This is a genomic window from Flavobacterium chungangensis, from assembly GCF_042654045.1.
Lineage (GTDB): Bacteria > Bacteroidota > Bacteroidia > Flavobacteriales > Flavobacteriaceae > Flavobacterium > Flavobacterium chungangensis.
Genome location: NZ_JBHSFY010000020.1, coordinates 1 through 57,671, shown reverse-complemented (window position 1 = coordinate 57,671; position 57,671 = coordinate 1). Strand labels below are relative to the sequence as shown.

Annotated in this window: 45 protein-coding genes and 4 tRNA genes (1 of these 49 running past the window's edge); 22 read left to right on the top strand and 27 right to left on the bottom strand. The window is 34.3% G+C overall.

From position 1 onward, the window contains the following. The 7 genes from kdpB to ACFO3N_RS23265 form a co-directional block, all read left to right on the top strand. Positions 1-2,023: the 3' portion of a potassium-transporting ATPase subunit KdpB gene (gene kdpB, locus ACFO3N_RS23295; protein ID WP_379801271.1), read on the top strand. Its footprint begins 35 nt before the window's first position; only the last 2,023 of its 2,058 coding nucleotides appear in the window; its start codon lies beyond the left edge, outside the window; its stop codon occupies positions 2,021-2,023. Positions 2,024-2,146: 123 nt separating this feature from the next. Then, positions 2,147-2,698, top strand: coding sequence for a K(+)-transporting ATPase subunit C (locus tag ACFO3N_RS23290; RefSeq protein WP_379801270.1), 552 nt, complete (start codon positions 2,147-2,149; stop codon positions 2,696-2,698). 433 nt (positions 2,699-3,131) lie between these two features. Then, positions 3,132-4,211, top strand: coding sequence for a porin (locus ACFO3N_RS23285; protein WP_379801269.1), 1,080 nt, complete (start codon positions 3,132-3,134; stop codon positions 4,209-4,211). 160 nt (positions 4,212-4,371) lie between these two features. Then, complete coding sequence (locus tag ACFO3N_RS23280) at positions 4,372-5,499, top strand: sensor protein KdpD (RefSeq protein ID WP_379801268.1); 1,128 nt, start codon at positions 4,372-4,374, stop codon at positions 5,497-5,499. Positions 5,500-5,744: 245 nt separating this feature from the next. Next, positions 5,745-7,460: an ATP-binding protein gene (locus tag ACFO3N_RS23275; RefSeq protein WP_379801267.1), complete on the top strand. Its 1,716-nt coding sequence runs from the start codon at positions 5,745-5,747 to the stop codon at positions 7,458-7,460. A 309-nt stretch (positions 7,461-7,769) separates the two neighbouring features. Then, positions 7,770-8,531 (top strand): phosphatase PAP2 family protein, encoded by a 762-nt coding sequence (locus ACFO3N_RS23270; protein ID WP_379801265.1) that lies wholly within the window; start codon positions 7,770-7,772, stop codon positions 8,529-8,531. Positions 8,532-8,607: 76 nt separating this feature from the next. Further along, positions 8,608-9,129: an exonuclease gene (locus tag ACFO3N_RS23265; protein WP_379801264.1), complete on the top strand. Its 522-nt coding sequence runs from the start codon at positions 8,608-8,610 to the stop codon at positions 9,127-9,129. 9 nt (positions 9,130-9,138) lie between these two features. Here ACFO3N_RS23265 and ACFO3N_RS23260 read toward each other — a convergent pair whose 3' ends face one another. The 3 genes from ACFO3N_RS23260 to ACFO3N_RS23250 are packed head-to-tail and all read right to left on the bottom strand — an operon-like array spanning position 9,139 to position 10,930. After that, on the bottom strand, positions 9,139-9,588 hold the full coding sequence (locus ACFO3N_RS23260; RefSeq protein WP_379801262.1) for a GNAT family N-acetyltransferase: 450 nt from the start codon (positions 9,586-9,588) through the stop codon (positions 9,139-9,141). A gap of 13 nt (positions 9,589-9,601) precedes the next feature. Then, entirely contained in the window at positions 9,602-10,129 is a 528-nt protein-coding gene (locus ACFO3N_RS23255) for a hypothetical protein (RefSeq protein ID WP_379801261.1), read from the bottom strand. 27 nt (positions 10,130-10,156) lie between these two features. Beyond that, the gene (locus ACFO3N_RS23250; protein ID WP_095928784.1) at positions 10,157-10,930 is read right to left on the bottom strand and encodes an XRE family transcriptional regulator; all 774 of its coding nucleotides are present in this window, start codon (positions 10,928-10,930) and stop codon (positions 10,157-10,159) included. A gap of 90 nt (positions 10,931-11,020) precedes the next feature. Here ACFO3N_RS23250 and dinB point away from each other — a divergent pair, with 90 nt between their 5' ends. The 6 genes from dinB to ACFO3N_RS23220 all read left to right on the top strand — a co-directional run bounded on the left by dinB (position 11,021) and on the right by ACFO3N_RS23220 (position 18,882). After that, entirely contained in the window at positions 11,021-12,202 is a 1,182-nt protein-coding gene (dinB, locus tag ACFO3N_RS23245) for a DNA polymerase IV (protein ID WP_095928783.1), read from the top strand. A 3-nt stretch (positions 12,203-12,205) separates the two neighbouring features. Continuing rightward, the gene (locus ACFO3N_RS23240) at positions 12,206-15,259 is read left to right on the top strand and encodes a DNA polymerase III subunit alpha (protein WP_379801260.1); all 3,054 of its coding nucleotides are present in this window, start codon (positions 12,206-12,208) and stop codon (positions 15,257-15,259) included. Between the two features lie 391 nt (positions 15,260-15,650). Next, the gene (locus tag ACFO3N_RS23235) at positions 15,651-17,033 is read left to right on the top strand and encodes an exonuclease domain-containing protein (RefSeq protein WP_379801258.1); all 1,383 of its coding nucleotides are present in this window, start codon (positions 15,651-15,653) and stop codon (positions 17,031-17,033) included. Between the two features lie 39 nt (positions 17,034-17,072). Further along, positions 17,073-17,699 carry an alpha-ketoglutarate-dependent dioxygenase AlkB family protein gene (locus ACFO3N_RS23230; protein ID WP_379801257.1) on the top strand — a complete coding sequence of 209 codons (627 nt, stop codon included), beginning with the start codon at positions 17,073-17,075 and terminating at the stop codon, positions 17,697-17,699. Positions 17,700-17,860: 161 nt separating this feature from the next. Further along, positions 17,861-18,322: a DUF1810 domain-containing protein gene (locus tag ACFO3N_RS23225; RefSeq protein ID WP_379801255.1), complete on the top strand. Its 462-nt coding sequence runs from the start codon at positions 17,861-17,863 to the stop codon at positions 18,320-18,322. 158 nt (positions 18,323-18,480) lie between these two features. Beyond that, positions 18,481-18,882 (top strand): MFS transporter, encoded by a 402-nt coding sequence (locus ACFO3N_RS23220; protein ID WP_379801253.1) that lies wholly within the window; start codon positions 18,481-18,483, stop codon positions 18,880-18,882. Positions 18,883-18,973: 91 nt separating this feature from the next. Here ACFO3N_RS23220 and ACFO3N_RS23215 read toward each other — a convergent pair whose 3' ends face one another. Then, entirely contained in the window at positions 18,974-20,383 is a 1,410-nt protein-coding gene (locus ACFO3N_RS23215; RefSeq protein ID WP_250833858.1) for an APC family permease, read from the bottom strand. Positions 20,384-20,536: 153 nt separating this feature from the next. Between ACFO3N_RS23215 and ACFO3N_RS23210 the strand changes: the two genes are divergently transcribed. The 5 genes from ACFO3N_RS23210 to ACFO3N_RS23190 all read left to right on the top strand — a co-directional run bounded on the left by ACFO3N_RS23210 (position 20,537) and on the right by ACFO3N_RS23190 (position 24,765). Further along, positions 20,537-21,250 (top strand): SDR family NAD(P)-dependent oxidoreductase, encoded by a 714-nt coding sequence (locus ACFO3N_RS23210; RefSeq protein WP_379801251.1) that lies wholly within the window; start codon positions 20,537-20,539, stop codon positions 21,248-21,250. Between the two features lie 31 nt (positions 21,251-21,281). Further along, positions 21,282-21,680 (top strand): DUF5958 family protein, encoded by a 399-nt coding sequence (locus ACFO3N_RS23205; RefSeq protein ID WP_379801249.1) that lies wholly within the window; start codon positions 21,282-21,284, stop codon positions 21,678-21,680. A gap of 106 nt (positions 21,681-21,786) precedes the next feature. After that, a complete protein-coding gene (locus tag ACFO3N_RS23200; protein ID WP_379801248.1) occupies positions 21,787-22,545 on the top strand; it encodes a methyltransferase domain-containing protein in 759 nt (252 codons plus the stop codon). Between the two features lie 416 nt (positions 22,546-22,961). Continuing rightward, on the top strand, positions 22,962-24,386 hold the full coding sequence (locus ACFO3N_RS23195; protein ID WP_379801246.1) for a sensor histidine kinase: 1,425 nt from the start codon (positions 22,962-22,964) through the stop codon (positions 24,384-24,386). Then, a complete protein-coding gene (locus tag ACFO3N_RS23190) occupies positions 24,376-24,765 on the top strand; it encodes a response regulator (protein WP_379801245.1) in 390 nt (129 codons plus the stop codon). The genes ACFO3N_RS23195 and ACFO3N_RS23190 overlap by 11 nt, the downstream gene beginning before the upstream one ends. Here ACFO3N_RS23190 and ACFO3N_RS23185 read toward each other — a convergent pair. Continuing rightward, entirely contained in the window at positions 24,762-25,916 is a 1,155-nt protein-coding gene (locus tag ACFO3N_RS23185) for a C40 family peptidase (RefSeq protein ID WP_379801243.1), read from the bottom strand. The two genes, ACFO3N_RS23190 and ACFO3N_RS23185, sit on opposite strands and share 4 nt — an antisense overlap. A gap of 240 nt (positions 25,917-26,156) precedes the next feature. On the opposite strand from ACFO3N_RS23185, the gene ACFO3N_RS23180 reads away from it, so the two are divergent. After that, positions 26,157-27,536 (top strand): Kelch repeat-containing protein, encoded by a 1,380-nt coding sequence (locus ACFO3N_RS23180; RefSeq protein ID WP_379801241.1) that lies wholly within the window; start codon positions 26,157-26,159, stop codon positions 27,534-27,536. Between the two features lie 210 nt (positions 27,537-27,746). Beyond that, positions 27,747-29,150 (top strand): Kelch repeat-containing protein, encoded by a 1,404-nt coding sequence (locus ACFO3N_RS23175; protein WP_379801238.1) that lies wholly within the window; start codon positions 27,747-27,749, stop codon positions 29,148-29,150. Positions 29,151-29,226: 76 nt separating this feature from the next. On the opposite strand, the gene ACFO3N_RS23170 is transcribed toward ACFO3N_RS23175, so the two are convergent. The 4 genes from ACFO3N_RS23170 to ACFO3N_RS23155 form a co-directional block, all read right to left on the bottom strand. Continuing rightward, positions 29,227-31,491 (bottom strand): aconitate hydratase, encoded by a 2,265-nt coding sequence (locus tag ACFO3N_RS23170; RefSeq protein WP_379801236.1) that lies wholly within the window; start codon positions 31,489-31,491, stop codon positions 29,227-29,229. Between the two features lie 123 nt (positions 31,492-31,614). Continuing rightward, the gene (locus ACFO3N_RS23165) at positions 31,615-34,386 is read right to left on the bottom strand and encodes a bifunctional aconitate hydratase 2/2-methylisocitrate dehydratase (RefSeq protein WP_379801234.1); all 2,772 of its coding nucleotides are present in this window, start codon (positions 34,384-34,386) and stop codon (positions 31,615-31,617) included. A gap of 378 nt (positions 34,387-34,764) precedes the next feature. After that, complete coding sequence (locus ACFO3N_RS23160) at positions 34,765-35,718, bottom strand: AAA family ATPase (protein ID WP_095928768.1); 954 nt, start codon at positions 35,716-35,718, stop codon at positions 34,765-34,767. Between the two features lie 78 nt (positions 35,719-35,796). After that, entirely contained in the window at positions 35,797-37,227 is a 1,431-nt protein-coding gene (locus ACFO3N_RS23155) for a peptidylprolyl isomerase (protein ID WP_379801232.1), read from the bottom strand. A gap of 487 nt (positions 37,228-37,714) precedes the next feature. On the opposite strand from ACFO3N_RS23155, the gene ACFO3N_RS23150 reads away from it, so the two are divergent. Beyond that, entirely contained in the window at positions 37,715-39,157 is a 1,443-nt protein-coding gene (locus ACFO3N_RS23150; RefSeq protein WP_379801231.1) for an alpha-amylase, read from the top strand. 150 nt (positions 39,158-39,307) lie between these two features. Beyond that, on the top strand, positions 39,308-40,900 hold the full coding sequence (locus tag ACFO3N_RS23145; protein WP_379801230.1) for a peptide chain release factor 3: 1,593 nt from the start codon (positions 39,308-39,310) through the stop codon (positions 40,898-40,900). Positions 40,901-40,986: 86 nt separating this feature from the next. On the opposite strand, the gene ACFO3N_RS23140 is transcribed toward ACFO3N_RS23145, so the two are convergent. From ACFO3N_RS23140 to rpsU, 18 genes are all read right to left on the bottom strand, one after another. After that, a complete protein-coding gene (locus ACFO3N_RS23140; RefSeq protein ID WP_379801229.1) occupies positions 40,987-41,727 on the bottom strand; it encodes a hypothetical protein in 741 nt (246 codons plus the stop codon). A 319-nt stretch (positions 41,728-42,046) separates the two neighbouring features. Beyond that, entirely contained in the window at positions 42,047-42,358 is a 312-nt protein-coding gene (locus tag ACFO3N_RS23135) for a DUF3467 domain-containing protein (RefSeq protein WP_055094614.1), read from the bottom strand. Between the two features lie 10 nt (positions 42,359-42,368). After that, positions 42,369-46,679 carry a DNA-directed RNA polymerase subunit beta' gene (gene rpoC / locus ACFO3N_RS23130; protein WP_250833872.1) on the bottom strand — a complete coding sequence of 1,437 codons (4,311 nt, stop codon included), beginning with the start codon at positions 46,677-46,679 and terminating at the stop codon, positions 42,369-42,371. 282 nt (positions 46,680-46,961) lie between these two features. Next, entirely contained in the window at positions 46,962-50,774 is a 3,813-nt protein-coding gene (gene rpoB, locus ACFO3N_RS23125; RefSeq protein WP_248729635.1) for a DNA-directed RNA polymerase subunit beta, read from the bottom strand. A 264-nt stretch (positions 50,775-51,038) separates the two neighbouring features. Further along, complete coding sequence (gene rplL / locus ACFO3N_RS23120) at positions 51,039-51,410, bottom strand: 50S ribosomal protein L7/L12 (RefSeq protein WP_008466917.1); 372 nt, start codon at positions 51,408-51,410, stop codon at positions 51,039-51,041. Between the two features lie 92 nt (positions 51,411-51,502). Continuing rightward, a complete protein-coding gene (gene rplJ, locus ACFO3N_RS23115) occupies positions 51,503-52,006 on the bottom strand; it encodes a 50S ribosomal protein L10 (RefSeq protein ID WP_012024014.1) in 504 nt (167 codons plus the stop codon). A 22-nt stretch (positions 52,007-52,028) separates the two neighbouring features. Beyond that, complete coding sequence (gene rplA, locus ACFO3N_RS23110; RefSeq protein ID WP_025572415.1) at positions 52,029-52,718, bottom strand: 50S ribosomal protein L1; 690 nt, start codon at positions 52,716-52,718, stop codon at positions 52,029-52,031. 13 nt (positions 52,719-52,731) lie between these two features. Continuing rightward, a complete protein-coding gene (gene rplK, locus ACFO3N_RS23105) occupies positions 52,732-53,169 on the bottom strand; it encodes a 50S ribosomal protein L11 (protein WP_008466923.1) in 438 nt (145 codons plus the stop codon). A gap of 67 nt (positions 53,170-53,236) precedes the next feature. Further along, positions 53,237-53,788: a transcription termination/antitermination protein NusG gene (gene nusG / locus ACFO3N_RS23100; protein ID WP_008466925.1), complete on the bottom strand. Its 552-nt coding sequence runs from the start codon at positions 53,786-53,788 to the stop codon at positions 53,237-53,239. 10 nt (positions 53,789-53,798) lie between these two features. Next, complete coding sequence (gene secE, locus ACFO3N_RS23095) at positions 53,799-53,996, bottom strand: preprotein translocase subunit SecE (RefSeq protein ID WP_379801228.1); 198 nt, start codon at positions 53,994-53,996, stop codon at positions 53,799-53,801. Positions 53,997-54,014: 18 nt separating this feature from the next. Next, a tRNA-Trp gene (locus ACFO3N_RS23090) sits at positions 54,015-54,085 on the bottom strand. Positions 54,086-54,141: 56 nt separating this feature from the next. After that, positions 54,142-55,329: an elongation factor Tu gene (gene tuf, locus ACFO3N_RS23085; RefSeq protein WP_026730432.1), complete on the bottom strand. Its 1,188-nt coding sequence runs from the start codon at positions 55,327-55,329 to the stop codon at positions 54,142-54,144. A 55-nt stretch (positions 55,330-55,384) separates the two neighbouring features. Then, a tRNA-Thr gene (locus ACFO3N_RS23080) sits at positions 55,385-55,456 on the bottom strand. Between the two features lie 87 nt (positions 55,457-55,543). Further along, a tRNA-Tyr gene (locus tag ACFO3N_RS23075) sits at positions 55,544-55,624 on the bottom strand. Positions 55,625-55,683: 59 nt separating this feature from the next. Next, positions 55,684-55,757: transfer RNA gene (locus tag ACFO3N_RS23070), tRNA-Thr, on the bottom strand. 91 nt (positions 55,758-55,848) lie between these two features. Then, positions 55,849-56,151, bottom strand: a complete 303-nt coding sequence (hpf, locus tag ACFO3N_RS23065) for a ribosome hibernation-promoting factor, HPF/YfiA family (protein ID WP_008466930.1) — start codon at positions 56,149-56,151, stop codon at positions 55,849-55,851. Between the two features lie 32 nt (positions 56,152-56,183). Further along, a complete protein-coding gene (locus ACFO3N_RS23060) occupies positions 56,184-57,077 on the bottom strand; it encodes a tyrosine-type recombinase/integrase (protein ID WP_379801227.1) in 894 nt (297 codons plus the stop codon). A gap of 90 nt (positions 57,078-57,167) precedes the next feature. Next, positions 57,168-57,362 (bottom strand): 30S ribosomal protein S21, encoded by a 195-nt coding sequence (gene rpsU / locus ACFO3N_RS23055; protein WP_026730435.1) that lies wholly within the window; start codon positions 57,360-57,362, stop codon positions 57,168-57,170. Between the last annotated feature and the right edge of the window lie 309 nt (positions 57,363-57,671).

Below are 57,671 nucleotides of genomic sequence, written 5' to 3'. Positions count from 1 at the left end.
TAAACAGGTAAAAGAAGCCTTAGCGCAGTCTTTTGTGAAGCTTAATCCAAAAATGATGATCAAAAATCCGGTAATGTTTACCGTAGAAATTGGAACAGCCATTATGTTTGCTGTCTGCATTTCAATATTAATGGGTGCAAATGATCAGGGAAGTTTTACTTATAATCTAATTGTGTTCTTGATTTTACTGGCAACGCTTTTATTTGCGAATTTCGCCGAAGCCATTGCCGAAGCAAGAGGAAAAGCACAAGCCGACAGTTTGCGAAAAACAAGGGAAGAAACTCCTGCAAGACAAATTCTTCCAAACGGAGAAATTAAAAACATTAGCTCTTCGGCATTAAAAAAAGACGATATTTTCGTTTGTGAAGCCGGCGATTTAATTGCTGCCGATGGTGAAATTATCGAAGGTCTGGCTACAATTGACGAAAGTGCCATTACAGGAGAAAGTGCGCCTGTGATCCGTGAAGCTGGCGGAGATAAATCTTCGGTTACCGGAGGGACAAAAGTATTATCTGATAAAATTAAAGTAAAAGTTACTTCTGAACCTGGCGAAAGCTTTTTAGATAAAATGATTGCTTTGGTTGAAGGTGCAAGCCGTCAGAAAACACCAAACGAAATTGCCTTAACCATTTTATTAGCCGCATTTACTTTAATATTCGTGATTGTGTGCGTTACGCTAAAACCGTTTGCCGACTATGCCAACGCACCCATCACGATCGCGGCTTTCATTGCTTTGTTTGTTTGTTTAATTCCAACTACAATTGGTGGTTTGCTTTCTGCGATTGGTATTGCGGGAATGGACAGAGCTTTACGCGCTAACGTAATTACAAAATCTGGTAAAGCGGTTGAAACTGCTGGGGATATTGATGTACTGCTTTTAGATAAAACAGGAACCATTACCATTGGAAACAGAAAAGCAACTAATTTTTATCCAACAAAAGGAATTTCTTTTGATGATTTTGTTAAATCGGCTGTTTTGAGTTCGCTTACAGATGATACTCCGGAAGGAAAAAGTATTCTCGAATTAAGTGAAATGTTAGATGTAAAAAATGAAACGAAAGCGAGCTTTTTACAAACTACTTCTGAAATCGCGCATACCATCAAATTTACTGCCGAAACCAGAACTTCTGGAGTGGTATTAAAAGACGGAACCAATATTAGAAAAGGGGCGCAAGATGCTGCAAAAAACATTGCGCAGCAAGCCGGAAATTCTTTTCCTGAAGATACTGCCCAACAAGTTATTACCATTTCGTCTAACGGAGGAACTCCACTAGTTGTTATTAAAGACAACGTGGTTCAAGGTGTTATCGAACTTCAGGATATTATAAAAACCGGAATGAAAGAGCGTTTTGAGCGTTTGCGCAGAATGGGAATCAAAACGGTTATGGTTACAGGTGATAATCCGCTTACGGCTAAATTTATTGCCGAAGCAGCTGGTGTTGATGATTTTATTGCCGAAGCTAAACCTGAGGATAAAATGAATTACATTAGAAAAGAACAAGCCGAAGGACGACTAGTAGCGATGATGGGTGACGGAACAAATGATGCTCCTGCCCTTGCTCAGGCGAATGTTGGAGTTGCCATGAACAGCGGAACTCAAGCTGCAAAAGAAGCAGGAAACATGGTCGATCTTGACAATGACCCAACGAAACTAATCGAAATTGTTGAAATTGGAAAACAGCTTTTAATGACTCGAGGTACTTTAACTACTTTTTCTATTGCAAATGACGTTGCGAAATATTTTGCTATTGTTCCTGCTCTTTTTATTACTGCGATTCCTGCGCTGCAAGGTTTGAATATTATGCATTTGCATAGTCCTGAAAGTGCCATTTTATCGGCTGTAATTTTCAACGCGGTTATTATTCCAATTTTGATTCCGCTTGCGCTGAAAGGTGTTGATTACCGTCCAATTGGAGCTAGTGCGATCTTAAAAAGAAACCTTTTAATTTATGGACTTGGCGGATTGATTGTTCCTTTTATCGGAATTAAAGTAATTGATTTGCTAGTAGCATTATTTATGTAAGATGCTAAGGCGCTAAGTTGCTAAGATTCTAAGTTTTTTTTCTTAGAATCTTTTAAAACTTATTTATCACAATTAAAAAAACTTAGAAACTTAGAGACTTAGTCTCTTAGAAACTTTTAAAAAATGAAAAATCTACTTTCTATAATAAAACTTACCGTATTTACTTTGATTTTGTTTGCGGTTATTTATCCTCTTGCGATTTATGGAATCGCACAAATTTCTCCAAATCAAGGAAAAGGTGAAACGATTTCGGTTAACGGAAAAGTGGTGGGCTACCAAAAAATTGGTCAGAAATTCGATAAGTCGAATTATTTCTGGGGAAGACCTTCGGCTGTTGATTATAACGCGGCGGGAAGTGCCGGAAGCAACAAAGGTCCAAGCAATGCCGAATATCTGGCTTTGGTTCAAAAAAGAATTGATACGCTTTTATTGGTTCATCCGTACTTGAAAAAATCTGATATTCCAGCTGATATGGTTACAGCTTCAGGAAGTGGATTGGATCCGAATGTTTCTTCGCAAGGGGCGCTGATTCAGGTAAAACGAATTGCTAAAGAAAGAAAACTGGATGAAACTAAAGTAAAAGCGTTGGTTGAATCTAAAATTAATTCGGCTGTTGTTGGGCCAGAAACTGTCAATGTTTTGGAATTGAATGTGGCGTTGGATCAGCTTCGCTAGAAAAGTTTCTGAGGTTCTGAGTCGCTGAGGTTCTAAGATTTTTATCCTAACAGGTTTCCAAAACCTGTTAGGTATTATAAACAGAGTAACCACACCGTTTGTCATCATGAGGAACGAAGGATCACACTCGAAACTCCGTTTGCATAATCGCCAATCTTTGTCGAGCTACTTGCGGAGATCCCTTGTTCCTCGGAATGACAAAAAGTGGCGAGAATTGGAATCGAAAAACTAAACTACAATAATACCTAACAGGTTTTGGAAACCTGTTAGGATATGAAAATATTATAATACAAAAACGCCTTTTTTACCCCAAATGCCCTAGCCCCGATAGTAGTGAAAATCCTTTTGTGCCGGGGTTCGGCACAAAAGATTGAAACGGATAGCGGGATTAGCTCCTAAAAAATCTACTTATAAATATTTGAATACCACAAAAATGAAAAAAACAATACTTACCGCTTTAATCGCTTTTGGTTTTAGCAATTTACATGCACAAGAAGAATCTAAAAGTCCGCTGACGTTTTCAGGATATGTAGAAACTTATTATAGCTACGATTTTGGGAAACCTGAGAATCATACTCGTCCCAGCTTTTTTTATAACTTTAATAAAAGCAATGAAGTCAACATTAATTTAGGTTTGGCAAAAGTAAATTATACGAAAGAAAATGTTCGTGGAAACTTTGCCTTAATGGCCGGAACGTATGCTGAATATAATATGTCGGCAGAACAAGGTTTGCTGAAAAATATCTACGAGGCAAATGTGGGTGTGAAAATTTCGAAAAGCCATAATTTATGGATTGATGCAGGGATTATGCCTGCTCACATTGGTTTTGAAAGTGCCATTGGAAAAGATTGCCAGACTCTATCAAGAAGCATTCTGGCTGAGAATTCGCCTTATTATGAAGCGGGAATCAAAATTGGTTATACCTCTGAATCTGGAAAATGGTACTTGGCGGGAATGTACTTGAATGGCTGGCAGAGAATTGAGAAAGTAGAAGGCAATCAAACACCTGCTTTTGGAACTCAGGTTACTTACAAACCTTCTGATCGGGTTGCTTTGAATTGGAGTACTTATGTTGGAAATGAACAGCCGGATATTGATAAAAAATGGCGTTATTTCAACAACTTTTACGGACAATTTAAAATAACGGAAAAGACAAATATTACAGCTGGTTTTGATATTGGATCACAGCAATCGGCTAAAAACAGTAACAAATACGATACTTGGTTTTCACCAGTTTTGATTCTGCAATACAAGCCAGTTGACAAGATTCAGCTTGCAGTACGAGGTGAATATTATAGTGATGAAAAGGGTGTAATTATCGCAACTGAAACGCCAAACGGTTTTAAAACTTACGGATTTTCGGCTAACTTTGATTACTTAGTTGCTGATAATGTTATGTTTAGAATTGAAGCCAGAAATCTTTCGAGTAAAGATGAAATCTTCACCAATAAAGATAATCTTCCAACGGATACAAATACATTTGTAACAACAGCATTAGCTATTAGTTTCTAGAAAAAGATTTTATTGATTAAAATTTATTTCACGCAGATTCTACAGATTATAGCAGATTTAAATGGATTTTTAATTAAATAATCTGCGAATATCTGCTTAAATCTTTTAAAATCTGCGTGAAACAAAAAACTTGTGACGTAGCGCCTTTGTGGCAAAAAACATGAAAGAAGAAAAAGAAAACAACGCGCAGCACTTTCTCGATTTGATTCAGAAATCACGAAAAGGAAAGTTTAAAATCTACATTGGAATGAGCGCCGGTGTGGGAAAGACTTTCCGTATGCTTCAGGAAGCGCATTCGTTATTGAAAAACGGAATCGATGTAAAAATTGGCTACATTGAAACGCACATGCGGAAGGAAACGCATGAATTACTTGCTGGTCTTCCGATTATTCCGAGACGGACTATTTTTTATAAAGGAAAAGAACTCGAAGAACTCGACGTTCAGGCTATCATCAACCTTAGACCAGAAGTGGTTATTGTTGATGAATTGGCACATACAAACGTTGAAGGAAGCAAAAACGAAAAACGCTGGCAGGATGTTTTAGAAATTCTGGAAGCTGGAATTAATGTGATTTCGGCTGTAAATATTCAGCATATTGAGAGTTTAAACGAAGACGTAAAACGGATTACGAATATTGATGTTCAGGAACGAATTCCTGATAATGTTTTGCGTTTGGCCGATGAGGTCGTGAATATCGATTTGACTTCGGAAGATTTGATTTCGCGTTTAAAGGAAGGTAAAATTTATACGGCAGATAAAATTCCGACTGCTTTAGCGAACTTTTTTAAATCGGAACAAATTCTGCAATTGCGTGAATTGGCTTTGAAAGAAGTAGCAAGTCAAGTGGTTCGAAAAGTAGAAAGCGAAGTACCGAATCTGCATGCTTTACGACATGAAAAATTGTTGGCCTGTATTAGCAGTAATGATAAAACGGCTAAAATTGTGATCAGAAAAGCAGCTCGCTTGGCAAGCTATTATAACGGAAGCTGGTATGTTTTGTATGTCGAAACTCCGCAGGAAAGCAGTACAAGAATTGCACTTGATAAACAAAGACATTTAATTAATAACTTTAAACTCGCCGTACAATTAGGCGCAGAAGTAATTAAATTGGAAAACAAAAATATTGCCAATGCAATTTTGACAACTGTAGAAGAAAAACAAATTACAACTGTGTGTATCGGAAAACCACATTTGAATTTATTTAAAGTAATTTTGTCTACAACAATTTTCAGACGTTTGCTAAACAAGCTGTCTTTATCAAATGTTGATCTTGTTATTCTGTCTTAAAAGTTTTTAAACCATATAAGTTATATAAGTTCATTTAAATTCGGGGCGTTGAAGTTTAACCGCAATGTTCGCAAGGTTTTTACGCAAAGTTCGCTAGAATTATTTTGCTCGCAAAGACGCAAAGCTTTTAATCTAACCTTTGCGTTTGCGAAACCTTGGCGCTCTTTGCGGTTAAATTTTAAGCACAGTTTTTAAATGAACTTATATAACTTATATGGTTCAAAAAAAATTAAATGTTTTATAAAATGAGAATTAAAACCAAATTGAATCTGGGTGTTGGATTGTTATTTTTAATGATCATCATTCTCTCGTTAGTGAGTGCTTATTCTGTTTTTTTGATTAAGCAAGACACCGAGAATATTCTGAAATCCAATTATAATACTTTGGAATATTCCCGAAATATGATTTTTGCTTTAGACGGAATCAAATCGGATTCAAAAGAAACAATTCAGAGTTTTGAGGAAAATCTCGAAAAGCAGACTCAAAATATTACAGAACCAGGCGAAAAACAAGCTACCGAAAAACTGAAAGCGAGTTTTGCTCTTTTAGACAAAAACAATGCTGATGAATCTGTAAAAGCTCAGATTCGTCAGGATATTTTTGCGATTATGAAACTGAATCTGGACGCCATAAAACAGAAAAGCGATATCGCTAAACATTCGGCTGAAACGGCAAATTTGTCGATTGCCATTGTGGGAACTTTATGCTTTCTGATTGCTTTTAATTTATTGGTTAATCTGCCTAATAATATTGCGAATCCTATTAGAGAGTTAACTCAGAGTATTAAGGAAATTGCCAATAAAAACTATTCCGAACGTGTTCATTTTACGAGTCATAGCGAATTTGGAGATCTTGCGAAATCATTCAATACCATGGCGCAAAAGCTTGAAGAATATCATGACAGCAATGTTTACAAACTTCTTTTTGAAAAGAAACGGCTGGAAACGTTGATCAATAATATGAACGATCCCATTATTGGTTTGGATAACGAAGGAATTGTTTTGTTTGTGAATGATGAAGCACTGAAAATTATTGGTCTAAAATCTGAAGATATTATTGGAAAACCTGCTTCTAAATTAGCCGTTTCCAATGATTTAATTCGTTCTTTAATTCTGAAAGAAACGGAAACTCCTAAAAAACAGGCTCTCAAAATTTTTGCTCACGGAAAAGAAAGTTATTTCGAAAAAGAGATTCATAATATCACGATAACACCAACTGGCGAAGAAAAAGAAATCAATATTGGCGATGTCATTATTCTTCGAAATATTACGCTTTTTAAAGAATTGGATTTTGCTAAAACGAATTTTATTGCCACTGTTTCGCACGAATTAAAAACGCCAATTGCTTCTATAAAATTAAGTCTTCAATTGCTTGAAAATGCTAAAACGGGTAATATGAACGACGACCAAAAACAATTGGTTGAAAGTATAAAAGATGACAGTCAGCGTTTGTTGAAAATTACAGGAGAATTACTGAATTTATCACAATTGGAAACTGGAAATATTCAGCTAAATATCGGAAAAAGCAATCCTCAGGAAATTGTGAAATATGCCGTAGAAGCTGTAAAAGTTCAGGCAGACCAAAAACAGATTCAATTAGTTGTTGATGCCAATGAAAATCTCAAAAACGTAAAAGCAGATGCTGAAAAAACAGGCTGGGTTTTAATTAATTATTTATCGAATGCCATTAGATATTCGTCTGAAAAAAGCACAATTCTTATTAAATTAAAAGAAGAAAATAATCAAATGTTTTTTCAGGTTATTGATACCGGAAAAGGAATTGATGCAAGATATAAAGACAGGGTTTTTGATAAATATTTTCAAGTTCCTGGAAGTCAAAAATCTGGAACCGGATTGGGATTAGCCATTAGCAAAGAATTTATTGAAGCCCAAAACGGAAGTGTTGGCGTAGAAAGTAATTTAGGATTGGGAAGCACATTTTGGTTTTCGTTGAAAGTTTAGATTTTTTTGCCACAAAGACACTAAGTCGCAAAGTTTTTTTAAGCCACAGATTGCACAGATTAAAAGGATTTTTAATGGCTTTGTATCAATTTTATTACGTCTGTCAGTCTGAGTGAAGTCGAAGACCTTTTGTACTGTAAAGCCCTTCGACTTCGCTCAGGGTGACACTCAGAATAATAAAAAATAAGCCAATCTTAATTCAACTACCTCATTTAAAACCAACAAATTAATATTCCCTTAAGGTTCAATTAAGCCCAAAATACCTGCATCGAACATTCGTTAATTTTGTACAATATAACGACTAAGAAAATGTTCCACAAAACGATTTCCCTACTATTTCTATTCGGATTATTTTCTGTAAATGCACAGCAAAACGATTCGATTACAAAAATTGACAGTACTTCGCATCAGCTAAAATTCAATTACAAACAATTGATTATTCCTGGTGTATTAATTGGGTATGGTGTTATTGGACTTGAAAGCGATCAGCTGTTAAGCTTCAATTCGCAAATAAAAAAAGAAGTTACTGAAGACATTGACGAGAAAATAACGATTGATGATTTTTCTCAATACGCTCCCGCTGCATCGGTGTATGCGTTGAATGCTTTTGGCGTAAAAGGCAAAAACAATATGCGTGATCGTTCGGTCATCTTGGTGACTTCGTATGCAATTATGGCTACAACGGTTTTAGGTTTAAAATCAATTTCACATGTAGAAAGGCCCGACGGAAGTTCAAACAACTCCTTCCCTTCCGGACATACTGCAACTGCATTTATGGGTGCCGAATTTTTGTATCAAGAATACAAAGACAAATCAATTTGGTACGGAATTGCAGGTTACGCCGTTGCAACAGGAACTGGCCTGTTCAGAATTTACAACAACCGCCATTGGCTAACAGACGTGGCTGCTGGAGCTGGAATCGGGATTTTGAGTACCAAAATTGCCTATTGGATTAATCCGTATATCACTAAAAAATTGTTCAAATCATCAGCCGAAAATAAATCTACTTCTATGATAATGCCCTTTTATAATGGACAGCAATATGGTTTGGGATTTGCTAAGGTTTTTTAATTTATAATTTGTCATAAAATGCTATTATTCTTTATTTAATATTTTAAGTTTGTTAGAAAAACAAATCAAAAATTAAATGAGTTATATAGTTGTAGACATAGAATCAGACGGACCAATTCCTGGAGATTATTCCATGATATGCTTTGGTGCTGTGCTTGTAAATGAAAAGTTAGATAAAACTTTTTATGGAAAATTAAAACCTATTTCCGATAAGTTTGATCCGCAAGCTTTAGCAATTTCAGGTTTCGACAGAGAAACAACTTTAGAATTTGATGATCCAAAAGAGGTAATGCTAAATTTTGAAGAATGGATAAAAGAAAATTCAAAAGGAAGACCAATATTTATTAGCGATAATAATGGTTTTGACTGGATGTTCATTTGCTGGTATTTTTATCATTTTTTGAATAGAAATCCTTTTGGATATTCATCAAGAAGAATAGGTGATTTATACTGTGGTTTAGTAAATGATACTTTCGCTCAATGGAAACATCTTCGAAAAACGGAACATACGCATAATCCCGTTGATGATGCTATGGGAAATGCTGAAGCATTATTGCATATGAAAAATGAAATGCAACTGAAAATTGATTTAAAATAAACTCCAGAATTATAGATTCATTTCCATAATCGGCATAAATCTATTTTTTATGGAAGTTTCAAATTCGCCGATTTTTGTAAATCCGATTTTCTGGTAAAATTGTTCGGCATTGGGTTCTGAATCTAAAATGATTTTTTGACATTTTTCATTTCGAATTCTTTCCAAAAAGTCATTCATTAGAAAAGAACCAAATCCTTTTCCTATATATTCAGGTAAAATAAATAAGTTATCCAGTTTTACCTGATTATTTTCTAATCTTAAATAAGAATAATAACCAACAATCTGATTCTCATCAACCAAATTAAAAGCAGGATTTGTTTTGATATAATCTATGGTGATGGTTAGATTATTACTCCATTTCTTCATTTGCTCATCCGAATATCCCCAATACGCTTTTGACTTTTTGGTGATTTCCGTTAAACGGATATGATCTTCGATTTTGGTTTTTTGGATGTTCATTTAAAATATCGGTTTAAAGTAATTTTCTATTTTCGACAATTGCTTTTTCATATTCGATTGAATCCATTTTCTGTAAATTATCAATCAAATAATCTATTTGTGCTAAACCAATTTCTTTATATCTTTTGATATCCTCTTCGCTTAATTTAATTTCTCTTTGAACATCTGCTATTCCGCCTAAAAAGCACCAAAGAAAATATTCTTCATTAAAGACTCGAAATATAAAATTCCAATCTTCAAAATACAAAATCTGTCCTTCTATGGCTGTAAAATCTAAATAATTTTCAGCATATCTAAAACCTTCAAAAGCTTTGTTTGTAATTCTAATACTGACAAAACTCTTTTTACTGATTATTTCATTAATCTCTTCAACAGTCTTATCATCAACACGATATGAAAATCGGAGTTCGTCCAGAAATTCTTCATCACTAATAAAACCAATAACTCTTAGAAACTTGTGAAATCGTTTATCCCATTCTGCAAGTGTTAATTCTGTTCTTGTTATAAAACTCACTGTGCCTGTATAAACAATAAATATCATTTCTTAATTTCTATAGTTAATGAACCTCTAGGTATTCGAAGTATTATTCTTAATCTCTCGAACTTCACGTTTCAATTCTAAAAGCAAATCTTTCATTGCTCCGGTTTCTGTCATTTCTTGTTTTTTATCAGAACGGCCAATATTACATTCATATTCCCAAATCTCCAAAATATCAGAAGCTTTCACTTCATAATTCGGATAAAAACTGTTATCAGATTCTAAAACCAAAGAGTTCTTTTTGTTTTTATTCAGACGCTTATACACCATTCCTTCATTTTTAGTAATCAGAATATAAGTTTTACCGTCCATCACCTCTCCTAGTTTTTCTACATAACGACCAATAATGATAGAACCGTCTTCGTGTGGAGGCATTGAATCGCCTTCAACGGGAAATCCGCGATGTTTTCCAGGTCCTAAAAACGGAAGTGTAATTTGCTGTAAACTTTCAATATATTCAGGATCAGCATATCCGTTCAAATATCCTGCTTTTGCTTTTTGAGATACAATTTCAATAAAATTTTCTCCAAAACTATCCACTTGAATGGGCAAAATAAGTCGGTTGCCTTCCAGTTTTATCAAATTTTGCACATCAATTTTACGGATATCGACAGATAATATCAAGTCAATACTCATGTGAAAATATAACGCAATCTTCTTTAGAATATCATACGGTGCTTCCGAAGTTCCGTCTTCGTATTTCACGTATCTTCCTCTTGTAATACTAAGGTTTTCAGCTAATTTCTCCTGTGATATTTTATGCTTAACCCTTAACGCTCTGATGTTGTCTGAAAATAAGGACATAATAAATTTGTTATAATTTGGAACAGCAAATATACAAAAAAATGTTACCACCTGTACTAATTTTGTTTCATACAAAAACAATAAGGAAAAATGGCACGGGCAATTGTACATATGGATTTGGATACCTTTTTTGTATCCTGCGAACGACTCACCAATTCTGAACTTAATGATATTCCGCTTATTATTGGCGGAGGCGATCGTGGCGTTGTGGCTTCTTGTTCGTATGAAGCTCGCAAATTTGGTGTACGTTCTGCAATGCCTATTGCAATGGCAATGAAACTTTGCCCACAGGCGAAAGTCATGAAAGGAGATATGGAATTGTATTCGCGATTATCTCACGATGTCACAGAGATTCTCCAAGAAAAAGCACCTGTTTTAGAAAAAGCAAGTGTCGACGAATTTTATCTGGATATTACAGGAATGGATAAATTTCATGGAAGTTATAAATGGACAGATGAATTGGCACAAAAGGTAATTAAAGAAACTGGACTTCCAATTAGTTTTTCATTATCGATCAATAAAACCGTTTCTAAAATCGCTACAGGCGAAGGCAAACCGGTAGGAAATCTTGAAATTCCAGAACATAAGGTACAGACTTTTTTGAATCCGCTTTCGATTCAGAAAATACCAATGGTGGGAACCGTAACTTTTCAACTCTTGTCTCGAATTGGTGTTCGTAAAATTCAGACTTTGGCCGAAATGCCTGCTGAGGTTTTACAGCAAATGATTGGAAAAAACGGCCTTGATATTTGGAAAAAAGCGAACGGAATCGATCATACACCTGTAGAACCATATAGCGAAAGAAAATCTATTTCTACAGAACATACTTTTTCTCAAGACACCATTGATATTGCGAAACTCAAAAGAGTGCTTTTGGGAATGGTCGAAAAACTAGCTTTTCAATTGCGTTCAGAACAATGGCTGACTTCAACAGTTACGGTTAAAATTCGTTACGCCAATTTTGATACTGAAACCAAACAATGCCGAGTTGCTTATACTTCAGCCGATCATATTTTGACTAAAAATGTAATGGAACTTTTTGAAAAAGTGTATCAGCGTCGTATGCGTCTGCGTTTGATTGGTGTTCGCTTTAGCGGATTGGTCCGCGGAACCTATCAAATTGATCTTTTTGAAGATACTCAAGAAATGCTTTCACTTTATGAAGCGATGGACAAAATGAAAAGCCGTTACGGTTTTGATGCCGTAATGCGCTGTGCCGGAGCTCATTTTAAACCGAATACTAAAGACGAAATTTTAAAACGCAAAAAATAGAACATGTATCTCAATTGTCATTCTTTTCATTCTCTGCGTTATGGCACGATTCCACTCGATAAATTGATCGAGCAGGCTATTTCTTGTGGCGTAAAAGCAATGGCATTGACAGATATTAATACTGTAACTGGGATTTATGATTTTATAAGAGATTGTGAGAAAAACGAAATCAAGCCTTTGGTGGGAATGGAATTTCGCTGTAATCATCAATTTCGATATATTGGTTTAGCTAAAAATGCCAAAGGATTAGCTGAAATGAATCATTTTTTAACTGAGTATAATTTCAGCGGAGAAACTTTGCCTTTACGAGCTCCTGAATTTAAGGAGGCTTTTGTAATTTATACTTTAGAAAATGCTCCTGAAACGCTTCATGAAAATGAATTTATTGGAGTTCGTACCGAAGAAGTTTCAGGCCTTTTAACCTCTAAACATAAAAACAAAATTGCCAAAATGGTGGTTTTACAGCCCGTAACTTTTAGCAGTAAAAAAGAATATAATCTGCATAAAGTACTACGTGCAGTTGATACGAATATTATTTTATCGAAACTTACAGAAGCTGATTATTGCAAAACTTCTGATTTTATAAAACCATTGGAAGCACTTTTGCCTTTCTATGAAAAATATCCTGAAATCATTTCAAACACACAACGCATCATTGTCGAATGTAATTTTCAATATGAATTTGGTGTTCCACAAAACAAAAAATTCTTTACCAAAAGCCGTGAAGAAGATATAAAAATGCTTACTGGATTAGCTCTAGAAGGTTTTGAACGTCGTTATGGAAAAGAAAATACAATAGCAAAAGCACGTGTCGAAAAAGAACTGAAAGTTATTGACGAATTAAAATTTAGTGCCTATTTCTTAATTACCTGGGATATTATTCAATACAGCAATAGTCAAGGATTTATGCACATTGGTCGCGGAAGCGGTGCCAACAGCATAATAGCCTATTGCCTCGGAATTACTGATATCTGTCCTATAGAACTCGATTTGTATTTTGAACGTTTTTTAAATCTTAACCGTAAAACTCCACCCGATTTTGACATAGATTGGAGCTGGCAGGAACGTAATGTAATTTTAGAATATATATTCGGAAAATACGGCCGAGATCATGTTGCTTTCTGCGGAACCAATGTGGAGTTTAAATACCGTTCTATTTTCAGGGAAGTCGGAAAAGTTTTTGGTCTTCCGAAAGAAGAATTAGATGTATTGGCAAAAAATCCAGAAGAACTTCATCCCACAAATAAGATTGTGAAATTGGTTCAAGAATATGGTTTTATGATGCAGAAATATCCCAACCAGCGCAGTATGCATGCGTGTGGAATTATTATTTCTGAAGAACCAATTACCAATTACACACCTTTGGAAATGCCTCCAAAAGGTTTTCCAATTGTGCTTTTTGATATGCATATTGCCGAAGAAATCGGTTTTGACAAATTCGACATTCTAAGCCAGCGCGGTATCGGACATATTGATGATAGCGTAAAATTGATTGAAAAAAATAGAGGTCTAAAAGTAGACATTCGCAATACTTCTATTTCTAAAGATGAAGCGGTTTGCAATTCTTATTTGGCAAAAGGAGACACAATTGGCTGTTTTTATATCGAAAGTCCCGCGATGCGTGGATTATTACGCCGATTGAATTGTGATAATTATAAAATTCTGGTGGCGGCTTCGTCTATTATTCGTCCTGGAGTTGCACAATCTGGAATGATGAAAGAGTATATTTTTCGTCATAATAATCCAAATCAGTTTGAATATTTTCATGAGGTTTTTAGAGAACATCTTGGCGAAACATATGGCATTATGGTGTATCAGGAAGATGTGATAAAAATTGCCCAGCATTACGGCGGACTTCCCGCTCCTGATGGCGATATTCTTCGTCGTGCCATGTCGGGAAAAGGAAGATCTTTGGAAGCGTTGCAAAAAGTAAAAGATAATTTCTTTGCGAGCTGTGCTCAAAAAGGGCATCCTGAAACTTTGAGTCAGGAAATTTACCGCCAGATTGAGTCTTTTGCGGGCTATTCTTTCTGCAAGGCGCATTCGGCTTCTTATGCTGTTGAGAGCTATCAGAGTTTGTACCTGAAAGTTAATTATCCTGTAGAATTTATGACAGCGGTAATTAATAACCAAGGCGGATTTTATAGAACCGAAGTTTATGTGCACGAAGCTAGAATGTCGGGCGGAACCGTTCATAATCCGTGTGTGAATAAAAGCGAATATCAAACGACTTTGTACGGAACCGATATTTATTTAGGGTTTATGCACTTGCAGAGTTTAGAATCTAAAATTGCGAATTTAATAGCATCAGAAAGAGATAAAAACGGAGATTACCTTTCTCTGGAAAATTTCATCAATCGCATTCCAATTGGAATTGAAGGCGTTAAAGTTCTCATTTTTATTGGTGCTTTTCGTTTTACAGGAAAAACAAAAAATCAGCTTTTGATTAGTGCGAGTTTGCTTTTGAACAATTTTAAACCCGAAAATCGAAATTTGATGCTTTTGCAAGAACCGGTAAAAGAATTCAAATTACCTGTTCTGGAACGTTCTGTTTTTGAAGATGCTTTTGATGAAATCGAATTGCTGAGTTTTCCTGTTTCTTGTACGGTTTTCGATCTTTTACAAACCAAACATAGAGGTGATATTATGGCAAAAGATTTAGTAAAATACCATAAAAGACAAGTTAGAATGCTTGCCTATCTCATTTCCAGAAAACATGTCCCGACCAAAAAAGGTTCGATGTATTTTGGAACTTGGATCGATCATGAAGGCACTTATTTTGATACGGCACATTTTCCAGATAGTCTTGCAAAACATCCTTTTCAGGGTGGAGGCTGTTATCTTTTGTTAGGAAATGTTGAGGTCGACTATCATTTTCCGACCATTACGATTCTCAAAATGGCCAAAATGCCTTTTATTCCAGATCCACGATATATGGATTCTAAAGATCAATACAGAACACAAAATCAAATAAAGGAAGATGTTAGTTTAACGCATCGAGCGCCTTATCCGCAAGGACATGAAATTAATCTTCCGAGACATCGAATGAAATTTTAGTGTTCAGTGTTCAGAATTTAGTGTTGAGTCTCAGTTTTCAGTTTTCAGTTGCGGTATTCAGAATACTGAACATTTTGACTGAATACTAATTTTTACTAAATGCCAAAAATTGCTCGCAAAGACGCAAAAGCGCAAAGTTTAATTTTAAAAAACTTAAAAAAAGAAAATGCTTTGCGATTTTGCGAGATTAAAAAATAGAAATAACTAAAGAAAAACTTAAGTTATACAAATAATGAAGAAAGAAGATATAAGCCTTATCCGTAAGGACATGAAGTCACGGTATTCAGAATACTGAACATTGTGACTGAAAACTGAGACTGAAAACTGAACACTAAATTCTGAACACTGAACACTAAAAAAATAACTAAAGAACAACTTACGTTATACACAAATGAAGAAGCAAGAATATGCCATAGTCGATATCGAAACCACAGGCGGAAATGCCAGTGGAAGCCGTATTACAGAAATTGCCATTATTATTCATGACGGTACAAATGTATTGGATCGTTATGAAACACTTGTAAATCCTGAGCAGGACATACCCCCTTCTATTTTTGGATTGACAGGAATTAACAACGAAATGGTAGCCAATGCGCCCATTTTTGATGCTATTTCAGAGAAAGTTTTGGAAATGCTTACCGATCGTGTTTTTGTTGCGCACAACGTGAACTTTGATTATTCGTTCGTTCATCATCAACTGGAGCAAGCGGGTTTTAAATGGTCGGCAAAAAAGCTTTGTACAGTTCGTGCAGCTCGAAAAATCAAACCTGGATTGGGCTCTTATAGTTTAGGAAATCTGTGCAATTCTTTAAATATATCTTTAGAAAACAGGCACCGTGCTGGCGGAGATGCCGATGCTACTGCTCTTTTATTTTCGCTTTTATTGGAATGGGACGATGCTGGAGAAATAGATAAAATGATCAAGAAAACAGCACAAGATCAGCGTTTGCCACCCAATTTACCACAAGAAGATTTTAATAATTTACCAGACAAACCAGGAGTGTATTATTTTTATAATCAGGCCAAAAAAGTGATTTATGTTGGAAAAGCAATCAACTTAAAAAAGCGTGTCACTTCTCATTTTACAGGAAACAATATCAAACCGCAAAGACAGCATTTTTTAAGAGATATTCACGGAATTTCTTTTGAAGTCTGCGCTACCGAACTCATGGCGCTTCTTTTAGAATGCACCGAAATCAAAAAACTTTGGCCCACTTACAACAGAGCTTTAAAACGTTTTGAAGCCAAATTTGGCATTTATCAATACGAAGCCCGAAATGGTTATAAATATTTGGCAGTTGGTAAATTGAGCAAATTTCAGACTTGTATTCATGAATTTAATAGTCACTACGATGGCATTAATTTATTGCGTACTCTAGCCGAGCATTTTGAAATCGATCATCGTTTTTGCAAATATACAAGACCCGAAGAAGGCGAGTTTTTCCAAAATAATGATACAAGAGATTTGCCAGACGTTTCATTTCATAACGAACAAGTTGACAATGCTATTGAATTTTTATTGAATAACAGACCAAGTTTTGCCATTATAGACAAAGGACGTTCTAGAGACGAAAGAAGCTGCATTTGGATCGAAAATGGTCATTTTCATGGAATGGGCTACATTCCGAGAGATGTTGCCATCAACGATTCTGATGAAGTAAAAAATTATGTTACCCCTTATAAAAGCAATCAATATATTGAACAGTTAATTTTTGCTTACGCAGAAAAACATCCGAGAAAAATATTCTTTAACAAACAACTTTTCATTTCCTAAACCAATAAAAAATAGAGCTGTAAAACTAAAATCTGAATTATGACACTATTTAGCGACACCGAATTATTTACTACAGGTTTGGGAGGGAAAAAAGTATTTGACATTCCAGATTCTGAATTAATTTTAATCGATAACTTTTTCACCAAAGAAGAATCTGATGCTTTTTACGAAAGAATACTTCGCAAAACCAAATGGAGGGAATATGAAATGGAGATTTACGATAAAACCTATACCGTTCCGCGAATGATTTCTTGGTATGAAGATAAAGATAATCCTGGCGCAGATCCAAACGGACCTGATTGGACTTATGAATTGTTAAAAATTAGAGGCCGTGTAGAAAAAGAAACACAGCTTGATTTTAATACTGTATTATTGAATTTATACCGAGACGGAAATGATGGCGTAGGTTGGCATAGCGATAAAGAACATAATACAGGACCAAATCCTATTATTGCTTCCGTTACTTTTGGAGAAACGAGAATGTTTAAACTTCGCCATAAATTCAGAAAAGAAATTCCGCCAATTGAGATTCCGCTTCATCATGGATCTTTTTTATTGATGGCTGGAACTACTAATAGTTTTTGGCAACATCAAGTTCCAAAAACGGCTCGTGATGTTTTGCCAAGGATCAATCTTACCTTTAGAAGAACCAATCGAAATCTTTGATTTTTATAGCATTGAATCTTTAAAAAGAAGTAATTTTTACTCAAAACAACGTAAGATATTCCTTCTTTAAAAAGTTAAAACATGCACTATATGAACCTTTTACTAGGCAAAACCTATCTTTTTTACTATTTTTGCAACCTTTTTTAAAATACAATACCGTAATGGCTTATTCGAACAATGATTTAGCGCGTTTCTTAGACGCACAGAACAAACTTTATCTTACCGCTCTTTCTGAAATCAGTAAAGGGAAAAAAGAAACACACTGGATGTGGTTTATTTTCCCGCAAATAAAAGGCTTAGGAAAAAGCGATACTGCAAATCTTTATGCCATTAATGATTTAAAAGAAGCTAAAGATTATTTGGAACATCCAATTTTGGGAAAACATTTAATCGAAATTTCAGAGTTGTTTTTGACCTTTAAAATGAAATCGGCTGACGGAATTTTGGGAGATTTAGATGCTCGAAAATTGCGTTCATGCATGACTTTATTTTCTTTGGTTGAAAATGCAAATCCGATATTTCAGGAAATTTTGGACGCTTTCTTCTCTGGAGAAACCGATCCGCTTACTTTGTCTATTATTAATTCAACTATAAAATCTGTTGATGAACCAGTTACCATATAACTAGAGTTTTCAACGATTATTTACATTTAAAAGACACTAATTATAGTGTCTTTTTTTTGTTTGCAAACTTAGCAGTTTAATAAAACTGAAACATAAATAATTGATTTAAAAAGAATTAATCTTAAATTGCATAATCAACCTCAAATCTAAACCAAATTATGACCGAAAAAATCAAAGCTTTACAAATTATCCATCTTGGCATTTGCGCAGGAACCATTATCGCTTATTTTATTGTGGGCGATATTTCGCTAGAAACACTACAAGTTCCTACTGTTGATTCTGCTTCCATAATATATCTTGCAATTCCTGTTCTAGCCTTTGTTTTGAGTAGTATATTATTTAAAGCGCAATTAAAACAGATTGACCCAAAGCTAAAACTTGAAGACAAATTGCCTATCTATCAAACAGCTTCAATTATGCGATGGGCAGTTTTGGAAGGCGCTGCTTTTATTATTTTATTTCTTAAACCCGATTTTATACTATTCGGAATTCTTCTCATTATCTATCTTCTTTTTCTAAGACCAACAGAAGAAAAAATTAATAACGATTTATCCAATTAGTAAACCGCACATACCTTAAACAAAAAAGCATCTTGAAATTGATCAAGATGCTTTTTTATTTAGATAGTTTTTCAACTTCAAATAGAAAATATTATTCGCTAGGTTTTGTTAAATAGTAAACTGGAATTCCAGTTAGCATAATTAATACTCCCCAGCCGCAGGTTGAAAATTTTGTAATTAATAACGAAACGCAAATTGCTGATGCTACAATAATATATACCATTGGCAAAAACGGATATCCAAAAGCTTTATAAGGTCTTTCTACATCTGGCATTTTTTTTCTTAGAATAAAAATTCCGTAAATTGTCAGAATGTAAAAAATCAGTACAATGATAATTACAAAATCTAATAAATCGCCATATTTCCCTGTTAGGCATAAAGCCGAAGCCCAAACACATTGCGCCCAAAGCGCCCAAGCAGGAACACTCGAACTATTTAAAACAGCAGCTTTTTTGAAAAACAAACCATCTTTTGCCATTGTATAATAAACTCTTGCTCCAGCCATAATTAATCCGTTGTTGCAGGCAAAAGTCGAAATCATAATCATAATTGCGATAATCAAAGCTCCTATATTTCCAAAAATATAATCTGAAGCTACAACTGCAACACGATCAAACTTTGCTGTTGCAATTTCGTCAAACGGAATTACAGCCAAATACATCAAATTTGTCACAACATAAAGACAAGTAACAATAAACGTTCCTAGAAACAGGCTAAGACCAACATTTCGCTTCGGATTTTTAATTTCACCAGCGATAAAAGTCACACCGTTCCAAGCATCGCTAGAAAACAATGATCCAACCATTGCTGCCGAAATTCCAGAAATTAAAGCCGTTCCGCTAATTGGAAGCCATGAACCGCTTTCTTTGTCAAATGTTTTTGTACTCCATCCGTCTGCCCAGTTTGCATCCCAAACAGAAGCTTTGGCGGCAAGCGTTAATCCAAAAATGACTAATCCAAGAAGCGATAAAATTTTAATTATGGTTAAAACAGTCTGTAGAATTTTTCCGTTTTTTACTCCACGACTATTAATAAAAGTCAGAATGATAATGGTTAAAATCGAAACTAGCTGCGCTGCATTCAGTTTAAAAGCGCCCAATTCGTAAAGAATATTTTCATCACTTAACGGCTCATACAAATAAGCTGCAAATTTTGAAAAAGCCACTCCTACTGCCGCGATAGTTCCAGTTTGAATAACCGCAAAAAAACTCCAGCCGTATAAAAAGGCAATCAGCTTATTATAAGCTTCTTTCAGGTACACATATTGTCCTCCTGCTTTTGGGAACATCGCACTCAATTCGCCGTAACTAACTGCTGCGACAACAGTAATAAATCCGGACAAAAGCCAGATCAATGTAAGCCATCCCGCCGAACCCACTTGTCGGGCTATATCGGCGCTTACAATAAATATTCCGGATCCGATCATAGAGCCAACCACAAGCATGGTTCCGTCTAAGAGGCCGAGTTCTCTTTTAAAATGTTCTTGGTCGTTTTCTTGCATTTTTATTGGTTTAGGTTGGCTAAAGATATACTTTTTTTGGAAATGTTTGATTTTAGATCAGTGATTTTAGATTATTGTAAAAGACTCTTATAAAAAGCTTTTTAAAATTAAAATTTGTAGTATTTTTACCCGTTTAATTTAAAATTTACTGTTATGAACTTATTTAACAATGCTACTGTACTTTTAACTGGCGCTGATGGCGATATTGGCCAAGCGTTTATAGATGAATTACTAAATCAAAATGTTCACAAAATATATATTACAGGACTGAATATTGATAAATTATCATTACTCGCATCTCATCATTCAGAGACTCTTTTTCCATTTATTTTAGATGTAACAAATACAAATCATATCAAGGAATTTTGCTCTGCTCATAAAGATATTAATATCTTAATTAATAATGCTGGAATAGAATTAAAGTCAGATTTTTTAAATATAAAAGCTTATGAGTATGCTCAATTAGAAATGAATGTAAATTATCTTGGTGTTGTAAATCTTACTAATGAATTATTACCTGTTTTAAAATTAAATTTTAATGCTGCAATTATAAATATTTTATCAGTTGCAAGTTTATGCGTTATAAAAAGACTTTCAACATATTGTGCTTCAAAGACAGCTACTCATATTTTTACTCAATCTATAAGAGAAGACCTTGCTCTATATGGAATTAAAGTTTTTGGAATATATCCTGGATATGTGGACTCTAATATGTCATCAGACGTAAATTATGATAAAATTTCACCTTCCGAATTAGTTCAAAATATTTGCAATGATATTAACTTAAATAAGTTCAATGTTTTTCCAGATCCAATGTCTGTAGAATTTGCAAATAGTAATAAATTGAATATGGATTATGTATCTTAATTTGTTTATTCCCTAAAACTTTAATATTTTTTTGAAAAAGACAGAAGAAATAATCAATAAAATCGCCCAAGATAAATTAGATTTTCATCTTGGGTTGCATATTTTGCTAGAAGAAGATTATAGTTTTAAAGAGCTTTTTAATACTCTACATAACTATATTATCAATTCTATTCCAAACAAAACAGATTATAATTCAGAAGCGTATCAAAGAGCAATAAATAGTATTCCTCTAAAACCAACTTTCACGCCAATTATAATCTTAAAAAGTTTCTCCACTAAAATTGCTTTCTATAAATTGGCTTCAATGCCAGAAAATGAACATAAAAAAATAATAACCTCTTTACTTTGGATTTTTAAAATTACAGATACAGAAAGAAGAAATACAGAATGCAAAAACGGCTGTGGTCATTTTTGGCATGAATTAGAATAACTTTAAATGAGTTTTTCAATTTTAAATTGAAAAACAACAGAACAATCTTTTTTCCTTGGTTTTGAAGCGTTAGAAATTTTCCTTAATTTTAAATAAAAACAGCATCATGACTTGGGATCCAAAAAAATACAACGAATTTAAAGAAGAACGTTCTAAACCTTTTCATGATCTTACAAGTCATATTATTTACAAACCCAATCTGAAAGTTATAGACCTTGGATGCGGGACGGGTGAACTTACCCAAAAATTATATCAAAAACTTACCAATCCATTTGTTTTGGGTATCGATAATTCTGCTGAAATGCTGGCGAAAGCTCCAACACAAGAAAATCTTGAGTTTAAAGACAAAACCATTTTAGAACAGATTGCTGATGAAACCAAATGGGATTTGATTTTTTCAAACGCCGCATTACAATGGATTGACAATCATTACGAGCTTTTCCCAAAAATTATATCGCGTATCAATCCAGGCGGACAGCTGGCTGTTCAGATGCCGCAGCAAAATGAAAATATCCTCAATAAAATACTTTTTCAATTGGTGCAGGAAGAGCCCTTTGCATCGTATCTTAAAAACTGGACACGCCCTTCACCAGTATTGACTTTAGATGAATATGCTAAAATCCTTTTTGAAAATGGCGGTACAGATTTGGTTCTGTATGAGAAAGTTTATCCTATTATTTCTACTAAAAAAGATGACTTTTTTGAGTTCATTTCGGGTTCTGCCTTAACTGTTTATCAAGAAAGATTGAATGAGCAGGAATTTACTGCTTTAACAACAGAATTTAAGAAAAGAATAGATGCTTATTTCCCTTCAGTTCCTTCAATCTATGCCTTTAGACGATTGATTATTTACGCTAAATTTTAAAGAGACGATTCACTGAGTCAGCCCTTAATCTTTAAACAAAAATAAGAATTGTTTTTGTTTATTTTGATACCTTATAAATTCGTTTTTTCACTTCAAAATTGAAATCAAAAGTTGCTTTCTTTCAACAATATTCCAATAAAAAAGCCTTCAAAAAAGCACAACGAATTAACTACCAAACACTTAAACAAAATTAATTAGAATGGAAATATTTTTGTTTCGTATCTTTTTTTTTTCTTAAAACCATAAGATAAATTTTACTATATTTGAGATTATCATTATAAAAGCATTTACAAAGAGCGAAATACCTTAACAAGTGTTTAATGTTTAATATAAATTAATTTCCCCAAATAATTATTTATTCATACTGACAAAAAACGCAAAAGGCACTTTTTCATTAACCTACTAATTTTAAGATTATGTCTAAACTGCAAGCTTTAAAAAACTTTCGTTTCCCAAATGTTTTCATCCTTATTTTAATCGTTTTTATTTCGTGTGCATTGCTAATCTGCATCAATTTTTTTACAATTAAAATCTTATCTGCCAATAGAGCTTATGTAAACGGGGAATCACATTATTCGAAAGGACAAAAAGATGCATCAAGACATTTAATCACCTATTTATTTACCAAAAACCATACACAATGGAAATTGTTTCTTGAAGAATTAAAAGTACCGCAAGGAGATGGTATTGCAAGAATCACCCTTTTGAAAGCTGGAGACAATAAAGTTGCTCGCAATGGATTTTTAATTGGCCGAAATCACGAGGATGATCTAGATGATCTTATCTGGCTATTCGAAAATTTTAAAAATGTCAGCTTTTTATCTAAAGCCATAAAAGAATGGGGAGAAGGAGATCAATTAATTTTTGATTTATTTGTTATTGGTCAGCAGATTAATGCAAAAATCGAACATAATATTTTAACCTCAACAGATCAGAAAAAACACTTAAAGCAAATTAGCTCAATAAGTGACCAATTGACCATTAACCAACGTAATTTTTCTAATACGCTTGGCGAAGGAACCCGAAAAATAAAGGACTTACTGATTATTACAAACATCTTTTTTATTCTGGTTATAATCTGCAGCGTTTGTCTTTATTATTCGATAATGGTCAAAAGACTACTGATTTCGAAGAAAGAAACGGAAGTGAAAAATGAAAATTTGATTATTGTAAATCGCGAATTGGATCGATTTGTTTACAGTGCCTCTCACGACTTGAGATCTCCAATTACTTCTTTAAAAGGCCTTATCGAAATAACAGCATTGGAGGACGATGCACAACAGGTTCGGAACTATCTAGAAATGATGCATCAAAGTCTTGAAAGGCAGGATCAATTTATTAGCGACATTATTGATTATTCTAAAAACAAAAGAAAAGAAATAATCTTGGAACCCGTAAGCCTGAAAGAGTTGTGCAATGAAGCCATCCTTCAATTAATGCATATTGAAAATGCAAATAGAATTAAATTCACGCAAGAACTTTTAGTAGATCAGATTGAAAGTGACGGTCTTCGTTTAAAAATAATCATCAACAACCTACTTTCTAATGCTATAAAGTATGCAGATTGCAGCAAACAAGAAATGTTTATTACCATAAGAACCTATTTTAGCGAAGGCTTAAATAAAATTGAAGTAACAGATAACGGAATTGGAATTCATGACGATCATAAAGCCAATATTTTTGACATGTATTTTGGAACAAACAAAAATAAAGGTTCAGGATTAGGCCTATATATTGTAAAAGAAGCTGTTGAAAATATTAAAGGAGATATTTCTGTTTTTTCAGAAAGCAGTGTTGGAAGTAAATTTATAGTGACAATACCAAGTTCATATGCCGTATAAATCTCAATTTATAATTATAGAAGACAATTTGATTGATCAATTTGTCACTAAAAAATTACTTAAAAAAGGGCTCGACATTAATCCTATCTACATAGCTAATAACGGACGAGAAGGAATTAATTGGATACTAAAGCATCAGCCACAAAACCCTTTGATTATTCTTTTAGACATTCAAATGCCTATTATGAATGGTTTTGAATTTTTGGAAGAATTTGACAGATTACCAGAAGATTTAAAAGAAAGAACCGAAATTTTCGTGCTTTCTTCGACTTTAGATATCGATGAAATTAAAAAAGTCAAAGAGAACAAATATGTGTCTGACTTTTGGACTAAACCTTTTAGATTAGAAATATTGAAAAATGCTTTTCTAGAAGCTTAATTTAAAACGCGATTTACTTGAGAAAAAGCTCTTGTATAATATGGTTCTTTTGTCGAAGAAATCATAACCCCGCCATGAGTTGATGAATGTACAAATTTAATCTCACCATCAACATTTTCAACAACCATACCTACATGATTTATATGACGTCTGCCGTTGGTTCTAAAGAAAATCAAATCGCCTTTTTGAGCCTCATCTGAAGCAACTTTTGTTCCTATTCGAGATTGTTCTATTGAGCTTCTCGGCAATTTAATATCAAAATTACCAAAAGTACAGAACATTAATCCTGAACAGTCAAAACCTGCTTTTGTTGTTCCGCCAGATCTATATCTAATCCCTATATTTTCAGTTGCACTTGCTATTATCTGATCAATTAATCCAGAATAATCTCCTGTCCTTACAGAAGTTGAATCTCTTTTTATTTCTGGAGCAGCTTGAGCTACTTGATTAGAAGGAGTATCTATTTGTGAATTATTATCTTGTAATGCTTTTGCAGACTGAATCGCATCTGCTTTTTCTTTTGGAACTCGAATCTTCAACAAATACCCAACAGGAACTTTTCCTTTAATTGACGGATTCTGACGTTCTAATTCTGCAACTGTGATGCCATATTCTTTAGAAATGCCATATTTTGTTTCTTTAGCTTTTACTTCTCTATAAAGCTCCACATCTGTCGAAACCACTTCAGTAGCTGTTTCTACTGGCTTTTCATTAATTGAAGCTATATTATTAGAAGGAATAATAATTTGCTGTCCTATTTTTAAGCCTTCGGTTTCCAGAGATGGATTTGCTTTCTTTAGATCATCAACAGAAACATTATATTTTTTAGAAATTCCCCAAAGCGTTTCTTTTGAGGCTACTTCGTGAGTTCCAGAAGTATTAAGAGGAGTCTCGTTTACTGCAACTTCGTCATTTTTTGACTTTATTTTTGCAGTACTTTTATTTTTATTGGGAATTAAAAGTGTTGAATTTAGCTTTAATACCTTAGGAGCATTCGGGTTTGCATCTGCAATATCTTTTACCTTCACTCCATATTTTTTAGCAATAACAGAAAGATTTTCTCCTTTTGAGATCTTATGCTTAATGAAATTATCCTGCGCAAAAGCTCCAACACTGAAAAAAAACAACACTATTATTAACCGATAAATCATACTCTCTTATTAAAGTTTTTACACTTTTTTAAATTATACATTTATTTCAACTCAAAAAAAGCAAATATATTGCCTAAAAAGCGAATTTAACTTTTTAAAGTAAAAAAATCGGTATTTTTAACAATTATTTTACCTCAAATTAACAGCCTCGGCATAAAAATTGAGCCAACTTTTTGAAAAGCAGTTTTTTATAAAAAACAGCCTTTTTAAAAATTTCTAACCAAACTAAAGCCTAATATTGTGAAAAAACTACTCTACATTGTCATTTTACTGCCTTTTATTACAAATGCGCAAACAATAAGCGGAATTGTTAAATCTGAAACTACTAATTTACCAATCGAAGATGCAAACATATATGCATTACGAGCTCAAATAGGAACCATAACCAATGACATTGGAGAGTTTTCTTTAAGCAAAGCAAAAGCAAGCGACACGCTTCAGGTATCACATATTGGATATATCTCGACAAAAATTGCAATTGCCGATTTTAAAAAATCTAATTTTATTATTTCACTTAAAGAAGATATCGAAACTCTTAACAATGTAGAGATCACCAATCGTCAGGCGAAATTAAAATCTCAACTTGACTTTACTAAGCTTGAATCTTTAAATAATGTTCTGTATTCTTTTGGTTCGGCAGTTGTAAATGACAAAATTTATATTATAGGCGGTGACATCAGCGAAGAAGAGAATGTACTAAAGATTTTAAAGGAAAGAAGCATAAGCTATGACAACGATCCTAACTTCCAAAAAAAATATCTACAATTACTTCAAATGCAAGTCGCCAAAAAAATTTACAGAGAAGACTTGCTTATTTACGATCCTAAAACAGATGTATGGGAGAAATCAAATACAAAATTCAAAAGAAGAGCTTATCATAACGTAAATTGTTACAAAAATACACTTTATGTTTTAGGAGGAAAAAGAATGTCTACAAACCAAAGATTTGAATATCTGGAAAACGAAATTGAAGTTTTTGACATTAATAAAAATTCGATTACCATTGACAAAACCAATCCTCATATGGCTGCAGACTTTGCTTCTTTTGTCTATAAAGACAATATTATTGTTATGGGCGGCTCTACAAAAAAGACTGAAAAGGGAGAAAAAACTTTTACAGACAAAGTGCATATGTACAACATCACTTCTGGATTATGGTATGAGCTAGAAAAAATGCCGGTGGCCAAAGAAGTAAAAGGAGTTTTGATTGGCGATAAAATTTTTACCGTTGGAAATAATGACAACAAAAGCCTATCTGAGATTCAGAGTTTTGATTTAACAAATGAAACTTGGAAAAACGAAGCAACTTTAATTTCTCATCTAGAAAATCCAGCAATTGCTTACAATGTTGATGATATTTACCTTTTTGAAGATGGGAAGCTTTCAATCTACAATACAAAATCAAAACAGATTAAAGAATACTTTGTTGATCTTCAATTAAGAGATGCCACCATGCATCTTATAGACAACAAATTGTATATTCTTGGAGGCTATTCATTTGGTTCGTTCATGAAAATTCCCTCATCAAAAGTGTACAGTATTTCTATTGACGAATTTGACACTACCGCACCAAACCGTATTAGAATTTTATCTCAAAATAATGTTGCTCAAAGAAACTAACTCATGATAAAAATGCTCTGCAAAAAACAGGGCATTTTTTTATGTCTTATTTTAAAAATAGAAATAAACTTTGATTTTTAACTGAAAGTCTATTTTATTACATTGGAACTGAAAAAATTTAATAATAAATCTACTTCAAATAAGCCACTACAATCCTCAGTTTTAAGAGACTTTTTTAAAGAATTTAATCCAAGACAAAACTTATTTACCGTGAAAAAACTACTGTATATTATCGTTTTACTACCTTTTATTACAAATGCACAAACAGTAAGTGGAATTGTTAAATCTCAAGCGACAAACTTACCAATAGAAGACACCAATATCTATTTATTGCGTACTCATATTGGAACTTTAACCAATAAAAAAGGAGAGTTTTCATTGAATAATAAAATAAATCCAAATGACACTCTTCAGGTTTCTCATATCGGATTCATCACAACAAAAATTGCGATTACAGATTTAAAAAAGTCAAATTATATTATCTCTCTTGAAGAAGATGTTGAAACTTTAAAAAATGTAACCATAACTGATAATAGGTGGTCAAAATTAAAATCGAAACTTGACTTCACCAAATTATCACCTTTAGAGTACGGCATTTATTCTTTTGGATCTGTAGCAGTAAATGGTAAAATTTATGTTGTTGGAGGTGACAATAGTGAACAATGGAATGTTTTAACTACTATAAAATCAAAAGATATTGGTGGCGGTGATCCTACTAGATTTAATGATCCTATTTTTTTAAACAAATATCTTCAAGAGATTGGAGGCGATCAAGGTAAAGTTTTTTACAAGGGAGATCTCCTTATTTATGATCCAAAAACAGATGTATGGGAGAAATCAAATCAGAAATTAAAAAAACGAGCTTACCATAGTATAAATTTTTACAATAACACACTGTATGTTTTGGGAGGAAAAAGAGGGCCTCTAGGCAATAAAAAACATGAATTTCTAGATAATGAAATTGAAGTTTTTGACCTTAACACAAATCAAATTGCAATTGACAAAACAAATCCACATAAAGCCGTAAACTTTGCTTCCTTCACCTACAAGGACAACATTATTGTAATGGGTGGATCAATAAAATCAACTGTAAAAGGTGCAAAAATTTTCACAGATAAAGTGCATCTGTACAATTTAACTTCTGGCCTATGGTATGAATTAGCAAAAATGCCTGTAGCCCAAGAAGTAAGCGGAGTTTTGATTGAGGACAAAATTTTTACAATTGGCAATTCCGACAATAGAAGTTTTTCTGAGATTCAGAGTTTCGATTTAACAAATGAAAGCTGGAAAAAGGAAGCAACTTTACTTTGCCGACTCGAAAATCCTGCAGTTACATACAATGACGACACTATTTACCTATTTGAAGACGGAAAACTGTTTGTTTACAATACAAAATCAAAACTAATTAAAGAATTTTATATTAATCTTGAACTAAAATGTGCTGCAATGCACTTTATTAATGACAAATTATATATCATTGGAGGATACGATTTCAGCAATTACTACGCATCTCCTTCATCAAAAACATACAGCATTTCTATAGATGAATTTGAGACCACAAGACCTTACCGAATTAGAGTTCTATCACAAGATAGTTTAGCAAACAAAAACTAATCGCATCAACATATTGTTTGTAAAAAACAAAAGCCCTGTTTTCACAGGGCTTTTACATTATATTAAATTTAAAATATTAAGCTTTTCCAGCTGCAATTAAATTTAATGCAGAACCCGCAACAAACCAGCCAATTTGACCTGCGTTGTAAGTATGGTTTGCCAAGATAATATCTTTTGTACCATCTGCATGAACAAATTCTAATGTTAATGGTTTGCCCGGAGCAAATTCTGTTAAATCTAAGAAGTTAATGGTATCATCTTCTTGGATTTTATCGTAATCCGCTTCGTTTGCAAATGTCAATCCTAAAAGACCTTGTTTTTTAAGATTTGTTTCATGAATACGAGCGAAAGATTTCACCAATACCGCTTTAACTCCTAAGAAACGTGGTTCCATAGCCGCATGCTCACGAGAAGAACCTTCTCCATAGTTATGATCTCCCACTACGATAGACGGAACTCCAGCCGCTTTATATGAACGAGCTACAGCAGGAACAGCATCATATTCTCCAGTCAATTGATTTTTAACCGAATTTGTTTTTTGATTGTAGGCATTAACTGCTCCGATCAGCATATTGTTTGAAATATTATCTAAGTGCCCACGGAAACGCAACCAAGGCCCAGCCATAGAAATGTGGTCTGTAGTACATTTTCCGAATGCTTTAATTAACAATTTAGCACCAGTAATATTTTTACCATCCCAAGCATCAAATGGAGCTAATAATTGTAAACGCTCTGAAGCTGGATTAACCACTACTTGAACACTTGAACCATCTTCCGCTGGAGCTTGAAAACCTGGATCTTCAGCATAGAAGCCTTTAGCAGGAAGTTCATCTCCTGTTGGCTCGTCAAGCATTACCTCTTCTCCATCTTCGTTGATTAATTTATCTGTCAATGGATTAAAACTTAAATCACCCGCAATAGCCAAGGCTGTTACCAATTCTGGCGATCCTACAAAGGCCAAAGTATTTGGGTTACCATCTGCACGTTTTGAGAAGTTACGATTGAAAGAGTGCACAATGGTATTTCTTTCTTCTTTTTCCGCTCCTTCTCTATCCCACATACCAATACATGGTCCGCAAGCATTTGCAAAAACTGTTGCACCAATTTTATGGAAAGTATCAATAAATCCATCTCTTTCGATTGTAGAACGAACTACTTCAGAACCTGGAGTGATTGTAAACTGTGATTTTGTTTTTAAATTTTTATCGGCAACTTGTCTTGCCAATGAAGCTGCACGAGAAATATCTTCATAAGAAGAGTTTGTACAAGAACCTATTAGACCAACTTGAATTTGTAATGGCCAATTATTTTTAACTGCTTCATCTTTCATTTTAGAAATTGGAGTAGCTAAATCTGGAGTAAAAGGACCATTTAAATGTGGTTCTAATGTAGATAAGTCTATTTCGATAACTTGATCAAAATATTTTTCTGGATCTGCATATACCTCTGGATCTCCTGTTAAGTAAGAAGCAATTTTATCTGCAGCATCAGCTACTTCTGCTCTATTTGTCGAACGCAAGTAACGGCTCATTGAATCATCGTAACCAAAAGTTGAGGTTGTAGCTCCAATCTCAGCTCCCATATTACAAATTGTTCCTTTACCTGTACAAGACATAGCTGTTGCACCTTCACCAAAATATTCTACAATAGCTCCAGTACCACCTTTTACAGTAAGAATTCCTGCTACTTTAAGAATAACATCTTTTGGAGCCGTCCATCCCGATAATTTACCGGTTAATTTAACTCCGATCAATTTAGGAAACTTAAGTTCCCAAGCCATTCCAGACATAACATCTACAGCATCTGCTCCACCAACACCAATTGCCACCATTCCTAAACCGCCTGCATTTACAGTATGAGAATCGGTACCAATCATCATTCCGCCAGGAAATGCATAATTTTCAAGTACAACTTGGTGAATAATTCCAGCTCCTGGCTTCCAGAAACCAATTCCGTATTTATTAGAAACAGAAGATAAGAAGTCAAAAACCTCATTACTCTGTGTTTTTGCTCTTGCCAAATCGGTTACAGCATCTACTTTTGCCTGAATTAGGTGATCACAGTGAACCGTTGTTGGAACCGCCACTTTAGATTTACCAGCGTGCATAAACTGTAATAATGCCATTTGTGCAGTTGCGTCTTGACAAGCTACGCGATCGGGTGCAAAATCAACGTAATCAATTCCTCTTCCAAACGCCTTCGTAGGATTTCCATCCCAAAGGTGATTGTATAAAATTTTCTCTGTTAAAGTAAGCGGACGACCAACAATCTCGCGCGCTTTATCAACGCGACTTGGCATGTTTTCGTACACTTTTTTAATCATTTCGATATCAAAAGCCATAGATTTTTTGTTTTTATTATTCTTTTTTGAACATGACAAGTTACAAAAAATAGAACAATTATTACTAAAAAAGCCCGAGTTTTACGACTCGGGCTTTAAAGATATTATTAAATAATCTTTCGATTACATAACTAATTGTTTGTTAGAAGGTGCGAACTTCGTTAAGTTGATACCATCTACCGCAGCAGTGTATTCTTCCATTGTCGGAGTTCTACCTAAGATTGTAGAAAGAACAACAACTGGAGTAGAAGAAAGTAATGATTCTCCTTTTTTACCTTCTTTATCTTCTACAACTCTTCCTTGGAATAAACGAGTAGATGTCGCCATTACTGTATCTCCTTTAGCTGCTTTTTCTTGGTTACCCATACAAAGGTTACATCCTGGACGCTCTAAGTATAACATGTTTTCGTATTCTGTACGAGCTGCACCTTTAGGAGCGTTATCGTCAAATTCGAAACCTGAGTATTTTTGTAAAACTTCCCAGTCACCTTCAGCTTTTAACTCATCAACAATGTTATAAGTTGGAGGAGCAACTACAAGAGGAGCATTAAATTCTACTTTTCCTGTTTGTGCCTCTACGTTTTTCAACATTTGAGCAAGGATTTTCATATCTCCTTTGTGAACCATACAAGAACCAATAAATCCAAGATCTACTTTTTTCTCTCCACCATAGAAAGATAATGGTCTGATGGTATCGTGAGTATAACGTTTAGAAACGTCTTTATTATTAACATCTGGGTCAGCAATCATTGGCTCAGCAATTTGATCCAAATCAACTACAACTTCAGCATAATATTTAGCATTTGCATCTGGAGTTAAAGCTGGTTTCTCTGCAGATTTAATTTCAGTAATTCTCTTATCTGCTTTATTGATCAATCCTTGAAGAACGTGTTTCTCATTATCCATTCCTTTATCGATCATGATTTGGATTCTGCCTTTAGCAATTTCCAATGATTCGATTAAAGTATCATCTTCAGAAATACAAATAGACGCTTTTGCTTTCATTTCAGCAGTCCAGTCAGTAAATGTAAACGCTTGGTCAGCAGTTAATGTTCCAATATGAACCTCAATAATTCTACCTTGGAAAACATTTTCTCCTCCAAATTGGTGAAGCATTTGCGCCTGAGTAGCATGAACCACATCACGGAAGTCCATGTACCCTTTCATATCTCCTTTGAAAGTAACTTTTACAGACTCTGGAATTGGCATTGAAGCTTCTCCAGTAGCCAATGCAAGAGCAACAGTTCCTGAGTCAGCACCAAAAGCAACACCTTTTGACATTCTTGTATGAGAGTCACCACCAATGATGATAGCCCATTCATCAATAGTAATATCATTAAGTACTTTGTGGATTACGTCTGTCATTGAATGATAAACTCCTTTCGGGTCACGAGCTGTGATTAAACCGAAATCGTTCATGAATTTCATCAATTTAGGAATATTTGCTTGCGCTTTTTTATCCCAAACCGAAGCAGTGTGACAACCAGATTGGTAAGCACCATCAACAATTGGAGAAATTACTGTAGCAGCCATAGATTCTAATTCCTGAGCAGTCATTAGACCTGTAGTATCTTGAGAACCTACAATATTTACTTCTACACGAACGTCAGAACCAGCGTGTAATACTTTACCTGGCGCAATACCAACTGCATTTTTGTTAAAGATTTTCTCTACTGCAGTAAGACCTTGTCCTTCATGAGAAACCTCTTTTGATGGAGCGTAAACAAGAGGAGCTTCAACATTTAAAACTTTGGCAGCCAATGTTTGAAGTTTTTTACCAAATACGATAGCATAAGAACCGCCCGCTTTGATAAATTCCATTTTTTGAGGAGTAAATGCTTTAGAAATATCAATCAATTCCTGATCTCCGTTATAAAGCTTTTTCTCTTTAATATTTATAGTAAGAACCGTTCCTGTAGCAACAGAATATGCTTGCTCTAAAATTGGCTCATCATTTTCATTACGAATAACGTTACCTTCTGCATCAACTTTCTTTACCCAGTTTTTAAGGTCTAAACCAATACCACCAGTAACATCAACTGTTGTTAAGAAAATTGGAGAAATTCCGTTTGTTCCTCCAACAATTGGAGCGATATTAACGAATGGAATATATGGACTTGCTTGCTTTCCTGTCCAAAGTGCTACGTTGTTTACACCTGACATTCTAGAAGAACCAACTCCCATTGTTCCTTTTTCAGCAATTAGCATTACACTTTTATCTGGGTGCTGTGCTTGTAATGCTTTAATTTCTTGTTGCGCCTGAGGAGTAATCATGCACTGACCATGAAGTTCACGATCTGAACGAGAGTGAGCTTGGTTTCCTGGAGAAAGTAAATCTGTTGAGATATCCCCTTCACCAGCAATAAAAGTAACTACTTTAACTTCGTCTGCTACGGCTGGAAGTTTTGTAAAAAACTCAGCTTGAGCATAACTTTCAAGGATTTCTTTTGCAATTGCATTATCATTTTTGAATGCCTCTACCAAACGATCTGTATCTGCTTCGTAAAGGAAAACTTGGGTCTTCAATACTTTTGCCGCTTCTTCTGCGATAGCAGTATCATTACCTAAAGCCAAGTCAAGCAATACTTCAATTGATGGCCCACCTTTCATGTGTGAAAGCAACTCAAAAGCAAAAGCTGGAGTGATTTCTTTTACTACCGATTGACCAAGAATAATTTCTTTTAAAAACTTTGCTTTTTCACCTGCAGCACTTGTAGTACCAGGTAATGTATTGTAAATAAAAAACTTAAGAGAGTCTTCGCGATTGGCGTTATCTGCATCTTTAATTTGGGAAATGATTTCGCTTAATAATTCAGCTCCATCAATTGGTTTAGGGTGTAGCCCTAGATTTTTTCTTTCTTCAATTTCTTGAATGTAATCCTGATAAATATTCATAATAAAAGCGGATTTATTTTTTTTGAGGCAAATTTAAGCATTAAAGGCGATAATTAAAAAAAATTTAATAGAACAAGCCTTTTCAAAAATTATTATTGCTAAAAAACGATTTTCACTGCTTGTTTTTGCCAAAAAATCAATTTTACATCAAAATAATGAATTATTAACATTTAAAGATCTTTTCTTTAACAAAGTCGAAATTTGATGTTAGAAAACAAGTAAGTTTTTACCTCTATTTTCATGAAGAATCTTTCTAAATAAGTAATTATAACGTTATAGTTGGGATTTTAAACGTCTTTTGAGAAAGTTTTTGACTTGCTAAAAACAAAAAATCCTGACAATAAATTATCAGGATTCTATAAATATAAATTTTAAATTTTACATTAATTTTTTAATAATAACTTCTTCTGTTATACCTTCAGCATCAGCTTTATAGTTTTTAATAATTCTATGCCTCAAGATACCTGTTGCAACAGCTTGAACATCCTCAATATCTGGTGAGAATTTCCCATTAAAAGCCGCATGCGCTTTTGCTGCTAGAATTAAGTTTTGTGAAGCTCTTGGTCCTGCTCCCCAATCTAAATAGTTTTTCACAAAATCGTTAGTTAAACTATTATCTGGACGAGTTTTGCTTACTAGAGTTACCGCATATTCTATTACATTGTCTGCAACAGGGATTCTGCGAATTAAGTGCTGAAAATCGATAATTTCTTGCGCCGTGAATAAAGGATTAATCTCTGTTTTAACGTCTGAAGTTGTACGTTTTACCACTTGAACCTCTTCTTCAAAAGTTGGATATTCCAATTTAATAGCAAACATAAAACGGTCTAATTGCGCTTCTGGTAAAGGATAAGTTCCTTCTTGCTCAATAGGGTTTTGAGTCGCTAAAACAAAATAGGGCAAATCTAATTTATGATGTTGTCCTGCAATGGTTACCGATCTTTCTTGCATGGCTTCCAATAAAGCTGCTTGCGTTTTTGGCGGCGTTCTGTTTATCTCATCGGCCAAAATAATATTAGAAAAAATGGGGCCTTTAATGAATTTGAAGTTCCTATTTTCATCTAAAATTTCGCTTCCTAAAATATCAGAAGGCATCAAATCTGGCGTAAACTGAATTCTTTTAAAATCAAGACCTAAAGCTTGAGATAAAGTATTTATCATTAAGGTTTTTGCTAAACCAGGAACTCCAATTAAAAGTGCGTGTCCTCCAGAAAATATACAAAGTAAAATTTGATCTACAACGGCGTCTTGCCCTACAATGATTTTCGCTATTTCTTTTTTTAATTCATTTCTTTTTTGAACTAAATTGTGAATTGCTGTTACGTCAGACATTTATGAATGTATTTAAAATTAAAAAGAGTTAATTCTATGAATTCATAAAACTAACTCTTTTTATTTATTTATTAAAACTTATTTTTTCAACCAATTGTTTGCAAAAGAACAGTCTTTATACTCGCCGATAATTTTGATGTAAGTATCTTTAATTTTAGCATCAAACCATTTTGCAATTGCATTAATCTGCTTTTCTTTTAATGCTAATTCTTTAATCTTAGTATAATCTTTGGCATAATCTGCCGTATGATCTTCAATTCTGTTGGTAACTGTAATTAACTTATATGTTTTTTTACCTTTATCATCAGTATTTAAAAGTGGTTGAGAAATTTCATCTCCTTTTAAATTTGAAACCTGGCTGTATAAAGTCGGATCCATTTTTGTCAACTCAAATCGAGTATCTTGCGTGGTTGGATTTACCAATGTTCCTCCGTTTGCTCTAGTTTCCTTTTCATCAGATTCTGTTCTTGCAGCGTCAGCAAAAGTCAGTTCTTTATTGATGATTTTATTTCTAATATTTGTAATTCTTTCTTTTGCTTCTTTTAAAGCTGCTTCAGAAACAGTTGGAGCAATCAAAATATGACGAAGCTCTACTTCTTGCCCTTTAATTTTTTCTACCATAATAATATGGTATCCAAAAGTAGTTTCAAATGGCTGAGAGATCTCACCCGCTTGCAAACTAAATGCAACATCTTTAAACTCTTTAACAAAAGGAGTTTTTCTTGTCATTTTATAATATCCTCCATTTGGTGCAGATCCTGGATCTTGAGAATACAAAACTGCTTTTGTTGCAAAACTAGAACCTTCTAGAACGTCTTGTCGAATTGCATTTAATCTATCGATAACTTTTTGCTTATCTTCTTTAGAAATTTTAGGCTCAACAACAATCTGCGCTACTTCCATTTCAGCTCCAAAAGTTGGCAATTCATCTTTTGGGATTTTCTTAAAGAAATTACGAACCTCTTCTGGAGTGATTTCAACATCTTTAACGATCTTATCTCTCATTTCCGATGCTAATTTTTGCTCCTTTAAGATATCAGCAAAATAAGTTTTAAACTCTTCTACAGAACTTTTTTTGTAGTATTCAACAACTTTATTGATATCTCCTACCTGTTGCGTCATATAATTAAGACGATCTTCCATCATTCCTCTTACCTCCGCATCACTTACGATAATACTATCCTGAATTGCTTGGTGAGCATATAATTTATCTTCTAAAAGTTTACCAAGCATCTGGCATCTTGTAATATCTTTCACAGATCCGCCTTGCGCAGTAATTTCCAAAAATCCTTTATCGATATCAGAATCTAAAACGATATAATCTCCTACTGTTGCAATAATTCCGTCGATTTTCAATTTCCCACCAGAAGGAACTTCAACTGGTTTTTGGGCCACAACATCAGGAATAATTTCTTGCGCTGAGATAAGTGGAGTAAAAAAAAGAAAAAAACAAATTGTTAGTGCAAACTTGTAATCAATTGTTTTTAGCTGTAATTTTTTTAATAGCATTATTTTAATTTTTATTTGAATGTAAGCCTGTTTTAGATAATCCCTCTGAAACTATGTATGTTCATCAAACATAAATAATTAAAGTATAGTTCTTTCGTAACTTATAACGAACAAAAATAACAATTCAATTACATAATCCAACTATCCGATATAGTATTAACAAAAAATTATAGGATAGTTCTCTTTCAATGTACGAAATCATTTCTTCCAATTTTTCTAATTCAATGAAAGACAGTTTCTAATTGCTTTCAAAATCTAGTTTTAAACATCAAATAAATACCTAATTATAAGCACCATAAAAAAAAGTTCTCAACACTACAACGTTTTCGTTAACCTCTATTTTATTGCAAATTAAAATTAAATCAAAAAAACTTTACTTTAGATGCGTAATTAATAATTTACAGGGTAAAAAATAGCAATATCTGCGTTTTTAAACCTTATAATTAAACAATTACAAAGCTCACTATTTAACTTAACCACATCTATTATGAAAAAACCTATTTTAAAATTATGCCTTATTACGGCGTTTAGTGCACTTCTATATTCGTGTTCCGAAAATGAAATCAGCGCATCGGACGCAAAAACTGAAAGTCAAAAATTTAAAATCATTGATGTTACGCACCATGATGGCAAACCTTTCAGTACAGGAGGTTCGGGCAATTCTACAACAGGAAAATATGTTGATAATCCTGGCGGAGGTGTTATGATGCAAGCTTTCTATTGGGATGTTCCTGCTGGAGGAAATTGGTGGAATACAGTAAGCAGTAAAGTAACGGCTTGGGGAAATGCTGGAATTGGCTCAATTTGGCTTCCACCTGCTTCAAAAGCACAAAATGGAGCATTTTCTATGGGATATGACCCAACAGATTATTTTGATTTTGGCGACTATAACCAAAATGGAACAACAGAAACAAGATTCGGATCAAAAACCGAATTGGTCAATTTGATTACAGCTGCACACGCAGAAAACATAAAGGTCTATGCGGATATTGTAATTAACCATAACAGTGGAGGACAATCGGAAGCGAATCCTTTTACTGGAACAAATACTTGGACTAATTTTAATGGAATTGCGTCTGGAAAATTTAAACGTACTTATGCTAATTTTTACAAAAATAGCTATGGCAATAATGATGAAGGCTCGTTTGGAGGATTTCCCGACTTATGCCATGCCGATCCTTATGTAAAAGATTGGTTGTGGATTAGATCTGATGGAGTTGGCAAATACTATAAAAATACCATGAAATTTGATGGCTGGAGATTCGACTATGTAAAAGGATTCGGTGCTTGGGTTGTAAATGCTTGGAATGCTAATGTAGGCGGATTTTCTGTTGGAGAATTATGGGATTCAAATGTAAATGTATTAAATGACTGGGCAAACGCAGCTAATAGTTCTGTTTTTGACTTTGCTTGCTATTACAAAATGAATGATGCTTTTGACGGAAACAATCTTGCATTGCTGAATGATGATATGATGTGGAAACGCAATCCATATAAAGCGGTAACTTTTGTAACTAACCATGATACCGATGAAATTTGGAGCAAAATGCTTGCATACTCCTATATATTGACTCACGAAGGTTATCCAACTATTTTTTATAGAGATTATGAAGAATGGCTAGATAAAAACAAATTAAATAATCTAATCTGGATTCATAATAATAAAGCAACTGGAACAACTTCTATTTTATATTCTGATAATGACGAATATGTTGCACGAAGAAATGGATACAACGGAAATCCAGGATTGGTAGTTTACATTAATAACTCAGATGTTTGGCAAGAAAGATGGGTTCAGACCAATTGGGCCAATACTCAAATTAAAGATTTTACAGGAAACTCAACTTGGTACCCAACTACTCAGGCAGACAAATGGGTAAAAATACAATGTCCTCCAAAAGGATATTCAATTTGGTCAATTAATCAGTAATTTTAAAAATGACTATTTAAGGCTGTTGCAAAACAGCCTTATTTTTTTGTTTAAAAATCCCGTTAGAAGTAAAGACTACCAAATTTAGGAACTGAATATTTTTATAAAGCCGTAATTTAATAGTACTTTTGCAACCTATTTATACGAAATATGAGCTTTTTAAAAGAAATACAACGCAGAAGAACATTTGGAATTATATCGCATCCCGATGCCGGTAAAACGACATTAACAGAGAAATTACTTTTATTTGGAGGTGCAATTCAAGAAGCAGGAGCTGTAAAGAATAACAAAATTAAAAAAGGAGCAACGAGTGACTTTATGGAAATCGAACGCCAAAGAGGTATCTCGGTTTCGACTTCTGTGCTTGCTTTTAATTATAAAGATAAAAAAATCAATATCCTTGATACTCCTGGACACAAAGATTTTGCTGAAGATACATTTAGAACTTTAACTGCCGTAGACAGCGTAATTGTTGTAATTGACGTTGCTAAAGGGGTTGAGGAACAAACAGAAAAATTAGTTGCTGTTTGTAGAATGCGTAATATTCCTATGATTGTTTTCATCAACAAATTAGATCGTGAAGGTAAAGATGCTTTCGATTTGATGGATGAAGTAGAACAAAAATTAGGTTTAAAGGTTACACCGTTAAGTTTCCCAATCGGAATGGGTTACGATTTCCAAGGAATTTATAATTTATGGGAACAAAACATTAATCTTTTCAGCGGAGACAGTCGTAAAAATATCGAAGAAACAATTGCTTTTTCTGATGTACAGAACAATCCAGAATTAGATAAAATTGTGGGTGAAAAAGCAGCCAATAAACTTCGTGAAGAATTAGAATTGATTGATGAAGTATATCCTAAATTTGAACGTCAAGATTATTTAGATGGAAAAATCCAGCCCGTATTCTTTGGTTCAGCCTTAAATAATTTTGGAGTTCGTGAGCTATTAGACTGTTTTATTACAATTGCACCATCTCCAAGAGCAAAAGATTCTGAGACTCGTACAGTTGAACCTACAGAGGAGAAAATGACGGGATTTGTTTTTAAAATCCACGCCAATATGGATCCAAAACACCGTGACCGTTTAGCCTTTATCAAAATTGTTTCTGGAACTTTCGAAAGAAATAAGCCTTATTACCACGTTCGTCAGAAGAAAAATTTAAAATTCTCAAGTCCAAATGCCTTTTTCGCTGAGAAAAAAGAAATTGTAGATATTTCTTATCCTGGTGATATTGTTGGTTTGCATGACACAGGAAACTTTAAAATTGGAGATACTCTAACAGAAGGTGAAATTATGAGCTTTAAAGGAATTCCAAGTTTCTCTCCAGAACACTTTAGATACATTAACAACGCCGATCCGATGAAAGCTAAGCAATTAGAAAAAGGAGTAGATCAGTTAATGGATGAAGGTGTAGCGCAGTTGTTTACTTTAGAAATGAATAATCGTAAAGTTATCGGAACTGTTGGAGCACTTCAATATGAGGTAATTCAATATCGTTTAGAGCACGAATATGGCGCTAAATGTACTTACGAGAACTTCCCTGTTCATAAAGCTTGCTGGGTAAAACCAGATGATGCTAAAAATGAAGAATTCAAAGAATTTAAACGTATCAAACAAAAATTCTTGGCTCACGATAAATATGGTCAATTGGTATTTTTAGCCGATTCTGATTTTACAATTCAAATGACGCAGAGTAAATATCCAACTGTGAAATTATACTTTACATCGGAATTTGATTAATTTCTTTTGAAAGAAAAAATATGTAAGGCCTGTCTAATTTTTCTAGACAGGCCTTTTTATTTACATTCCCCAATATGTAAATTTAATTATTGTCCTGTATAGTTAATTCCTAATCCACCAGCAATATAAATTTTAGTAAATTCTTCTGAAGCAATAATTATATTTTGCTGCAATATATTTCCCTTAACCGATTTTATATTAATAGGGATTTGCTTGGCAAGGTAGTAGTCATTTCCACTTATCGTAACCATAAGCGTTTTGCTGTCTTTTGAAACTTCTGTTGCTATAGAAAATTCTCCAGTTTTTGGATTTATCTTTACTGCGTGTCCCGAATTGTTAATAGAAAGTGATAAGTTAGAATATGAATCTCCTCTAAATGGTCTTTTAGACTTAGCTTCAATTAACTTGCCTTTAATTATTATCAAAACCTTTTTATCTACAGTTTGATTATATGCAACTTTACCTAGAGCATAATAAGCTGGTTCCGGACAATTTGCTTCTGTTTCTATAATTTGTTTTTCCTGTCCAGCAACGTTATTTGAAGCAAGTAAAATAGTGGCGGCTACTGCAGCATATTTAAAATTACTTATTCTTGAAGTTTCATCATATTGAAATTCTTCTTTTAGTTGAGAAGCTTTTAATCTGGCGCAAATGCTTCTATCTTTGTTTTCTGAAATGAATTTAGCCACCTCAGAGTTGGTTTTTCTACTCAAATCAATTACATTTTTTATACAAGAATTACAAAACGAACCATTTGAATTTGGAATCATTTTATCAAAATTTTCAGAACATGGACTTGCTATTTCTAAGGTGAATTTCTTTTTCATACTGTAATTATTTAAGTTAAAAATCACGAAAGGATTATTATACTTATATAGAGTATGTTTTTGAATAAAAGGTTGGAAAAAGAAAAAAAATATTTGGCATAAAAAAAGCGCTAATGGAATCAGCGCTTTTTTATAATTTGAATTAATCAACCTTTACTAAGTCATTATATTTCAAAATTTAATCTTTTTTAGGCAATAGCAAGTTAAATAAATACTTTCTTGAAAAGAAAATTACCCGACTAAAGTAAATTAAATCCGATAAACTGCATTTTAACTCAAAAGCCATAAAAAAAGCCCCTTAAAAAAGGGGCTTTATAATTTATGCTTGTCCAGTTGGACCAAAATTAAGCGGAATTGGCGCTTGTTCCGTTTCTTTGATTTCGCCATGAGCTGCCTCAAATCTATGGATATTTTCACCTATTGCTTTTAATAATCTTTTAGCATGTTGTGGTGTCAAGACAATTCTTGATTTTACCTTGGCCTTAGGAATACCTGGCATAATACTCACAAAATCTAAAACAAACTCAGATGATGAGTGATTGATAATTGCAAGATTAGAATAAATTCCTTCTGCAATAGTTTCGTCCAACTCAATATTAATTTGCTCTTGTTGTTGTTTCGGATTACTCATAGTTTCCTAATTAATAAATGTATTCTTCTTTATTTGCCATCATTTCGTTGTAATCGTCTTTAGATCCTACGATAGTGTTATCGTACTCTCTCATACCAGTTCCCGCAGGAATTCTGTGTCCAACAATTACATTTTCTTTTAATCCTTCTAGATCATCTACTTTACCAGCTACTGCAGCTTCGTTAAGTACTTTCGTTGTCTCCTGGAATGAAGCCGCAGAAATGAATGATTTAGTTTGTAACGAAGCTCTTGTAATACCTTGAAGAACTGGCGTTGCAGTTGCAGTGATTACATCTCTTGCTACAACAAGATTTTTATCTGTACGTTTCAATAATGAATTTTCATCACGTAATTCACGAGGTGTAATGATCTGACCTGGTTTCAATACTGAAGAATCTCCAGCATCTTCAACCACTTTCATACCGTACAATTTATCGTTTTGAACGATGAAATCTTTAGTATGGATTAATTGGTCTTCTAAGAATAAAGTATCACCTGGATCCTGAACTCTTACTTTACGCATCATTTGACGAATAACTACCTCAAAGTGCTTATCATTAATTTTTACCCCTTGTAAACGGTACACCTCTTGAATTTCATTTACCAAGTACTGTTGCACAGCAGCTGGACCTTGAATTCTTAAGATATCATCTGGTGTAATCGCACCATCAGACAATGGAACTCCCGCTCTTACGAAGTCATTCTCCTGTACTAAGATTTGGCTTGAAAGTTTAACTAAATACTTTTTAATCTCACCAAATTTAGATTCGATAACGATCTCACGGTTACCTCTTTTGATTTTTCCAAAAGAAACAACACCATCAATTTCAGATACAACTGCTGGGTTAGAAGGGTTACGAGCCTCAAGAAGCTCAGTAATTCTTGGTAAACCTCCCGTGATATCGCCCGCTTTAGAAGAACGACGTGGGATTTTTACTAATACTTTACCTGCTTTAATTTTCTCACCGTTTTCAACCATTAAGTGTGCACCTACTGGTAAGTTGTAAGAACGAATCAATTCACCTTCTTTACCATAAACTAATAAAGTTGGGATTAATTTTTTGTTTCTAGCTTCAGAAATTACTTTTTCTTGGAAACCAGTCTGCTCATCGATCTCCACCATGAACGATTGTCCTTGCTCTAAATCTTCGTAAGCAATCTTACCAGTAAACTCAGAAACAATTACACCGTTATATGGATCCCATTTACAGATTACAGTTCCTTTAGCTACAGTTTCGCCATCTCCAACAAAGATACTAGAACCGTAAGGAATGTTATGTGTATTTAAAACAATTCCAGTTTTCTCGTCAACTAATTTTAATTCAGTTGAACGTGAAACTACGATATCAACAGAGTTACCTTCTCCGTCTTCTCCTTTAACTGTTTTTAAATCTTCAATTTCAAGTCTACCTGCGAATCTTGTAACAATACTAGACTCTTCAGAGATACCTCCAGCAACCCCTCCAACGTGGAACGTACGAAGTGTCAACTGTGTACCTGGCTCTCCAATAGACTGAGCTGCAATAACTCCGACAGCTTCACCTCTTTGTGTCATTTTACCAGTAGCTAAGTTTCTACCGTAACATTTAGCACAAATACCTTTTAAAGCTTCACAAGTTAATGGAGATCTAACCTCTACTTTTTCAATTGGAGAAGCTTCGATAGTTCTCATAATTGCTTCAGTAATTTGCTCTCCAGATTTAACCATTACTTCATTAGTAAGAGGATTAATAACGTCTTGTAATGCAACACGTCCTAAAATTCTCTCTCCTAAAGATTCAACGATTTCCTCATTTTTCTTCAATGCAGCAACTTCAACACCTCTTAAAGTTCCACAATCTTCGATGTTAACAATAACATCTTGAGAAACGTCATGAAGCCTTCTTGTTAAGTAACCAGCATCGGCCGTTTTAAGAGCCGTATCCGCAAGACCTTTACGCGCACCGTGAGTAGAAATAAAGTACTCAAGGATCGAAAGACCTTCCTTAAAGTTAGAAAGAATTGGGTTTTCAATAATCTCACCACCACCAGCAGTAGATTTTTTAGGCTTAGCCATCAAACCACGCATACCAGTTAACTGACGAATCTGTTCCTTCGAACCCCTCGCCCCAGAGTCAAGCATCATATATACAGAGTTGAAACCTTGTTGGTCTTCTCTAATATTTTTCATTGCTAACTCTGTTAACTGAGCATTTGCTGAAGTCCATACGTCAATAACTTGGTTGTAACGCTCGTTATTTGTAATAAGACCCATGTTATAGTTAGTTGAGATACCTTCAACTTGCTCTCTAGCATCTGCAATTAACTTCGTTTTTTGTTCTGGAATTCTAATATCACCTAAAGAGAATGATAAACCTCCTCTAAATGCAAATTTATACCCCATATCTTTCATATTATCCAAGAAGGCTGCCGTTGTAGGTACATCAGTCACACTTAAAATGTGTCCGATAATATCTCTAAGGTTTTTCTTAGTCAATACGTCGTTGATATATCCAGCTGCTTCAGGTACTACTTCGTTAAATAATACACGTCCTGCAGTTGTTTGAATAATTTGATACACTAATTCTCCAGCATCATTAAAATCTTTTGCTCTAATTTTTACACGAGCATTCAATTCTAATCTTCCTTCGTTTAATGCAATGTTTACTTCTTCAGCAGAATAGAAAGTTAAATCCTGACCAATAATTTTGTGGTCTTCTGTAGAAATACGCTCTTTGGTCATGTAATATAGACCCAAGACCATGTCCTGAGAAGGTACAGTAATTGGAGCACCGTTTGCAGGGTTCAAGATATTGTGAGAAGCCAACATTAATAATTGTGCCTCTAAAATAGCCTCTGGTCCTAATGGTAAGTGAACCGCCATCTGGTCACCATCGAAATCGGCGTTGAATGCCGTACATACTAATGGGTGTAACTGGATCGCTTTTCCTTCAATTAATTTTGGCTGGAAAGCCTGAATACCAAGTCTGTGCAAAGTAGGAGCACGGTTCAGTAATACTGGGTGTCCTTTAATTACGTTTTCCAGGATGTCCCAAACTACAGGCTCTTTTTTATCAATGATTTTCTTAGCAGATTTTACTGTTTTTACAATACCTCTTTCGATCAATTTACGGATAACGAATGGTTTGTATAATTCAGAAGCCATATCTTTTGGCAATCCGCACTCATATAATTTTAACTCTGGACCAACGACAATTACCGAACGAGCAGAATAATCCACACGTTTACCAAGTAAGTTTTGACGGAAACGTCCTTGCTTACCTTTTAATGAGTCAGATAATGATTTTAATGGTCTGTTAGATTCTGTTTTAACAGCAGAAGCTTTACGTGTGTTATCAAATAATGAATCTACAGATTCTTGTAACATACGTTTCTCGTTTCTTAAGATAACTTCCGGAGCTTTAATCTCCATTAATCTTTTCAAACGGTTGTTACGGATGATTACACGACGGTATAAGTCGTTCAAATCTGAAGTTGCAAAACGACCTCCATCAAGTGGCACAAGCGGACGTAATTCTGGTGGGATAACTGGAACCACTTTCATAATCATCCATTCTGGACGGTTTTCGCGGTTTTCGTTAGACTCACGGAAAGACTCAACAACTTGTAATCTTTTTAAAGCCTCAGTTTTTCTTTGTTTAGAAGTTTCGTTGTTAGCGCTGTGTCTTAATTCATAAGATAAAGCATCTAGGTCAATACGAGCTAATAAATCCATAATACACTCTGCTCCCATTTTGGCAACAAATTTATTTGGATCTAAATCATCTAAATATTGATTTTCTTGCGGAAGAGTATCTAAAATGTTTAGGTATTCTTCTTCAGTTAAGAAATCTAATCTTTGTAGAGATTCTCCATCTGCATTTTTAGCGATACCAGCTTGGATTACTACGTATCTTTCGTAGTAGATGATCATATCTAATTTCTTAGATGGAAGACCAAGGATATAACCAATTTTGTTTGGAAGAGAACGGAAGTACCAGATATGAGCAATTGGCACAACAAGGTTGATGTGTCCTACTCTATCACGACGTACTTTTTTCTCAGTAACTTCAACACCACAACGGTCACAGATGATACCTTTGTAACGAATTCTTTTATACTTACCACAAGCACATTCGAAATCTTTTACTGGTCCGAAGATTCTTTCGCAGAAAAGTCCGTCACGCTCTGGTTTGTGAGTTCTATAGTTAATTGTTTCTGGCTTTAAAACCTCTCCTCTTGATTCTTTCAAGATAGATTCTGGTGAAGCCAATCCAATAGAAATTTTGTTAAATCTTTTTACTGGATTCTTATCTTTATTATTGTTTCTGTTATTCATCATAGTTTTTACTATTGATTTATTTGCAATTAAAAAATTGAATTTAGATTTATAATCTACTCTTAAAAAGATAAGAGTTAATCATTCAGCTACTACCTCGGGTTACTTCTCTAAACCTCAAATTTTTATTTGAAGCGCTAGTTATAAAATGCCTGGCATTGTTATAAAAAATCGGAACGGTTTACGGGTATAAATCTTTAAAAACTTCTAACATTTAGTAGACAGTCTCAGTCCCAGTGTTCAGCGCTAAACTGAATACTGAGACTGTAACTGAAAACATTTTATTTATTCTTCCAAACGAAGATCTAATCCTAGACCTTTCAATTCGTGCATTAATACATTGAATGATTCTGGTAAACCTGGTTCTGGCATAGTTTCACCCTTAACGATAGCTTCGTAAGTTTTAGCTCTACCAATAACGTCATCAGACTTAACAGTTAAGATTTCACGTAAAGTACTAGAAGCTCCATAAGCCTCAAGTGCCCAAACCTCCATCTCTCCAAAACGCTGACCTCCAAATTGAGCCTTACCTCCAAGTGGCTGTTGCGTAATCAATGAGTATGGTCCGATAGAACGTGCGTGCATCTTATCATCAACCATGTGTCCTAATTTAAGCATGTAAATTACACCCACAGTTGCTTTTTGTGCAAAACGCTCTCCAGTTCCACCATCATAAAGATAAGTATGTCCGAAACGTGGTACATTAGCCTCATCAGTCAAAGCGTTGATCTCGTCTAGAGAAGCACCGTCGAAGATTGGAGTAGCAAATTTTCTACCCAAGTTCATACCAGCCCATCCAAGAACAGTCTCATAAATCTGACCAATGTTCATACGTGAAGGTACCCCAAGTGGATTCAATACAATATCTACTGGTGTTCCATCTTCTAAGAAAGGCATATCTTCGTGACGAACGATTCTTGCAACAATACCTTTGTTACCGTGACGTCCTGCCATTTTATCACCCACTTTTAACTTACGTTTTTTAGCGATATAGATTTTAGCCAATTTCAAGATTCCAGATGGTAATTCATCTCCAACCGTAATAGTGAATTTCTCTCTTCTTAAAGCTCCTTGTAAGTCGTTCAGCTTAATTTTATAGTTATGAATTAAATCATTAACCATTTTATTAGTAGCGTCATCAGCAACCCATTGACCTTTGCTTAAGTGAGCAAAATCTTCTACTGCGTAAAGCATTTTTTGAGTATATTTTTTACCTTTTGGTAAAACTTCTTCACCCAAATCATTCATTACACCTTGAGATGTTTTTCCGTTAACGATCAAGAATAATTTCTCAACTAATCTGTCTTTTAATTCAACAAATTTAGTTTCGAATTCCATTTCTAAAGCGCCTAAAGCATCTTTATCTTGAGTACGTTTACGTTTATCTTTTACGGCTCTTGCAAATAATTTTTTGTCAAGAACTACACCATGTAAAGATGGAGAAGCTTTTAATGAAGCATCTTTCACATCACCTGCTTTATCTCCGAAGATTGCACGAAGCAATTTCTCCTCTGGAGTAGGATCAGATTCTCCTTTTGGCGTAATTTTACCAATCAAAATGTCGCCAGGTTTAACCTCTGCTCCAATTCTGATCATACCGTTTTCATCTAAATCTTTAGTAGCTTCTTCAGAAACGTTAGGAATATCGTTTGTTAACTCTTCGTTTCCTAACTTAGTATCTCTAACCTCTAATGAATAATCATCAACGTGGATAGATGTAAAAATATCATCGCGAACTACTTTCTCAGAAATTACAATCGCATCCTCGAAGTTGTACCCTTTCCATGGCATGAACGCAACTTTTAAGTTTCTACCTAAAGCTAATTCTCCATTTTGAGTAGCATATCCTTCAGATAATACTTGTCCAGGAACAACTCTATCACCTCTTCTTACGATAGGCTTCAAGTTGATACTTGTACCTTGATTGGTTTTTCTAAATTTAATTAAGTTGTACGTTTTCTCATCAGCATCAAAACTAACCATTCTCTCGTCTTCTGTACGATCGTATTTAATAGTAATGATATTAGCATCTACGTATTCAACAGTACCATGCCCTTCAGCATTGATTAATACTCTTGAATCTGAAGCTACCTGACGCTCTAAACCTGTACCAACAATCGGTGCTTCAGGACGGATCAAAGGAACTGCCTGACGCATCATGTTCGATCCCATCAACGCACGGTTCGCATCATCATGCTCCAAGAAAGGAATCAAAGATGCAGAAATCGAAGCGATCTGGTTAGGAGCAACGTCTGTATAATGTACTGAACTTGGTTCAACAACTGGGAAGTCACCCTCTTCACGAGCAATAACATTACTAGCTGTAATTTTACCAGAAGCATCCATTTCAATGTTTGCCTGAGCAATCATTTTACCTTCTTCTTCTTCAGCACTTAAATAGATTGGTGCGCTTTCTAAATCAACAACACCATCTGTAACTTTACGGTATGGAGTTTCAATGAATCCCATTCCGTTTACTTTTGCGTAAACACCAAGAGATGAAATCAAACCAATGTTTGGTCCCTCAGGAGTTTCAATCGGACATAAACGACCATAGTGCGTATAGTGAACGTCACGAACCTCGAAACCAGCTCTCTCTCTCGAAAGTCCACCTGGTCCAAGTGCAGAAAGTCTTCTTTTGTGTGTAATCTCAGCTAATGGATTCGTTTGATCCATAAATTGAGATAACTGGTTAGTACCAAAGAAAGAGTTGATAACTGATGATAATGTTTTAGCATTGATCAAATCAATTGGTGTAAACACCTCGTTATCTCTAACGTTCATTCTCTCACGAATAGTTCTAGCCATACGTGCTAAACCAACACCGAATTGTTGAGACAATTGTTCACCAACTGTTCTAACACGACGGTTTGATAAGTGATCAATATCATCAATCTCTGCTTTAGAGTTGATCAACTCGATCAAATATTTAACGATTGTAATGATATCCTCTTTAGTAAGCACTTGCTTATCCATAGGGATATCTAAATCTAATTTTTTGTTCATTCTGTAACGACCAACTTCACCTAAGTTATAACGTTGATCAGAGAAGAACAATTTATCTATAATACCACGAGCAGTTTCCTCATCAGGCGGTTCAGCATTACGCAACTGACGGTAAATGTGCTCTACAGCTTCTTTTTCAGAGTTTGTTGGATCTTTTTGTAACGTGTTGTGGATAATAGCATAATCTGCTTGGTTATTATCCTCCTTGTGCAACAAAATAGATTTTACGTTAGAATCGATGATCTCTTCAACATTATCTTTGTCGATAATAGTATCACGATCAAGGATGATTTCGTTACGCTCGATAGAAACTACCTCTCCAGTATCCTCATCTACGAAATCCTCATGCCATGTGTTCAAAACACGAGCAGCAAGTCTTCTTCCAATATATTTCTTAATTCCTGTTTTAGAAACTTTGATTTCTTCTGCTAAGTCGAAAATTTCAAGGATATCCTTATCTCTTTCGAAACCGATAGCACGGAATAAAGTTGTTACAGGTAATTTTTTCTTTCTATCAATATAAGCGTACATTACGCTGTTAATATCAGTAGAAAATTCTATCCAAGATCCTTTAAAAGGAATTACTCTCGCAGAATAAAGTTTAGTTCCATTTGCGTGGAATGACTGTCCAAAGAAAACCCCTGGAGAACGGTGTAATTGAGATACTACAACACGCTCGGCACCATTAATAACAAAAGTACCACTAGGAGTCATGTAAGGAATTGTTCCAAGATAAACATCTTGTACAATAGTTTCAAAATCTTCGTGTTCTGGATCTGTACAGTATAGTTTTAACCTAGCTTTTAAAGGCACACTATACGTAAGACCTCTCTCTATACATTCTTGAATTGTATAACGTGGAGGATCAACAAAATAATCTAGGAATTCCAATACAAAGTTATTTCTTGTATCTGTAATTGGGAAGTTTTCCATGAAGGTATTGTATAACCCTTCGTTGCCTCTTTCGTCAGATTTCGTTTCTAATTGAAAGAAATCTTTAAAAGATTTAACCTGAACATCTAAGAAATCTGGATAATCAGGGATATTTTTTGTAGAGGCAAAATTCAATCTTTCAGTCTGATTTGTTATCATCAATGGACAAAATTTTGATTAAAAAAAAGTAATTTTTGTTTGTGTAAACACACTGTTTAATCTATACTTTCTTATTATAATCAATACATCTTTAAAAATAAAACAATAAAACAAGTTCGATTTTCTTTCTTCGTATTGATCAAAAACTTTTTCGTATTTTAAACTATGGGATAATAAAATTTATAATATTTTATTATACGAAAAATGGTTTAGGCCTTTGAGTGTTAACTCAAGACCTAAACCTAGTTCTTAAACTGAGTTTAATTATTTAAGCTCAACAGTAGCTCCAGCCTCTTCTAAAGATTTTTTAAGACCTTCAGCCTCTTCTTTAGAAACACCTTCTTTAACGTTGCTTGGTGCACCGTCAACTACATCTTTAGCTTCTTTAAGACCTAAACCAGTTAATTCTTTAACTAATTTTACAACAGCTAATTTAGAAGCTCCTGCATCTTTTAATACAACTGTAAATTCAGTTTGTGCTTCTTCAGCAGCACCGTCTCCACCTCCAGCAGCAACTACTACAGCAGCAGCAGCAGGCTCGATTCCGTACTCATCTTTTAATATTGTTGCTAATTCGTTAACTTCTTTAACTGTTAAGTTAACTAATTGTTCTGCGAATTGTTTCAAATCTGCCATTTTTTCTATCGTTTAAAATGATTTGTGTAAAAAATATAATTTAATTATTGTGCGCTAATTAAGCAGTAAGGAAGCAAACTCCCTTACGATAATTACTCTGCTCCTTCTTCTTCGCTTCCAGCGAATTTGTTTTGTAAAGCAGAAATAATTCTTTGAGCTGGAGATTGTAATAATCCAATGATTTCTCCAATAAGCTCTTCTTTAGATTTAATCGTAGCTAATGCATCTAATTGGTTGTCTCCAATATATACTTCAGAATTGATGTAAGCTCCTTTTAAAACTGGTTTATCAGATTTCTTACGGAAATCTTTGATAATTTTTCCAGGTGCGTTAGCAACATCAGAAATAAAAATAGCACTGTTACCTGATAAAACTGTAGGTAAGTCACCATAATCATTAGAAGAAGCTTCCATTGCTTTTGCAAGCAAAGTGTTCTTTACAACCTCTAATTTGATACCTGCTTTAAAACAAGCTCTACGCAAGTTTGAAGTTGTCTCTGCGTTTAAACCAGAAATATCAGAAATGTAAATGATATTTGTACCAGCTAACTGCGCAGTTAAATTTTCAATCGCGATTGATTTTTCTTCTCTAGTCATACTAAAAATTTTTAACTACCAATTATACTGCTTTTGGGTCTAATGCGATAGCAGGACTCATTGTGCTTGTAAGGTGAATACCTTTGATGTATGTACCTTTAGCAGCAGTTGGTTTAAGTTTTATTAATGTTTGAATAATTTCGTGTGCGTTGTCAACAATCTGCTCAGCTCCAAAAGAAACTTTACCGATTCCTGCGTGTACGATACCAGTTTTATCAACTTTAAAGTCAATTTTACCAGCTTTAACTTCTTGAACAGCTTTAGCAACATCCATAGTTACAGTACCTGTTTTAGGGTTTGGCATTAAACCTCTAGGTCCTAAAATACGACCTAATGGACCTAATTTACCCATAACAGCAGGCATAGTAATGATCACATCAACATCTGTCCAACCGTCTTTAATTTTTTGTAAGTAATCGTCAAGACCAACGTGATCTGCTCCAGCCTCTCTTGCTTCAGCTTCTTTATCTGGAGTAACCAATGCTAATACTTTAACGTCTTTTCCTGTTCCGTGAGGTAAAGTAACTACACCTCTAACCATTTGATTCGCTTTTCTTGGATCAACACCCAAACGAACTGCGATATCAACAGACTCATCAAATTTTGCAGAAGCAACAACTTTAATTAATGCCGCAGCATCTTTTAAAGAGTATAATTTGTTCTTTTCAATTTTTGAAGCAGCCTCTTTTTGCTTTTTTGTTAATTTTGCCATTTCTTTTTCTTAATTAAAAAGGAGCATCTCCTGATACAGTTATACCCATAGATCTAGCTGTTCCAGCAACCATACTCATAGCTTTCTCAATTGTGAAAGCGTTTAAGTCCGGCATTTTGTCTTCAGCAATAGTTCTAATTTGTTCCCAAGTAACGCTAGCTACTTTTTTACGATTAGGCTCACCAGAACCAGATTTTAGCTTTGCAGCTTCCATTAACTGAACTGCCGCTGGAGGAGTCTTAACAACAAAATCAAATGATTTGTCTTTGTACACAGTGATTTGCACTGGACAAATTTTGCCAGGTTTATCTTGAGTTCTAGCATTAAATTGCTTACAAAACTCCATGATATTAACCCCAGCAGCTCCTAAAGCAGGTCCAACCGGTGGCGACGGGTTCGCAGCACCTCCCTTAACTTGTAGTTTAACTACCTTACTAATTTCTTTAGCCATTTTTAAAAAATTTTACACTGTAATCAATGGAAGCGATTACAATGGTTTATTATAGTGTAACAAAAAATTATACTTTTTCTACTTGCATAAAGCTCAATTCCAATGGTGTCTTTCTTCCGAAAATCTTAACCATAACCTCAAGCTTACGCTTCTCTTCATTGATTTTCTCAACAGATCCATTAAATCCATTGAAAGGTCCATCAATAACCTTAACTGTTTCACCAACACTAAATGGAATAGAACGAGTATCTGTATTTACAGCTAACTCATCTACTTTACCTAACATACGGTTTACTTCAGAAAGTCTTAAAGGAACAGGTTCTCCACCTTTAGTTTCTCCTAAAAACCCAATAACACTAGTAATTGACTTAATAATATGAGGGATTTCACCAACTAAGTTAGCTTCAATCATAACATATCCAGGAAAGTAAACTTTATCCTTAGATGATTTTTTCCCATCTTTTACAGTAACTACTTTTTCAGTAGGAACCAAAACCTGAGAAACATAATCCTCCATACCTAATCTCGCAATCTCAGTCTCGATATAAGCTTTAACTTTATTCTCTTGACCACTAACTGCTCTAACTACGTACCATTTTTTCACATTATTATCTGCCATCACAAAAAAATTATCCTTTTAACCAGTTAAAAAATCCAGCCAAAGCTTTTGCAAAAAATTCGTCTACTCCCCAAGTTGCCAAAGCGAATAAGATCGAAAATACAGCCACAACAATTGTTAATTTCTGTACTTCAGACCAAGCTGGCCAAGTAACATTTGACTTTAACTCTTCGAAAGCCTCTGATAAATAATTAGTAACTTTTGTCATTTGATATATTTTTTATTGCACGGGCGGAGGGATTCGAACCCCCATCAACGGTTTTGGAGACCGCTATTCTACCCTTGAACTACGCCCGTAATTAAAGCCAGTGATTAAAAAATAATCACTGGCTTTTTTATTTATTTTTATAGAATTACTCTACGATTTCAGTAACCTGACCAGCTCCAACTGTTCTACCACCTTCACGGATAGCGAAACGTAAACCTACGTTCATAGCGATTGGGCTTAATAAAGCAACTTCAATTGTTAAGTTATCACCTGGCATTACCATCTCTACACCTGCTGGTAAAGAAATAACTCCTGTTACGTCAGTTGTACGTACGTAGAACTGTGGACGGTAGTTATTGTGGAATGGAGTGTGACGTCCACCTTCTTCTTTTTTCAAGATATAAACCTCAGCTTTGAATTTAGCGTGTGGTTTTACTGAACCTGGCTTAATAATAACCATACCTCTTTTGATATCAGCTTTATCAATACCTCTTAACAATAAACCTACGTTATCTCCAGCTTCACCTCTATCAAGGATTTTACGGAACATCTCAACTCCTGTAATAGTAGAAGTTAATTTTTCAGCTCCCATACCAATGATTTCAACAGGATCTCCAGTGTTAGCAACTCCAGTTTCGATACGACCTGTAGCAACAGTTCCACGACCTGTAATTGTAAATACGTCCTCAACTGGCATCAAGAATGGTTTAGCTACGTCACGTACTGGCTCTTCGATCCAAGCATCAACAGCTTCCATTAATTCGATAATTTTAGGAACCCAGTTAGGATCATTGTTCAATCCACCTAAAGCAGAACCTTGAACAACAGGACCATTATCTCCATCATATTCGTAGAAAGATAATAAATCTCTAATTTCCATTTCAACAAGCTCTAACAACTCAGCATCATCAACCATATCCACTTTGTTCATGAAAACAACGATTCTTGGAATACCAACCTGACGACCTAAAAGGATGTGCTCACGAGTTTGTGGCATTGGACCATCTGTAGCAGCAACTACTAAGATAGCTCCGTCCATTTGAGCAGCACCAGTAACCATGTTCTTTACGTAATCCGCGTGACCTGGACAGTCAACGTGAGCGTAGTGACGGTTAGCAGTTTCATACTCTACGTGTGATGTATTAATAGTAATACCTCTTTCTTTCTCCTCTGGAGCGTTATCGATTTGATCAAACGATTTTGCTTGACAGTAACCAGCATCTGACAATACTTTTGTAATTGCAGCAGTTAATGTAGTTTTTCCGTGATCTACGTGTCCAATTGTACCTATGTTTAAGTGCGGTTTGGAACGATTAAAATTCTCCTTTGCCATTTTACTTAATTTTTAATCTTAGTTATATATTAATTTTCAATTTCCTACTTACTTGAGCCAATGTCGGGATTTGAACCCGAGACCTCTTCCTTACCAAGGAAGCACTCTACCCCTGAGCTACACCGGCAGAGAGTTCTGAGTTTAGAATTCAGATTTTAAACTTTAGACTTTATTAATCCAAAACCTACAACCTAAAACTTCAACTTCTTTTTAGTGGGGAGAGCAGGATTCGAACCTGCGAAGTTCACACAGCAGATTTACAGTCTGCCCTCGTTGGCCGCTTGAGTATCTCCCCTAATTTTAAAATTCCATTATTTTAAAGAACCAATTTCAAATCGCATTTGAAATTTATTGAGCCGATAGAGGGACTCGAACCCACGACCTGCTGATTACAAATCAGCTGCTCTAGCCAGCTGAGCTACATCGGCGAATACATTAAAAAAGTCCGCTATTTCTAACGGACTGCAAATGTAGGTATTTTATCTTTTAATCAAAACATTTTTTGAAAAAAAATTTCAATTAAATGTGTGCTCTAATTTTTTCCTTCCTTTTTACAAGTAAACGTTCTAGCGATTCTGCCGAAAGCTCAACAGCTTCTTCAAATGTTTTACACTGTTTTTTTACCAAAAAATCATCACCAGGAACATTAATCTTTATTTCCACCACTTTATTCTCTTTATCACTCGTTCTTTCAACTTTCAAAAAAACATCTGATGAAACCACTCGATCGTAGTATTTCTCTAGCTTACCCATTCTTTCTTGGATAAAATCGACTAATTTTCTGTCGACAGTAAAATTAACTGCATGAACATCTACCTTCATAATAAAAATTTTAGGGTTAACATTTAGAACCACTATTTATTCCTAGGATGCGCATCTTTATACACTTTTTTAAGTTCCGCCAAACTGTTATGAGTATAAACCTGTGTAGACGCCAAACTAGAATGCCCTAGCAATTCTTTAACTGAATTCAAATCTGCCCCATTGTTCAATAAGTGAGTTGCAAAAGTATGACGAAGCACATGCGGACTTTTTTTCACCTTTTCTGAGACCCTACTAAAGTATGAATTTATTAAACGATAAACAAAAGATTCGCTCAATTTTAACCCTTTTTTTGAAACGAAAAAATAGTCACAATCCGTCAAACTTTCCAAACCATCTCTTTCTCCCACATACGAATCAATTTGATCAGCAATAATTGGTAAAATTGGAATAATGCGTTCTTTATTTCTTTTCCCTAAAACCTTAATCGTATTATTTGAGCGATCGACATTTTTAATCATTAAATGAATTAATTCAGCGCGACGCATTCCTGTCACATAAAACATTTCCACAATTAATTTATCCCGAATCCCCTCAAAATCAACCGGAACCTCAATTGCAGCAAGTAAATCCTTCAACTCTTTTTCTGAGAAAGGAACCTGAACCACTTTCGGAGTCTTTAAAGATTTATGCTTCAACATCGGATTAACTTCTATCTGCTTCGTCTTTAAAAGAAACTTATAAAAAGCTTTCAAAGAAGCCATCTTTCTATTAACCGAAACATTAGAAATATTATGATCAACCAAAAAGACAATCCAACTTCTGACCTGACTATAATTCACCAAATCAATACTTTCTTGATCAAAAGATTCTTTTACAAAAGCTTCAAAAGAAACCACATCATTCAAATAAGCCTCAACTGTATGCGGAGAATATTTTTTCTCTAGCAAAAGATAATCCGAAAAAGCTTCTTTATTCGTTTTCATAAATCTAAAAATTAAGCATAAAAAAAACCGTTAGGATCAAAATTAAAACATTTTGACCACTAACGGTAATTATTTTTAAAAAGCTAAATACTAACTTTCTAAACTGTCTTTCAAGCCTTGAATGTAAGCCGCTTTTTGAATCTGAGCTCTTTTGATAACAGATGGTTTAATAAAAGCAGTACGTGCTCTTAATTGACGAACAGTTCCTGTTTTATCAAATTTTCTTTTATAGCGCTTTAATGCTCTATCGATATTTTCTCCGTCTTTAATTGGTATAATTAACATAATATAGACACCTCCTCTCGTTAAGGCTGCAAATGTATATATTAATTATGAATTATGAATTATAAATTGTGAATTATTTTTAAAAAAGAGAAAAGAGTATAGAATATAGAACAAAGAAAAAAGACTTAATTCTTAATTCTTAATTCTTAATTCTTAATTCTTAATTCTTAATTCTTAATTCTTAATTCTTAATTCTTAATTCTTAATTCTTAATTCTTAATTCTTTATTCTTTATTCTTAATTCTTTATTCTTTATTCTTTATTCTATTAACAAATTCCTCGAAATAACAACCTTTTGAATCTCAGTTG

Excerpts from the sequence above, each read along its gene's own strand:
- ACFO3N_RS23275 (WP_379801267.1), top strand. The coding sequence starts at position 5,745 with ATGAGAATTAAAACCAAATTGAATCTGGGTGTTGGATTGTTATTTTTA.
- ACFO3N_RS23155 (WP_379801232.1), bottom strand. The coding sequence starts at position 37,227 with ATGCTATTAAAAAAATTACAGCTAAAAACAATTGATTACAAGTTTGCA.
- ACFO3N_RS23285 (WP_379801269.1), top strand. The coding sequence starts at position 3,132 with ATGAAAAAAACAATACTTACCGCTTTAATCGCTTTTGGTTTTAGCAAT.
- hpf (WP_008466930.1), bottom strand. The coding sequence starts at position 56,151 with ATGAAGGTAGATGTTCATGCAGTTAATTTTACTGTCGACAGAAAATTA.
- ACFO3N_RS23200 (WP_379801248.1), top strand. The coding sequence starts at position 21,787 with ATGACTTGGGATCCAAAAAAATACAACGAATTTAAAGAAGAACGTTCT.
- ACFO3N_RS23145 (WP_379801230.1), top strand. The coding sequence starts at position 39,308 with ATGAGCTTTTTAAAAGAAATACAACGCAGAAGAACATTTGGAATTATA.
- ACFO3N_RS23165 (WP_379801234.1), bottom strand. The coding sequence starts at position 34,386 with ATGAATATTTATCAGGATTACATTCAAGAAATTGAAGAAAGAAAAAAT.
- ACFO3N_RS23190 (WP_379801245.1), top strand. The coding sequence starts at position 24,376 with ATGCCGTATAAATCTCAATTTATAATTATAGAAGACAATTTGATTGAT.
- rpsU (WP_026730435.1), bottom strand. The coding sequence starts at position 57,362 with ATGTTAATTATACCAATTAAAGACGGAGAAAATATCGATAGAGCATTA.
- ACFO3N_RS23160 (WP_095928768.1), bottom strand. The coding sequence starts at position 35,718 with ATGTCTGACGTAACAGCAATTCACAATTTAGTTCAAAAAAGAAATGAA.
- ACFO3N_RS23240 (WP_379801260.1), top strand. The coding sequence starts at position 12,206 with ATGTATCTCAATTGTCATTCTTTTCATTCTCTGCGTTATGGCACGATT.
- rplJ (WP_012024014.1), bottom strand. The coding sequence starts at position 52,006 with ATGACTAGAGAAGAAAAATCAATCGCGATTGAAAATTTAACTGCGCAG.
- rpoB (WP_248729635.1), bottom strand. The coding sequence starts at position 50,774 with ATGATAACAAATCAGACTGAAAGATTGAATTTTGCCTCTACAAAAAAT.
- rpoC (WP_250833872.1), bottom strand. The coding sequence starts at position 46,679 with ATGATGAATAACAGAAACAATAATAAAGATAAGAATCCAGTAAAAAGA.
- ACFO3N_RS23135 (WP_055094614.1), bottom strand. The coding sequence starts at position 42,358 with ATGAGTAATCCGAAACAACAACAAGAGCAAATTAATATTGAGTTGGAC.
- ACFO3N_RS23140 (WP_379801229.1), bottom strand. The coding sequence starts at position 41,727 with ATGAAAAAGAAATTCACCTTAGAAATAGCAAGTCCATGTTCTGAAAAT.
- ACFO3N_RS23265 (WP_379801264.1), top strand. The coding sequence starts at position 8,608 with ATGAGTTATATAGTTGTAGACATAGAATCAGACGGACCAATTCCTGGA.
- ACFO3N_RS23150 (WP_379801231.1), top strand. The coding sequence starts at position 37,715 with ATGAAAAAACCTATTTTAAAATTATGCCTTATTACGGCGTTTAGTGCA.
- dinB (WP_095928783.1), top strand. The coding sequence starts at position 11,021 with ATGGCACGGGCAATTGTACATATGGATTTGGATACCTTTTTTGTATCC.
- ACFO3N_RS23195 (WP_379801246.1), top strand. The coding sequence starts at position 22,962 with ATGTCTAAACTGCAAGCTTTAAAAAACTTTCGTTTCCCAAATGTTTTC.
- rplL (WP_008466917.1), bottom strand. The coding sequence starts at position 51,410 with ATGGCAGATTTGAAACAATTCGCAGAACAATTAGTTAACTTAACAGTT.
- ACFO3N_RS23260 (WP_379801262.1), bottom strand. The coding sequence starts at position 9,588 with ATGAACATCCAAAAAACCAAAATCGAAGATCATATCCGTTTAACGGAA.
- ACFO3N_RS23060 (WP_379801227.1), bottom strand. The coding sequence starts at position 57,077 with ATGAAAACGAATAAAGAAGCTTTTTCGGATTATCTTTTGCTAGAGAAA.
- ACFO3N_RS23170 (WP_379801236.1), bottom strand. The coding sequence starts at position 31,491 with ATGGCTTTTGATATCGAAATGATTAAAAAAGTGTACGAAAACATGCCA.
- ACFO3N_RS23225 (WP_379801255.1), top strand. The coding sequence starts at position 17,861 with ATGGCTTATTCGAACAATGATTTAGCGCGTTTCTTAGACGCACAGAAC.
- ACFO3N_RS23290 (WP_379801270.1), top strand. The coding sequence starts at position 2,147 with ATGAAAAATCTACTTTCTATAATAAAACTTACCGTATTTACTTTGATT.
- nusG (WP_008466925.1), bottom strand. The coding sequence starts at position 53,788 with ATGGCAGATAATAATGTGAAAAAATGGTACGTAGTTAGAGCAGTTAGT.
- ACFO3N_RS23280 (WP_379801268.1), top strand. The coding sequence starts at position 4,372 with ATGAAAGAAGAAAAAGAAAACAACGCGCAGCACTTTCTCGATTTGATT.
- ACFO3N_RS23230 (WP_379801257.1), top strand. The coding sequence starts at position 17,073 with ATGACACTATTTAGCGACACCGAATTATTTACTACAGGTTTGGGAGGG.
- ACFO3N_RS23255 (WP_379801261.1), bottom strand. The coding sequence starts at position 10,129 with ATGATATTTATTGTTTATACAGGCACAGTGAGTTTTATAACAAGAACA.
- ACFO3N_RS23215 (WP_250833858.1), bottom strand. The coding sequence starts at position 20,383 with ATGCAAGAAAACGACCAAGAACATTTTAAAAGAGAACTCGGCCTCTTA.
- ACFO3N_RS23235 (WP_379801258.1), top strand. The coding sequence starts at position 15,651 with ATGAAGAAGCAAGAATATGCCATAGTCGATATCGAAACCACAGGCGGA.
- rplK (WP_008466923.1), bottom strand. The coding sequence starts at position 53,169 with ATGGCTAAAGAAATTAGTAAGGTAGTTAAACTACAAGTTAAGGGAGGT.
- ACFO3N_RS23185 (WP_379801243.1), bottom strand. The coding sequence starts at position 25,916 with ATGATTTATCGGTTAATAATAGTGTTGTTTTTTTTCAGTGTTGGAGCT.
- ACFO3N_RS23270 (WP_379801265.1), top strand. The coding sequence starts at position 7,770 with ATGTTCCACAAAACGATTTCCCTACTATTTCTATTCGGATTATTTTCT.
- ACFO3N_RS23220 (WP_379801253.1), top strand. The coding sequence starts at position 18,481 with ATGACCGAAAAAATCAAAGCTTTACAAATTATCCATCTTGGCATTTGC.
- tuf (WP_026730432.1), bottom strand. The coding sequence starts at position 55,329 with ATGGCAAAGGAGAATTTTAATCGTTCCAAACCGCACTTAAACATAGGT.
- ACFO3N_RS23210 (WP_379801251.1), top strand. The coding sequence starts at position 20,537 with ATGAACTTATTTAACAATGCTACTGTACTTTTAACTGGCGCTGATGGC.
- secE (WP_379801228.1), bottom strand. The coding sequence starts at position 53,996 with ATGACAAAAGTTACTAATTATTTATCAGAGGCTTTCGAAGAGTTAAAG.
- rplA (WP_025572415.1), bottom strand. The coding sequence starts at position 52,718 with ATGGCAAAATTAACAAAAAAGCAAAAAGAGGCTGCTTCAAAAATTGAA.
- ACFO3N_RS23250 (WP_095928784.1), bottom strand. The coding sequence starts at position 10,930 with ATGTCCTTATTTTCAGACAACATCAGAGCGTTAAGGGTTAAGCATAAA.